This window comes from Paraniabella hibiscisoli, assembly GCF_022512515.1.
Taxonomy (GTDB): Bacteria; Bacteroidota; Bacteroidia; order Chitinophagales; family Chitinophagaceae; genus Niabella; species Niabella hibiscisoli.
Genome location: NZ_JAKWBK010000001.1, coordinates 2,638,551 through 2,696,221 on the forward strand (window position 1 = coordinate 2,638,551; position 57,671 = coordinate 2,696,221).

The following is a 57,671-nucleotide window of genomic DNA, read 5'->3' on the forward strand; positions in this document are numbered from 1 at the left end:
TATTTTATGTTTTTGCGTTCCACAACCGGGTGGCTGCTCGATTGTGGCTCGGGGTTATCATTAATATATTTCCCCACAGTATTATCAATGCCATCCCAGCCTACGCTGGCGTCAAAAGTGCCGTCCCTGTTGCTCCAGGCCTGAAAGGCATAGTCAGTTTGGGCGTAAGTTGATTTCCATGCATTATAGTCCCTCGCAAAGAAAGAAGCGGTTTCCTTTTCTATGGTAGCGAGAATAGCATCTTTTTCCGCCTGCAGTTTCTTTTCATCCGGCATCTTCGCATTGCTTGGCTTACATCCTGGTAAAATAAATACGGATAATGCTAATACAAGACTGAATAAGCGCCAAAGGCATTGGGTGGCAATGTGAAATGATGATAAGGGGGGCGGTTTGCCGGTGCTGGGACATTTGAACCGGGAGATACGCTGCGCAAAGCTAACTGGTGCATAATGTTAAGTTTTAATGGGTGAACAATAAACTTTCCATTCCTTCTCAGTATCGTTGTAGTAAAAAGATCTCCAGGATTAGTGGTCTGATTACCACAGTACTAATTTACTCTTTTATTATTGATTTTCCAATTCAATTTTTAAATCGACAACCGCTGTAGCCTATACCTGTGCACACTTACCGATATAGCCAAGGGTTTTACCGAATAGACTTTCGTTTTCAATAACTAATTGTATTAAATTTGTTTCATAAACACTTAAAATCAAATACTATGAAAGGAATAGGTTTAATTGTAATTATTTTATTAGTGGTGGTAGGCTTTATGGGATGCAAAGGCTATAACGGCCTTGTAAAAGAAGATGAAGTTGTAAAGAATGCCTGGGCCAATGTGCAAAGCGATTACCAGCGACGTAACGACCTGGTGGGCAACCTCGTAAATACGGTGAAAGGTGCCGCTAAATTTGAGCAGGAAACGTTAACTAAAGTGATCGAAGCAAGGTCTAAAGCTACTTCGGTAAATATTTCTGCAGATCAGCTGACACCGGAAAATATGCAGCAATTTCAGGCAGCACAGGGACAGGTAAACAGTGCGTTAAGCCGTTTACTGGCAGTTGTGGAAAGCTATCCTGAGTTAAAAGCTAACCAGAACTTCCTGCAATTACAGGGACAGCTGGAAAGCATTGAGAACGAGATCCGTGCTTCACGCAATACTTTTAACGGAGCTGTAAACAGTTATAATACAAAAGTTCGTTCTTTTCCTATGAATATTTTAGGTGGCATGTTGGGCTTTAAAGCTAAAGAACCCTTTAAAGCTGACCCTGGTGCCGAAACAGCTCCTAAAGTAGAATTTTAATTGAAGAGCATGCCGCAAAAGCGTTTTTCAGGATATCTTATTGGTGCGTTCATTATTTTGTTGGGGCTCTATGTGATAGTGGCTTACAATTCTTTAGTGCGTAAGGAGGAGAAGATGGAACAGACCTGGGCTGATGTACAAAGCACTTACCAGCGAAGGCTTGATCTGACTCCCAACCTGGTAAATACAGTTAAAGGAATGGCAAGCTTTGAGCAGGAAACCCTGACTCAGGTAGCTGAGGCCAGGAGTAATGCGCTGTCTGCCTCCGGCGGTGGGTTGTCTGCTGATGATTATAACCGGCAATCGGGCCTGCAGGATACACTGGCTGCTGCTTCTAATCGTTTGATCGCTGTTATTGAAAAATACCCGGTTTTACGAGGAACGGAAGCTTACAGAGGCTTACAGGTTCAGTTGGAAGGTAATGAGCGCCGGATCAAAGTAGCAAGGGCTGATTTTAATGCAGCTGTCAGAGATTACAATGAAGCTGCCCGCTCTTTTCCCAAAAGCCTGGTAGCAAAAATGCTGGGTTTTGAAGTAAAGGAAGGGTTTAAGGCCATAGATGGTGCACAAAATAATGTAGACATTAAATTTTAAGTCAATTGGGATTTTCATTATTTAAAAGCAAATCGCCGGAGTTTCTCACCGCAGCAGAGAAAGAGCAGGTGGTAGACGCGATCAGGAGTGCAGAAAGCCGCACCAGCGGAGAGATCCGTATTTACATGGAAAGTCATTGTAAATATGTAGACCCGGTAGAGCGTGCTTCAGAAATTTTTTTCCAGTTAAAAATGGAGCAAACGGTGGAGCGTAACGCGGTATTGCTTTACATAGCCGTTAAGGATCACCAACTGGCCATTTATGGAGATGAAGGTATCCATAACAAAACAGGGGCTCAATACTGGCAGGAGTTGGTTCGTCACATTTTACAGGAATTTAACCAGGAGCATTTTGTGGAGGGCATATGCCAATATGTGTATGAAATAGGAGAGGGCTTACATAGCTATTTCCCATACGATCGTGCCAGCGATCACAATGAATTGCCCGACGATATTGTATTTGGAAAATAGTAAATCAGCAACCACATCAAAACAAAATTATCCATACCCGTTTTTTCCCCGTTTTCAATAAAAGGCTTACAGCAACGTGTAATCGAGCTATTCCTGCTTAGCATGTTTGTTGTTTTTGCTTTTACAGCGAAGGCGCAAATTGAAAACGATGTTCCGGCTGTGCCCAATCCGCCGAGGTTAGTGAATGATTTCTCCGGCAATTTTCTTACCCCCGAGCAAAGAGAGGCATTAGAACGTAAGTTGGTAGCTTATGATGACAGTACATCCAACCAGATAGCAGTGGTAGTGGTGGATGACCTTAAAGGATATTCAAGAGATGAATTTGCTATTGCCCTGGGAAGGAAATGGGGTGTGGGCGGACAAAAGCAATTTAGTAACGGTGTTGTTATTTTAGTAAATACAGGTACCAAAGGCGGGCAACGTGGTGTTTTCATAGCGCCAGGATACGGCCTGGAAGGTTCGGTTACTGATTTGGTTGCCGACCAGATCGTTCAAAATGCGTTGATCCCCAATTTCAGGCAGGGCGATAATTATCGTGGTCTGGACGAAGCTACTACTGATATTATGGAGGCTGCTGCCGGAAAGTATCAGGCTCCGGATGGTTACGATCAGAGGGGCAAAGGTGGTGGCCGGTTATCCGGACTTCTTATGGCGGCCATTATTCTTTTTATAATAATAGTTATTATTAATCGCAGAGGTGGTGGCGGTGGCGGGTATGTATCCCGTCGTGGTTATCGTGATGATTGGAGCGGCCCAGTCATCTTCCCGGGTGGATGGTCCGGAGGTGGCGGTGGCGGCGGAGGGGGTGGCGGCTTTGGTGGTTTTGGTGGCGGCGGATTTGGCGGCGGCGGCGCCGGAGGCAGTTGGTAAACGGTTGAGAAATACTGACGGTTATGCTTAATAAATTAACGTTCATCCTGCTTGTTGCCTTGATGCCTTCACAACTCTGGGCCCAGCAAACTGCAGAAAAGCTGGTGCAGGAAACAAATTACCTCCTGTATCTTCCCGAAAACTATAAGGACGATACGGCACGCAAATGGCCCTTGGTCATATTTTTACATGGATCGGGCGAAAGCGGCGACGATCTTAATAAGGTTAAGTTTCATGGCCCTCCCAAGCTGGTTGAGGCTGGTCGCCAATTTCCTTTTATCCTCGTTTCACCCCAGGCTCCGCCGAATACAGGGTGGCAACTGGACGTGCTGAAAGCATTATTAAACGATCTCAAGAAAAAATATAAGGTAGACGAAGACCGGGTATACATGACCGGTTTAAGCATGGGCGGTTTTGGCACCTGGAACTATGCGGAGAAATATCCTTCTGATCTGGCCGCGATTGCACCTGTATGTGGTGGTGGCGATGCCGAAAAGGCCTGGACTTTAAGGTATATGCCCATATGGTGTTTTCACGGTGCAAAAGATGATGTGGTTTTACCGGCCGCCTCCATTAGCATGATTGATGCGGTTCGTAAGTTGAACAAAAAAGCAGAAGTGAAATTTACCTTATATCCTGATGCCAATCATAATAGCTGGGATATTACCTATAACAATGATAGTTTATATCAATGGTTGCTTTCTAAGAAAAGGTTCCGTTTTAACCAGGTCGCAGTGCCGGATGCTGCTTTAAAGTCTTATGTTGGCAAATATGCTGACTCAAAAAAGGATACAGTCACATTAATGATAGAAGAAGGACGTCTTTTGGTGAAAGATGTGAATAACAAGATTTTCCTGAAAGCATCTTCACCCGTCAATTTTTACTGGCAGGATGATTCGATAGATGAAATAGAGTTCAGCAGGAACGAAAAAGGCGCTATTACAGGATTTTCCCTGCTGATGGGCGACCGGAAATTCTTCCGTAGGGTAGAGAAATAGATTTTTAACCGAAATATTAAACAAAACCTAAAAGTTTTCAATTTGTCGTAGGCAAACGCCAAACCGATAATTTCAGTTAAATTTGCCTGCAAGAAAAATTATTATATTTAATGAACAGGCATTTTCTTTTTTGGCTCTATTTACACTCCTTTCTTTTGTTGGCTTTGGACAGGGTTACCAGGTACAGTCTAAATACTTCGTTTATCTTCAAACAGAACCTGCGCAGCCATTCTATATTAAGATTAACGGGCAGCAAATAACAGCCAATGCTTCCGGTTATTTAATTCTTCCCCAGTTAAAAGACGGCAATTATAAATTAACGGTGGGATTTCCTGATAGTAAGACCGCCGAGCAACGTTTCGATTTTAAAATTGATTCAAAAGATAAGGGCTACCTGATAAAAGATTACGGAAATGATGGCTGGGGCCTGTTTGATCTGCAAACCATGGCGGTTCAAAAGGCTTTGAAGGTTGGAGAAGAAGTGGTGACTGCAAAAGTAACGCCTCCTGCACCGAAGCCCGAACCTAAAAAAGAGACTGTTCCCGCAGACGGCGTGTCAGACTTTACAAAAGTATTATCGCAGGCCGCCAATGATCCGAGTTTGCTGGAAAAGCCTAAACAGCAACCGGTGGAAGAAAAACCTGTAGTGGTGACACCGCCTCCGACAGCAATTAACCAACCAGCGGAAAATAAACAACCGGCTACTGTACAGGAGCGCCCTGTTGTAAGAGTGCCGGATAATAGCGCCGCAGCAGAACCTGTTCAAACGAAAACTTCTAAAGGTGTTACTGTAGTTTATGACGATAGAAACGAATCGGGACAGGTAGATCCTATTACCATTTTTATTCCTGAGCCAAAAGCCAGCGGACCCAAAGAACCCGCCCCTGCACCGGTGGAACGCGAGAAGAAAGAAACGGTAACCGTTAAAGAAAATAATCAGTCTGGTTTTAAAGTAGAAGAAAAGGCGGCTATTTCCCAACCGGCTGCTGCTGAAAATGCAAGTGCTAAATCCAGTAATGCTGCTTGTAAGTCGATCGCAACAGAAGATGATTTCTTGAAATTGCGCCGGGCAATGGCTACAGAAAGTAATGATGATAGTATGATTGCACAGGCCTCAAAGGCTTTTAAGGCTAAATGTTATACTACTGCTCATATCAAATATTTGAGCAGCATGTTTCTGTCCAATGCAGGCAAGTACAATTTTTATGCAGCGGCTTATCCTTTTATTGCAGACAGAGAGCATTTTGCTTCTCTCGCATCTGAAATTAAAGACGCAGCCTACCGCGATAAATTCAATGCATTGGTTCAGTAGTTATTGATCATCTTCTATCATTTCAAATCGTCATTAACATTGCGTTATTTCCTGGAAGTAGCTTACAAGGGCACAAGGTATAGGGGATTTCAGATCCAGAAAAATGCGCTAACCATACAGGGAGAAATAGAGAAGGCTTTCAAAGTACTTTTTAAACAGCCTGTAGAACTTACAGGATCATCCAGAACCGATGCCGGAGTTCATGCCCGGCAAAACTTTTTCCATTTCGATTGGCCCGAAACATTTGAACAAAAATGGATCTATAACCTTAATGCTATCCTCCCCTCAGACATTGCTATCAATACAGTTACTGAAAAAAGTGATGAGGCGCATTGCCGCTTTGATGCATTGAGCCGGGTTTATCACTATCATGTTTACCAATATAAAAATCCTTTTATAACTGACAGCGCTTATTTTTATCCCTACTCGCTGAATATTGCCTTGTTGAATAGTGCAGCAGCATTAATAAAAGACTATACAGATTTTACATCCTTCTCCAAGAAGAATACCCAGGTAAAAACATTTAATTGTACCATACTCCAGAGTGAATGGATTATGAAAGATGATCAGCTGGTTTATGTAGTATCTGCAAATCGGTTTCTCCGCGGCATGGTTCGCGCGCTTACCGCCACCATGCTTAAAGTAGGAAGGGGTATTATTTCTCTCGAAACATTCAGAGCTATCATCGAATCTAAAGATTGCAGCAATACCTATTTTGATACACCTGCACATGGTTTAACCTTGATGCAGGTTAAGTATTCCTGATCCGTCAGCAGTTTTACTGCTTTGAGCAATCGTTAAAGGTTTGTGTGTGGTAAATTACATTGACGACTTCCTGAATCCAGGATGATTCTTCTTTTATTGATACAGTTTGTTCGGCTTATCAAACAGTGGCAGGGCATTATATGGCAGGCTTTACCAAAGCAACGTATACTTTGGTTACGGCTAACCGAAGGAGTGTAACGCCTGCAGCAATGGATAGCCTTCTTTGGGATTCCAATCTGGACAACTTCATTGATATTAATATTAAAGGTCCCGGCCCGGTTGGAGAAAACTATAATGTAACCACAACCAACAGGCGGGTTAGTGCCGATCCTGTAATCAATACCGGTATCGTTATTGGCTGGGGATCCTGGAATCTTGCGAGTGGTGCGGTTGAGAACCAGGCTTTCGGCTAGTGTTAGTTAAATGCTATACTACAACAGGATCGGGTAGGGGCACTGTTAATATCAATGTTGTAGTACCGGCTGAAAACCAACGGGCACGGTTTAATCCGGTATCGATGTTTGGGTATCCAAGTCCGTAAAACGATATATACCATAGTATATAAGGGCTGAACTATATAAGGGTAGCCCTTTGTTAGTGAAGTTGTGTAGTTATTAATTACTATCTGAGGTTGATGGTGAGCACCTAGCATCGAGCATCGAGTATTCAGCATCCTTTTATATAACTAGTTGATAATTAGCGTTTAGCGACATGTAATTTACGCACGATGGCTTGCGGTTCCTGTTTTATTATGGTTATTTGGATATTTTTTAAAATAAAAGTGGCAAAAAGTTTTGTGGTGTTGTAAAGAGTTCTATATTTGCAACCCGTTAGCGAATAGCGTAGTTCTTAAAGTGTTGTAAATGTTTGGTAATGAGTTGTTTGAGAAGATTTATCAAAAATAAATTTGGTGAGTTAAAATAAAGCTTTTACATTTGCATCCCGTTTGAGAGTTAAAGACGGAAAGAAGTTCTTAGAAAAGCCCTTAGGGTACTGAATAACAAATTAATAATGAATGACTTATTTTAAGCATTCCGCTTATTTCCCACCTTGTAGTTGTAGCTACGGTCTTCGAAAAAAGATTAAAAAAAGTTGGTTAAGTTTTGAAAGTTTTCCTTATCTTTGCCGTCCGAAAATAATTGATCGGGTAGTTCTTAGAGAGGTTTTTGAGTGAGTTTTTGAGATTGGTTCTTGGAAATAAATTTGAAAAAAGTTTCGAAAAAATTTGGCAGATTAAAGTTGAAACACTAGCTTTGCAATCCCAATTAAAAACAACGGTTACGAAAGTTGTTTAGTTCTTCAGAAAGTTACAGAAAAGATGATAGGAGCGTTAGAGGCGCTTGAGTGGTAAAGCCCGCAGATGTAGATGGATCGGGATAGTATTTTACGCTCTGAAAGTTTAGAAATTAGTTCTTTAGATATTTGATAATGACATTTGGTCTGATGGTTCATAACCATAATTATCGCTTTAATCATTAGCATATTAGCACATCAGCGAATTAGCTAATTGGTTGTAAGTTCTTTGAAAGTTTGGAAACAATAGCACAATCAACTACTCTTAATTGAGTAACACGAAAGGTAAGTCAAAAAGCAAATAACATTCGATTTTTGACACGTTAATTTTTCTTCTTGAGAATTTTTAATAGTCAGCAATCAAACTCATTTACAACGGAGAGTTTGATCCTGGCTCAGGATGAACGCTAGCGGCAGGCTTAATACATGCAAGTCGAGGGGCAGCGGGGTAGCAATACCGCCGGCGACCGGCAAACGGGTGCGGAACACGTACACAACCTTCCTTTTAGTGGGGGATAGCCCAGAGAAATTTGGATTAATACCCCGTAACATGATGATGAGGCATCTTATTATTATTATAGTGGCAACACGCTAGAAGACGGGTGTGCGTATGATTAGGTAGTTGGCGGGGTAACGGCCCACCAAGCCTTCGATCATTAACTGGTGTGAGAGCACGACCAGTCACACGGGCACTGAGACACGGGCCCGACTCCTACGGGAGGCAGCAGTAAGGAATATTGGTCAATGGAGGAAACTCTGAACCAGCCATGCCGCGTGGAGGATGAAGGTCCTCTGGATTGTAAACTTCTTTTATATGGGACGAAAAAGGGCTTTCTAGCTCGACTGACGGTACCATATGAATAAGCACCGGCTAACTCCGTGCCAGCAGCCGCGGTAATACGGAGGGTGCAAGCGTTATCCGGATTCACTGGGTTTAAAGGGAGCGTAGGTGGGTTAGTAAGTCCGTGGTGAAATCTCTGAGCTTAACTCGGAAACTGCCATGGATACTATTAGTCTTGAATATTGTTGAGGTTAGCGGAATATGTCATGTAGCGGTGAAATGCTTAGATATGACATAGAACACCAATTGCGAAGGCAGCTGGCTAAACATATATTGACACTGAGGCTCGAAAGCGTGGGGATCAAACAGGATTAGATACCCTGGTAGTCCACGCCCTAAACTATGGATACTCGACATACGCGATAAACAGTGTGTGTCTGAGCGAAAGCATTAAGTATCCCACCTGGGAAGTACGACCGCAAGGTTGAAACTCAAAGGAATTGGCGGGGTCCGCACAAGCGGTGGAGCATGTGGTTTAATTCGATGATACGCGAGGAACCTTACCTGGGCTAGAATGCGAGTGCCGTACCGTGAAAGCGGTATTTCTAGCAATAGACACAAAGCAAGGTGCTGCATGGCTGTCGTCAGCTCGTGCCGTGAGGTGTTGGGTTAAGTCCCGCAACGAGCGCAACCCCCATCACTAGTTGCCATCAGGTAACGCTGGGAACTCTAGTGAAACTGCCGTCGTAAGACGTGAGGAAGGAGGGGATGATGTCAAGTCATCATGGCCTTTATGCCCAGGGCTACACACGTGCTACAATGGGGAGGACAAAGAGTCGCAACACGGTGACGTGAAGCTAATCTCAAAAACCTTCTCTCAGTTCAGATCGTAGTCTGCAACTCGACTACGTGAAGCTGGAATCGCTAGTAATCGTATATCAGCAATGATACGGTGAATACGTTCCCGGACCTTGCACACACCGCCCGTCAAGCCATGAAAGCCGGGTGTACCTAAAGTCGGTAACCGTAAGGAGCTGCCTAGGGTAAAACTGGTAATTGGGGCTAAGTCGTAACAAGGTAGCCGTATCGGAAGGTGCGGCTGGAATACCTCCTTTTTAGAGCAAGCACTTACCGTGCTGTTGTTTCCTTTTCTTTCAATATTATTGAAGTCTATAGTCAATGGTCGATGGACCATGGTCTGCAGCAAAAGTTCTTTACATAAGACCTGATGGCCAAATTTGAGTACGGCAATCTAAAGCCAGCTGATAATTATCATTTATCATTAGCATATTAGCTAATTATCAAATTGGCCCATTAGCAAACAGATCCGTAGCTCAGCCTGGTTAGAGCACTACACTGATAATGTAGGGGTCACCAGTTCAAATCTGGTCGGGTCTACAAACTGGTAATTAGTTGGCTGGTTGACTGGTTGATAAGTTATTTGCTTGTTAACTGATTAACTAATAAACTAATCAACCTTAACCTGGGGGTTAGCTCAGTTGGCTAGAGCATCTGCCTTGCACGCAGAGGGTCATCGGTTCGACTCCGATATCCTCCACAAAGTAGAAGGTAAGGCGTTACGCCTCACAGAATAGTTCTTTATATAAGATGATAGTGACTTAAAAATAGTTTTAAGGTCTGATGGTTCGCAACCATATTATCAACTAGATCATTAGCAAATTAGCACATCAGCAAATTAGCTAATTGATAGAAGTTCTTTGACATATTGGAAAAAATATTGTTAGGAGAGTACCTAACATAGTTTATCGATCATTTTTTTGAAATATCACCAATTTATTGGTTGGTCTGAAGAAATGTGGTCGGGTAACAACTACAACAAACTAAATAAAAAGTCCAGTAGAGATACTGGCCTCATATTAATTAAGTTTTATAAACTTTTTTAAAGCAATTAAGGGCGTATGGTGGATGCCTTGGGTCTGAGAGGCGATGAAGGACGTGGTAAGCTGCGATAAGCCAGGGGGAACTGCACACGAGTATTATATCCCTGGATTTCCGAATGGGACAACCTGTTACGTTGAAGACGTATCACTCGAAAGAGAGCCAACCCGGAGAACTGAAACATCTAAGTACCCGGAGGAAAAGAAAATAAGTCAATGATTCCCTAAGTAGTGGCGAGCGAACAGGGAAGAGCCTAAACCGGCTTCGCGTGCGGAGCCGGGGTTGTAGGACCACATTTAGAAAGCATCATCAAGCTGAATCATCTGGAAAGTTGAGCTATAGGGCGTGAAAGCCGCGTAAGCAGAAATTGATGTGGACGAGTGGTATCCTGAGTAGGGCGGGACCGGAGGAATCCTGCTTGAATCTGCCAGCACCATCTGGTAAGGCTAAATACTCCTCAGACACCGATAGTGAACCAGTACCGTAAGGGAAAGGTGAAAAGCACCCTAAATAAGGGAGTGAAATAGTACCTGAAACCGTACGCCTACAAGCGGTCGGAGCATCTTTATGGTGTGACGGCGTGCCTTTTGCATAATGAGCCTACGAGTTAGTCCTCACTGGCGAGGTTAAGTTTTAAACAACGGAGCCGTAGCGAAAGCGAGTCCGAATAGGGCGCTTAGTCAGTGGGGCTAGACGCGAAACTTTGTGATCTATCCATGGGCAGGTTGAAGGTGTGGTAACACACACTGGAGGACCGAACCCGTTGACGTTGAAAAGTCTTGGGATGACCTGTGGATAGGGGTGAAAGGCCAATCAAACTGAGAGATAGCTCGTTCTCCCCGAAATGTTTTTAGGAACAGCCTCGGTTTATAAAGTCTGTTAGAGGTAGAGCTACTGATTGGGCTAGGGGCTTCACCGCCTACCAAACCCTGACAAACTCCGAATGCTAACAGATGTTTACCGGGAGTGAGGCTGCGGGCGCTAAGGTCCGTGGCCGAGAGGGAAATAACCCAGAATAGCAGCTAAGGTCCCCAATACATAGTTAAGTTAATCAAACGATGTAGAGCTTCAATAACAGCCAGGATGTTTGCTTGGAAGCAGCAATTCATTTAAAGAGTGCGTAACAGCTCACTGGTCGAGAGGCTCTGCGCGGAAAATAATCGGGTATTAAACTATGAACCGAAGCTCTATGATCGGCGCTCAAGCGCATGATCGGTAGGGGAGCATTCTGACTGCATCGAAGGTGTACGGCGACGTATGCTGGAGCGGTTAGAAAAGAAAATGTAGGCATAAGTAACGATAAATAAGGTGAAAAACCTTATCGCCGAAAGTCTAAGGGTTCCTGATCAACGTTAATCGGATCAGGGTTAGCCCGGTCCTTAGTCAAACCCGAAAGGGGTAGACGATGGAAAGCAGGTTAATATTCCTGCGCCCACTATGCATTAAAAGTGACGGAGAATGCTAGCACTACAGGCTGACGGATTAGCTGAGTGGATCCTTCGGGTGAAGCGCAAGTGTGAAAGTTCTTCCAAGAAAAGCGAGCATAGCGGCCGGTACCGCAAACCGACACAGGTAGACGGGATGAGTATTCTAAGGCGCTCGGGTGAGCCGTGGAGAAGGAACTAGGCAAATTGATGCTGTAACTTCGGGATAAAGCATACCACTTTCGGGTGGTCTCAGTAAAATGGTTCAACCAACTGTTTAACAAAAACATAGGGCCCTGCAAAATCGAAAGATGACGTATAGAGCCTGATACCTGCCCGGTGCTGGAAGGTTAAGGAAGGATGTTCGGCGCAAGCCAAAGCTTCTGACTGAAGCCCCAGTAAACGGCGGCCGTAACTATAACGGTCCTAAGGTAGCGAAATTCCTTGTCGGGTAAGTTCCGACCTGCACGAATGGTCTAATGAGTTGAACGCTGTCTCCTCCACGAGCCCGGTGAAATTGTAGTATCGGTGAAGATGCCGGTTACCCGCCACGGGACGGAAAGACCCCGTGAACCTTCACTATAACTTTGCATTGATTTTGAATTACGGATGTGTAGCATAGTTGGGACGCTATGAAGCGGTGGCGCCAGCCATTGTGGAGCGGTCGTTGAAATACCAACCTTCTTTGATTTAGGATCTAATCCCTAGCGGGAAACAGTGCATGGTGGGTAGTTTGACTGGGGTGGTCGCCTCCTAAAGAGTAACGGAGGCTTGCAAAGGTTCCCTCAGTACGGTTGGTAATCGTACGCAGAGCGCATTAGTATAAGGGAGCTTGACTGTGAGGCAAACAGGCCGAGCAGGGACGAAAGTCGGCTAAAGTGATCCGGCGGTTCTGTATGGAAGGGCCGTCGCTCAAAGGATAAAAGGTACTCCGGGGATAACAGGCTGATCTCCCCAAGAGCTCATATCGACGGGGAGGTTTGGCACCTCGATGTCGGTTCGTCACATCCTGGGGCTGGAGAAGGTCCCAAGGGTTCGGCTGTTCGCCGATTAAAGTGGCACGTGAACTGGGTTCAGAACGTCGCAAGACAGTTCGGTCCCTATCTGTGGTGGGCGTTAGTAAATTGAGAGAACATGACCTTAGTACGAGAGGACCGGGTCGTACGTACCGCTGGTGTATCAGTTGTGCCGCCAGGTGCAATGCTGAGTAGCTAAGTACGGACAGGATAAACGCTGAAAGCATCTAAGCGTGAAACCTATCTCAAGATGAGTTTACTTTTAAGGGCCGTAAGAGACTATTACGTTGATAGGCTACAGGTGTAAAGGTGGTAACATCAAAGCCGAGTAGTACTAATTGCCCGTACGCTTTAATTTTATTTTGTTAGGTACTCTTCTAATTTTTTCTTTTTCCAATATGTTATCTTATTGTTGGTTGACTGGTTTACTGGTTTATTAGTTGATATGGATTGGTTCCTGTTCAACAAGTAAACAAATCAACCAATTACCTTTTTATGGTGGTTATACCAAGGGTGTTCACCTCTTCCCATACCGAACAGAGAAGTTAAGCCCCTTAAGGCCGATGGTACTGCACAACAATGCGGGAGAGTAGGTAGCTGCCATTCTTTTTAGAAAGCCTCACAGTTTTGTGAGGCTTTTTTTATGCACAATACCAGCCTGTACTACCCACATCACCCAAACACCAATACGTAACCACTAGCTAGAACAGGCAACAAATAGAATTTGTGCTTGAGACCATCACCCCCTCAACTTTTCAACCTGATCCATTACTGGCATCCTTTTGTTATCAGCGAAATACATATCTATACAATGAGTTAAACAAGGTATCTTTGCAGCTCATTTTTAATCCAACAACAATTGAAATTTACAGAATTTGGTTTTGATGAGCGTTTAATGGAAGGCATCGAGGCTTCTAATTATCAACAGGCTACACCTATACAGGAGCAAGCCATTCCTCATATTCTCAACGGAAAAAATATACTGGCTTTTGCACAAACAGGTACCGGTAAAACGGCTGCTTTTTTATTGCCACTTATTAATAGGTTATTAACGGAAGAATCCAGTACTAATGGTATTAGTGCTATGATCATTGTACCAACCCGGGAACTGGCCATACAAATATCCCAACACCTGGAAGGTCTATCTTATTTTACCAACCTGAGCTCCATTGCGGTATATGGGGGCGGTAACGGTAACGACTTTATCCAGGAAAAGAAGGCGATGACAATGGGCGCTGACATAGTAGTGTGCACACCCGGTAAAATGATGGCCCATATAAAAATGGGTTATGTTAAACTGCAATCTTTGCGCTACCTCGTGTTAGATGAAGCCGATCGCATGCTGGATATGGGGTTTTACGAGGACATTATGTTTATCATAGGCAAGTTGCCCCAGGAGCGGCAAACAATGCTGTTTTCTGCAACCATGCCTCCGAAAATAAAAGTACTGGCAAGGAATATATTGAAAGACCCTGTTGAGATCAGCATTGCGATGAGCAAACCGCCTGAAAAAATATTGCAGCAGGCTTACATGGTGTACGATGAGCAAAAAATACCTTTGATACAATACCTGCTCAAAGAAAAACAATATAAAGCAGTACTTATTTTTTGCGGAAGTAAGGTGAAGGTTAAAGAGCTGGCCCGGGATCTGCGACGAGTAGGGATCAAAGCAGGGGAAATACATAGCGACCTGGAACAGGATAGCAGGGAGGACGTGTTAATGCAATATCGCAGTGGAAGATTGCCCGTGTTAGTAGCAACGGATATCCTGGGACGTGGGATCGATATAGATCACATCGACCTCATCATTAATTTTGATGTCCCGGGCGACGGAGAAGACTATGTACACCGCATTGGACGTACGGCAAGAGCAGAAGCAACTGGCAGTGCATTTACTTTTGTAAATCCTAAAGAACAACGAAAGTTCCAGGTGATAGAAAAATTGATTTCTAAAGAAGTTGATAAAATGACCATACCCGAACATCTTGGCCCTCAGCCTGCCTATAATCCTGCAACGCAAAATTCTTTTAAGAAGAGAAAGGGTTTTCACAGGAATACCGGCAACAGGCACAAGTAAAGTGGACCTTATTCTATATAAAGTTTAATTGAGATGCTTTGCGAACAAGCGAAGCAACATTTCGGCAGTCGAATTTGCTTAAGAGGTTCTTTCGATGGGTGTCAACTGTTGTAATACTGATGTAAAGCTTTTCTGCTATCTCATTATTGGTAAGCCCGTCTGCAATCAGTTCCAGAACTTCCTTTTCGCGACGGGTAAGGATAATGCTGATATCCGGGCTTTGCTGCAAGGCGTGGGACGCCTCAGCGCTAAAAAACAATTTTCCTTTAATCACAGTGTTGATGGCTTCCATAATTTCCGGACGGGTAGCATTCTTTAATATATAGCCCGAAGCCCCGTTATCCATCATCTTACTGATAAAACTATGCTGGTTAAAAGTGCTGAGCCCAATAATGAAGATGGACGGGTAAAGCGTTTTAACTTCTTTACAAAGATCAATACCTGTTTTGTCAGGCAAATTAATGTCCATTAAAATAACATCGGGTTGATTGCTTTTCAGGAAAGCCAGGCAGGAAGCCGCACTGGTAGCATGCCCCATCCAGCTAATATCTTTTTCGTGCATCAATAAAGATTGAATGCCCTCTATTATCATATAGTGATCATCAACTATAAAGAGATTGATCCGCATTTTTGCCATTTATATTGTAACTCTGTTTTCAACTTAAAGGTAACTCAATCAAAACGGAAGTACCTTTGTTGTTCACTGACTGTATATCCAATTTACCATTTAAGAAGTTGATCCTGTTTTCAATATTACTCCAGCCAATACCCGTACTTTTTTGAAGTAGGGTAATATCAAACCCTTTACCATCATCTTCTACAGTTACAGACAAGATAGAGCCAGCTACGCTTAACTGTACGATGGCAGTTTTCGCTGCGGCATGCTTAATGGTATTGTTGATCAGCTCCTGTACAATACGATAAATCGTAACAGAAACGGTTTGCTCCAGTTGAATATGGCTAAGCTCTATAGATTGATAAGAAACCGTCAAAGCGCCGCTTTGCGAAATATGCAGACAGAAATCTCTCAGGGCGGTGTCTAAACCAAATTTAACCAGAGCCTCGGGCATCATATTGTGAGCCACACGGCGCATTTCCTGTATCGAGCTGTCCAGCATATCAATGCTTCTGGTGAAAGCCTGTGCATTTTCAGGCGTCATAATCAGGTTCTCCTTCATAGTATTTAAAGAGTATTTGATGCCACTAAGCATACCTCCCAGTCCATCATGGAGATCTTTGGCCAGCCGTGTGCGTTCCTGAGCTTCTCCCTTCAATACGGCTTCTGTGGCGGTTAATTGTTGTTGGGTTTCCAACTCTGTAATGCGCTGCTGTTGCAGCTTCTGGCGATTTTTATAGTTTCGGTAGCCTAATGCCAGAATGGCTAAAAGAGCCGCAGCACCACCTATCAAAACATAGTTAAGCGTATTTTTTTGGCGAATAGATAATTCTTGTATTTTCTTTTCATCCTGTAATATCTGGATTTCGTTGTCTTTACCCTGCACTTTAAACCGGGTTTCCATCGCAGCAATATTCTCTTTCATTTCTTCAGAGGAAAGGCTGTCGGACAAGCTGATCTTTTTTAGCAGAAATTCATTAGCCTTTTCATAGTCTTTCTTTTTCGTATACCATTGCGCCAGATTATTATAAGCGCTTACCTCGGCAGTTCGGATCTTAAAAGCTACTGATTTAGCAAGTAAGGTATCCAGGTATGGTTTGGCCTCATTTAAGTTGCCTGATTCTGTGAGCGTGGCTGTAAGTGGATCAAGAATGGTGAGCTCATGTAGTTTGTTATCGTTTAGCAGGGCATAGCTATAGGCTTTCTTTAAATTACTGATTGCTTCATTATATCGCTTCTCTTGTTTATTGATGAGTCCCCTGTTCTGATAAAAAAGATATAGGTAGTATTATTATCAAGCCTCCTTACAATAGGTTCAATCTTATCCAGTGTTTTCGAGGCTTCTTTGAAATTCTCTGCATCAAGTAGTCTTGATACATAGCCTATGTTGCGGCGTGCAAAGCTCAACGAGTCTCCTGATTTTTCCGCAGCAGCAATAGCTTTTCTATCGTATTCCATTGCTCGTTCGGGCAGCAATAAATGCGCATACATAATGGCAATATTTCCATAGATAGAAGGTAAAGCCTTGGGATCTGATTTTTCAAAAATAGTGGCGGCCTTGGTGAGATGATCAACCGCTTGCTGATAATCTGCTAATTTAGCATAATCGCCTGCCACATTATTATGTAACCATGCTAAAGTGGTTATTGCAAATCTGGAAGTGTCTTTCTGTAAATACATAAAAGCCATATCGGCATATGCTTTGGCATTTTCTGCATCATCCCTGTCTGAATAATAAATTTGTTTATAGTGATAGGCTGCCTGAAGTCCTTTACGGTATTGCTGCTCCTTGCTGATGCTGATTACTTCGTTCAGGTAAGGGAGCAACTGTGAGGTGTTCCCATTTAATGCAGCCCGCGCATAATCTGTTATAAGCCTTACGCGAACAGTATCTCTTTGCGGATGTTTATTAATTTCAGCCTTAATGCTATCAAGAATCTTTGTTTGCCCACTGCCCGTAAATCCACAACCTATTGCCGCAACAACTATAACAATCTTTTGGATAGTGGGCATCCATTGCATATTTCTGTTTTTACAAATAAACTAATTGAATTGAGTAAAATTACTCCCCTTTTTACAGGATTTTATAAGCCTCATTATAGAATTATCAAAAATAGTCAGCAGGGTAGCTTTATTGCATCACCTGAATGAGTGATGCGCTTCATCCAGATATCCTGTTTTTACAGGATAAGCTAAGGCATTGTCCCCTGCTATTTTTACAGCGTTAAATCACCTATTCTAAAAAATATTTCCATGAACCGTCTTCTACTGCTGGTTATTTTATTTAATGTTTACATAAGCAATGTATATGCACAACAGGCGCCTGCTATTGAGTTCAGCAGGGCTTTTGGCGGAACGAATTATGAAGGTGTTACCTGTATGGCTGAGACCAGCGACGGTGGTTATGTGGTTGCGGGTAGCACCTCGTCTACTGACGGCGATTTACTGGGAGCTGGTTTACATGGCTGGCAGGGAGATGCGATGGTGATGAAATTTTCTGCTGCCGGCGCTTTACAATGGACAAAAGTGTATGGAGGGGCGGAAGGCGATATTTTTAATTCGATAGAGCAAACTGCTGATGGCGGTTTTATTGCTGCAGGCAATACCAATTCAATAGATGGGGACGTTACCACCAGTACGGGTGGGTGGCTGGTTAAATTGAATGCCAGTGGTGTTATCGAGTGGCAGGCAAGATGTGCCAACCTGCTTCAGGTAGCCAGGCAAACCAATGACGGAGGTTATATAACCGGTGGCGAAGATGTGCGGAAATTTAGCAGCACCGGAACATTAGAATGGACATATGTTACCAGCTATATTATCAATTCACTTTGCCTGTCGCAGGATGGAGGTTATGTTGTAGCCGGAGCTGCTGCCACTTTCAGGGGAAACGATTTCAGGATAACCAAACTGAGCAGCAATGGTGTGGCAGAACGCCTACCTGACTATGGCGGATTTGGAGATGATACGCCTTATAGCATCTGTCCTACTACTGATGGCGGTTATGTGGTTGCAGGGCGTACAAATTCTAATAACAATGGCAATGTTTGGGGCAATCATGGGGGTAATGATATATGGGTGATTAAACTGGACGGTGATCTTCAATTGCAATGGCAAAAATGCATGGGAGGAAGCGGTAATGAAACAGGCTGGAATATTTATGAGGGTACCAGCAGGGAATTGATTATAGCGTGCGAAAGCGCTTCTGTCAATGGGGATCTGGTATCTAATAGCGGTAGTGCTGACGGCTGGTTGGTGAAGTTGAGCCAGGATGGTTTTTTACTATGGCAGCAAACAATGGGCGGCGCTGAGTATGATAGCTTTCGCGGCGTTTTTCAGACTTCTGACGATGGTTATATGGTGGCAGGTTTTTCAGCTTCTGCCGATGGAGGTATTTCGGGTTTTCACGTTAATCCGGTTACGGTACCTGATGTATGGCTGGTTAAACTTGGTGCGGATGTTTCGGAGTTCCTGCCCTTATCTAACCAAAGCGCAATGCGCAACATGAATGACAATTTACCCTTTAGCTTCAGAGATGGGGAGCGGAGGCGTATTGCTACTGTACAGGCTAATGGTGGCAACCCGGTTCGGGGTAATGTATTGGCTGAAGTGTGGGCCGGAGATCCTGTGCCCGGAGCAGTGAGCAGGCGTTACCAGATCACACCGGAACATAATGCGGCAACGTCATCTGCAAGGATAACATTGTACTACCTGCAATATGAGTTCAATGAATATAATCAACAGGTAAGTTTAGCTAACCGGCTACCATCGTCACCAACAGATGGTGCGGGCAAAGCTAATTTCAGGTTTATAAAACATAGCGGCGACCTGGCTAATCCCGGGCCAACCGTGGTCATCGATCCCAACGATAATGATATTGTATGGAATGCTGTTAATGAGTATTGGGAGATCAGCTTTGATGTAACCAGCTTCTCTACATTTATGGCGATGGACGCTGCCAGTGCAGCTGGAGCATTGCCGGTAACTTTCGGAACTATTGAAGCCTTCCTGAAAAACGGGTTGCTTACCGTGAACTGGACTACACAAAAGAAAGCAATAATGCTTACTACCTGGTGGAGGCTTCAAAAGACGGTAAGCAATTTACGTTGATAAGCGATAAAATTTTCAGCAAAGCCAGGGATGGTAATTCAGACCTCCTGCTCGAATATGAGTTTACCAGGGGCAATATAGCGCTACAGGCTTTAGCAATTTTGTTACTAAGCCTTTCGGTTGGATCTGTCAAACGCAAACCCTTACTGCTGCTGGGCTTCGGAGTGATAGGTTGTGCATTGTTTATTTTGTCCTGTAAGAAGAACGGCACCGAGATATCCGGTAACGATGATCAGCAATTATATGTTAGAGTGGTACAGGTAGATAAGGATGGAGCAAAAAGCTATTCTAAAATTGTACGCGTGGTTCGGCAATAGTGCGGCGTTCAAATTCCATAAGATTTTATAAAAAGAATGATATGCAATATTTCCAATGCAGATATTATCTGTTACTTCTTCTATTGTCTCCTTTACTTCTTTTTGCCCAAAGTGGTTCACAGACTTTTGATGAAACCGGTACATTTACAGTTCCTGCCGGCATTACCCGGTTATATGTGGAAGCATGGGGTGGAGGCGGTGGTGGAACCCACTCAACCATAGGAGCTGCTAGTTACCGGTACTCCGGAAGTGGCGGCGGCGGCGGTGGCTTTTCCAGGGGATATATTACGGTTGCTCCGGGAAGTACTATTAATGTTACCGTGGGAGAAGGAGGGGAAGTTGGCTTGGCAGGCAGCAACTCATCCGCGGGCGGAATTATTGCCGGTGGCGGCCAGCCAGCACGTTTTGAGCGAATAGGAAGTGCTGCAGTAAACACTTTCGGAGGAGCCGGAGGTACCGGTACTTTTCGCGGGGGAACGGGGGAATGGAGTAAGATCGGGGCCCGGAGAGTCGTTTGGTAATGGCGGTGGTGGCGGCGGTTCGGCTACCAGAACCGCAAACGGTACTCCCGGGATTGGGCCTAATGGCGGTAGTGGCGAAGGAAATGGAGGTAATGGCACTGTCGAGTATATCATTTACACACAGCCTTCCACCAACGGCGCTGCGCCGGGCGGAGGAGGAGGAGACTCGAGGAGTGGCGCGAATGGCCGGGTAATTATAAATTGGACGGCTCCTGTAACCGCAGAAATAATCAAGACAGATATTACTTGTTTTCAGGGCTATGGAACCGCCCGGGTTGTGGCAGCCGGTGGTGACGGTACTTTTACCTACTTATGGACTCCGGGTAATATAAGAACCGCGGATATCAACAATTTGATACCCGGGGAGTATACCTGTACGGTTTCCAGCGGGTACGAGCAAACAACTGTATCGGTTACTATTGCTGAGGGACCACAAATGCCCGGTCTCATTCCTTCGGCAAGCAGCAGCGCTACCGTTAATCAAACTGCGGATGGTAATTACAATTATTACTTATCCGGATGTAATACGGCGATCGCGATGATCTATACCACCAATGCTCCCAATCCTTTGAGCGGCGCTACAACAGCCAGGGTGTGGGTAGATGAAACACAGAGCCGCAGGTATGTAAGACGTCATTTTGATATCCTTCCTCAGAACAATGCAGCTACAGCTACTGCCCGGGTTACCTTGTTTTTTAGCCAGGAGGATTTTGATAGTTACAATGCTACCCGACCCAGAATATTGTTACCGTTAGATGCTATTGATAGCAGGAACTATAAAGGCAATATTTATATTGAAAAACGAAGTGGCAACGGTAATGGGGTAATTGGCGAGTACACAGGTGTACCGGTAACAATATATCCGCAGGAGGTTGCCTGGGACAATGTCTCCAATCGATGGGAAGTGGTTTTTCTTACAACGGGTTTCAGCGGGTTCTGGCTGAAAGCGGGAGATGAACCGATTGCATTGCCTGTAACATTTGGTGCAATCGATGCTGTTATCAAAGACAGAGTGCTCACCGTAAACTGGGAGTCGAAAAGTGAAACCAATAATGCCTGGTTCCAGGTGGAAGCTTCCACTGATGGAGTACATTTTACGGCTATAAGCGATAAGATACTAACCCAGGCCAAAGATGATAACTCAGGCGCTCCGCTTCAGTACAGTTTTACGATTACGTATACAGGCGTGTTGGGTGCATCAGCCTTTTTATATTGCTATTGATGCATTATTGCAATAAGAGACGGTGGAAATTATTATACCTGTTTCCAGCATTGCTAATGTGCTCGGCCCTTGCCTGCAACAAGTCATCCGGAGATCTTTTGAATGCCAGCCACAAAGATTTCTTCGTACGAATTGTTCAAACAGATAAGGATGGTGCGCAGACCTATTCTAAAACAATCAAAGTAGTAAAACAATAACCCTCTAAAAAATGATTATGAAAAAGACTATGCTTCAATTTGCTATAGTAGCAGTATTGTTCTCTTGTACAAAAACAGATAAATTTTCATCCGAAGCTGAAGTGTATATGGAACAAATAGAAAATGAAAAGCTTGCAATTAAGAATGGGGAAATCAGGGAGGCGGATGGAGCCTTGCTCAAGCGGGTTCCAATGAATGCACATATCAATGAAGAAATTGAAAAGCAGCTCCACGAGATACTGGAGCCGGTGCGTAACCAGTTACAGAAATCAATAGAGAATGATGGGACCGGTAACTTTAAAAGGTATGAGGAAGCTGTTGGGTATGCAAAGCGTTTAAAAGATCCGCAACAGCAGCTTAGGGCAGTGGAGCGTTTGCAAAAAGAATTCTATCCTTTTATAAAAGAGTTGTGGGAAAAAGCCGCTATTGACGAGAAAAAGTACCAACAGATAATATTAGACATTTTCCCGGAGCATCTTAGAAAAGGAGTGAAATTCCAGGAGTTTTTAAATTTTACAATGGGGCCTTCAGAAAAACCCGAACCGCCTGTTCCACCAGCGCCACCTGCTCCGGAAAATATTTGTGTAGATGTACATAACTTTATGCAGGGAGCTTTCTGGAGAGATGGTCTATTGGTGGGAGGTGTAAGAATTTCAAGCAGGCCAAGGGATGGTGGCAATGCTGCATTTGCTACCGTAACTACTACCGCTATCAGCGCCGGTGCATATACAGGTTGCTCCTGGTTGCTCAATACCATTGCCTTGCCCGGAACATTTCCCATCGATGCCAGACCTGTACGGTATAAAAAAGCTGTTAACTGGATCGCCAACGCTACAGCGGTTGCTGTTTTGGGTGGTGCCTGGTCTACCATTGCTTATACTATTAATGCTAGTACCAACCAGTTTACTGATCCTGGCGGCGAGATATACACCGCTGTAGCGCCGGTTATTTTTGTATGTATATTACCCACGTCTGCTTCTGTTAGCGATGAGCAATTATTAAGCAAAGTACAGTTGGATGCATTGAATTTTGGGGGTGTTGCTTATGCACAGTCTAAAAGCATATTGGTGTTATCGCCTGCTTTCTCTACCGCTACATCTACCATTAGTATCGCGCCTGATAATTGGACAGCCTGTGAAGAATGAGCTGCCCCCTTCTTTTATAAACTCATCCTTCATACAAATGAAAACAAGTTATAAAACACGGAGTTTTTGTATTACAGTTTCGCTGGTGCTCTTAATGGCGTCTTGTGCAAAGCAAGAAGATATTTCAAAGCCCAAGGAAGCCGAAAAGCTGTATCGGCTTTCTGAAATCATTCGTATAACGGCATCTGGTACTGATACCACCATGATCACTTATCATGACAACGAGGTGATGCAAAATACCCGTTACTCTAATAATACGGCGGTATATACAACGAGATACACAAAGGGTAATGGTTTTTACAATAGTTCCGTTACCGTCAATAATCAACCTTCTCTTTTAAGTTATAGCCGGATACATCCCAATGGTTTTATAGATTCGGTATATAGCGCGCGGGCAGACAAAACGATTAATAGCATCAGTAACTATTATTATGATAACAGCGGATATTGTACCCGGATAATCAGTAATTATGTTACTTATGAAAATGATTATAGTATTTATTATGAAAATGGGAATTATAAGCACTGGATCAATAATTTCAGAAATTTTATCACGCCTGCACAACACCGGCAAGACTCGATCGTATTTGAATTTACGGGTGTTCCCGATAAAGTATCGTATAAGATTAACCTTGCTGATCAGTTTGGAAAAGCCTTGAAAAACCTGGTACGTAAAAGAAGTTACTATAACCGCTTAACAAGGTCGCTCTATCAAACATGGGAGTATCAGTATAAAGTAAATGAGGCCGGTTTGGTGACAGAAGAAGTTTGGAATGTTTATGATCAACCGGCTATGAAGCTTGTACGTACAGATACTTCAAGAATGAAGTATAGTTACTAAATCGTTTACTCAAACTCATTGTATAAAATAAATTATAAGTTATGAAACCGATACGATCTACATTGTTAGTGGTACTTGCAATTAGTACCTGCGCTTTTGTTGCCATCAGGGATATTGTTCAGGAGCTGGGTATGAAACATAGTAATGCTCAAAGCTATATTTTAAAAAACCTGGTAGGTAATTTTGATGCTGCGCCCATTGGCAGCGATCCGGTAGAAGATGTGGGAGGGACCTCATTGGACGCGCAATTGAAGTCATTTAAAATACCCTATGTACGCAACCTGAAAAGTATGATTGCGGGTGATAAAGCTGCGGTAGTCAAAGATGTTTGTGATTATGTGAAAGAATATATCAACAGCCAGGAGTTTATAGAAGCGTATGCCGATCTGCGTGTAAAAACAAAACCAGTATCGGAGCCGCCCAGGTTGTCGGCTGCAGAGGTTCAGAGCATTGAGAAAAATCTAATACAGGCCGATAAAGCCCTGGCGCAGGCCGGAGGGTATATGACTAAACAGCAATTGGCCGACGCTAAAAAAGCCATCGCCGAACAGAAGCTGCAAATACAGCAGCAAAAGACCCTACTCCCAATAAAACACAATGGGAGAAGATGTACCCGGCGGATCCTGCGGTAATGGTAAAGAAGCGTTTGCAGGAGTACCTCGCGTTGGTAGCCACTGTTGACTTTAAAGCCGAAATAACCGGCTCAGGTAGCAGCCGCACATTTGTTAATCCTGCTTATGAAGCCAAGCCGGTGAAATGGAAAGTAATTTACAGAGCCGGTAAGGAGGTAAATGATGTGGTTACCGGTTTTGTAAAACAATGGCTGGCAGGAGAGATTATTGCAAAGGAGAAAACAACTATGGTAAAATACCAGGATGTTGCCGTATCGTCTAACAAGGGAAGTGGCATTGCTGTTGGCAGTAAGAAACAGCAAGCAGCAGCAGAAGAAGAAACCGGCAACGATAATGATGAATCCACCGTTGCGGCGAAAGCAAAAGATATAAAAAGCCTCTTTAAAAAAGTAAAGCAGAAAATTGCGGAATAATTAATAATGTCGGGTGAGGCGGTAACCAGAGCCACAAATACATCAGCTCGATTTATCCTTGAGATATTTCCTTATCGGAACATCTAATCCGATCATAATGATATAGGAAAAAGAATAAGTAATAAAGTGCCAACAGGTATCACCACCCACATCTGATCGGTAGAAAGCGGGTATTTCTCCAGGTAGCTTAAGAACAGCCATAGAATGGGATAATGCACCATGTATAACGGGTAGGATATAGCGCCCGAGAACTCACAGATTTTTTTGCTCTTCCCTTTGGCGAAATGCCAGAGCCCAGTGCTACTATCAGCGGAAAATATAGTATAACGATTAAAGGGTCTGCAAATGGAGCGGTTGGCTCCGTGTAGGGTACCAGGAGGGCTGCCAGCAATAAAATGCTGATGACGGTGAAGCCAAGCCGGTTAGGTATCATCCATTTAAAACGGTAAACACACATTCCTGCGAGAAAAGAATATAATACCCGTACGCCACCGCCCCAGAAGTTCTCTCCGCTCCAGCCTACACCAATATATCCTGAAACCTCGGCTTCATAACAAAGAAGGATGGCGGCGCCAATAGTTAACAACAGCAGGCCATACTTTTTTAACCTGTAAAACAATAGCGCATAGAAGATATTGGCCATATATTCCCAGAACAAGGACCAGGTGGGTGGATTCAGATGGAAAAGATTAAAATAACGCTCTTTCACCAAAGGATAGGGGATTAAGGTGCTTCCCGAAATAAACATCAGGATCGTCTCTTTTAAACCATACTGTTGATAAAGGTTGCTATAGGGGTCGAATACAAAGGCCAACAGCCCAATAATGGCGCCTATAACAACCATGGGATGAAGCCGGATCAGGCGAAGCTTGAAAAAATGACCCAATTTCATTCCTTTTATTTTTTTATCATAGGCATATGCTATTACGAAGCCCGAAAGACAAAAGAAAAAATCTACTGCCAGGTAGCCGTGCCCGATAAAGCTATCCTCATATTTAGGCGCTGCAAATTCCATGAAATGAAAGATCACTACAGCTATTGCTGCTATACCCCTAAGCCCATCGAGGGTTTCAAAATGTTTTCTTGTATTTAAAAGCTCTGTGCCGGTAAAAGACATGTTTAATTTTTGCTGCCGGCAGAAAAGGCTGCCCATGGCGGTTGTACAATCAGTTTGCAAAAGAAGTCATTCATATGCAAACACGCTATATTATTTTGTCCCATTTTTTCGCTTTTTTGTCTTAATTTCTGTTGTCTTTCCCGCCCTTAAAATATCTATCTTAGCCACGGGACAAATAAATAGAATCATGTTCACTCGTAGTTGCTTTATCTTAATGCTTATCGTTGGCTTCCAATATGCCAGCGCTCAGTCAACCGAAGTATTGGTACAAAAAGCCAATACCTTATACGAGCAAAATAAAAGGGAAGAAGCGAAAGTTTTATATGAAAAGGCGGCCTTCCTGAATAATGCCGATGCTCACTTTAATCTGGCTTACAGGTATGCGTTATCCGGTGATGATCGTTTGTGTCATTATCAGCAGGCAGCTTTAAGAGGACACAGTGAAGGCATGGCCTCTTTTTTAGATGAAGCATTTTTCCGATCTGATGACTTTTTTAAGTCTGATCCTTTTTTAGCATTAGCCGTTTATAAAAAGGGAAGAGCATAAACCCGGCAATGCAGTTTTATGATGAAGCTGGTAAAGTGAAAATACTTCAATATGCCGCTGAAGCAGGAGCTTTTGATGCGAATGCTTTTATAAAAAATATAAAATTGATACGGGTAAGCTGCAGCGTCCTTATGCCGTATGGGAAATTGCCGAAGAGGCTTCAAGAAGAAAAGATCGTTTTGCTGACGTTGATAACAGACTTCTTTTGCAGCTGGTCAGCCGTGGTGGCAGTGCGCCTGCAGAGTTAATGATAGCTATAGATACAACCTATAAAGCGTGGAAAGAAAATTTAAGATTTGAATTCAATATCTGTAACTACATAACCAGTGGCTACGGGATGGGATACTGTGCCAGGAGAAGCGCGGAAGCAAACGAAGTTCAGATCAATAACCGGCTTACAAAACTGGCGGCTGCAATTGGAGGCGGAAGCGGTAAATATCTGAAACCAGCTTACAAAACTGCGTCCGCTTTTTGGGAGGCAAAAGTATGGAACGAAGAATTGCATGGCGGTAGTGGCTACGCTGCCTGGGCGACAGAATCTTTAGTAAAACAAAAAAAGAATTTATAGAGTTATTGGAGGGCCTTAGTAAAGGTAAGCTACCCAAGGGCGTTGCCAACTCAAAAGACAGCGATGCCCGGTTGAATTTGGTTTATAAAGACGTGATAGGTAAGTTAAAGAAAGCACCTTTGACAGACTTTAATGCCGAGGTAAATGCCGATGGATTACAAAAGGTGCAGCGGCTGTGGATCCCATATCGTGACGCAACAGTGACATTGTTGTTTGCGATGAATCCCGATGTTACCAAACAACAATGGGCGAATTGGATGACAGAACAGCGCATCAAAGAACTGACTGCCGTGCTCAAATTGAAGCAATAATTGTAACAAAAAAGCAGCGGACATTGGCCGCTGCTTGAGTGCTATTGAGTCTATAACTATGATCCTTGAACGCCACCGCCCAGGGCTTTGTATAACTGTATCATAATGTTTACATGGTTCCGTTCTGTTTTAATCAGATCCATTTCGGCATTTATTTTACTTTTTTGAGCTGCAATAATTTCAAGGTAAGTAGCATAGGCATTTACATAAAGATCCTGTGATACATGCAACCCTTTATCCAGTGCTGACACTTCTTTTCTTTTCTCTGTCAATATCTGTTGATTGTTGGCGATATAACTCAGCAGGGTCTTTACCTCCTGGAAAGCGCCATTCACTGTTTTCTGGTAATTGAGAAAAGCTATTTCCTGTTCTGCTGTGGCTATCTTGAATCCTGATTTTAATTGCCTCTTTTGAAATACAGGGGCTGTAAGTCCGCCAATCAGCTGGTAAGCTATGGATGTAGGGTTGATCAGCTTCTCTGCATTAAAAGAGTTGAGTCCTACGAAACTGCCTATTGTTAAACTAGGGAAGAAGGCGGCCCTTGCTGCTTTAGCATCTGCATGAGAGGCCACCAGCTCATGATAAGATATTCTTATATCGGGCCTGTATTCCATTAACTGTTGTGGGTTGCCATGCCTTGCCAGGTAGTGGATCGATTTAGTATCAATAGAACCACTCCTTTTTATGGTTCCGTTATAAGCGCCGGTTAACTCCAGGAGTTTGTTTTCTGCTGCTACAATTTCCTGCCTGATGCTGTAAAGCGATGCTTTTGTATTAGACAATTGGGCATCAAATTGCTGAACGGCCAGCTCCGTGGCCCGGCCTACTTCTTTATGGATCTTCACCACTTCAAGCGCCCTCTCCTGTAGCTTTATATTTTGATTGAGGATGGCGACTTCCTTGTCCAGCATGATGAGCTCATAATATAAAGTAGCGGTGTGCGTTACCAAGGCCGCATTTAGCAGGTCTTTACCTTGCTGTGTCGCCAGGAATCTTTCCATGGCAGCACCCTTTAAGCTTTTCAGCTTACCCCAAAGATCAACCTCCCAGGAAGCGCTTAAGCCCAGCCAGTAGTCGGGGGTTATAAAAGTGGGTATTTGCTGGCTGTTATCAATATTAGGAGAGAGATTGGTGTCGAAGTTGCCCACTCCCTCCATCGTGTGTTTACCATAGTGCGTACCCGATGCACGTAGCCCGGCTGTAACCGAAGGTAGTAAAGCGCCCTGTCTTGCTTCAAGATAAGCTGTCGCTATATTGATCCGTTCAGCAGCGATCTTATTATCGAGGTTATTGGTCAGTACCTTATTAATTAACGCGATCAGATCTGTGTCCTGGAAAAAGTCTTTGAAATGTAATTGCGCTATATTATTAGAGTCAATGGGCATTTTCGCTTCATAGGCGTCTGGCAGGGGATTAACTTCCCCGACAGATGCCAGCTTCGGCGCATTACAGGCAGCCGCTACTAAGGAAATCGTTACTGGTATAACTATATTACTTTTTTCATCGTTTGCAATTTGAGATTGAGGTGATGCCGGTATAACTACCGCTACTGGTTTCTTTTTCTTTCAGCAAGTCTCGCAAAGAGCACATATAGTCCCGGGATGATCAGGAGGCCGAAGACGGTGCCTATAAGCATTCCACCTGCAGCAGCAACACCAATAGAACGGTTCCCTATGGCCCCAGCTCCAGATGCTATACAAAGCGGGATCAAACCGGCGATGAAAGCAAAAGAGGTCATTAAAATGGGTCTCAGCCTTTGGCTGGCGCCTTCTACAGCCGCGTCTAAAATAGGTTTACCCTCTTTGCGCCGTTGTATCGCAAATTCAATAATAAGAATGGCGTTTTTCCCGAGTAAGCCGATCAGCATAACCAGCGCTACCTGGGCGTAGATGTTATTATCTAACCCTGCCATTTTCAAAAAGATAAAAGACCCAAAGATACCTGCGGGTAAACTAAGTATCACCGGTAATGGAAGCAGGAAGCTTTCATACTGTGCAGCCAATAATAAATACACAAATAAAAGACATAGAGCGAATATGTATACAGCCTGGTTTCCAGATAATATTTCTTCCCTTGTCATACCGCTCCAGTCAAAATCATAACCGCGGGGTAGCTTTTCTGCTGCTACTTTCTCTACGGCTTTAATAGCATCGCTGCTGCTGAAACCTGGCGCGGGTTCTCCATTGATCATGGCCGATGTGAACATATTGTACCGGGTGAGTTGTTCGGGGCCATAGAGGCGCTCCAGCCTGATAAACGAGGAGAACGGCACCATTTCTCCATTGCTGTTTTTTACATATTGATTCAGCACATCTTGTGGCTCTGCCCTGAACTGAGGTCCTGCCTGTACCATTACTTTATACATCTGGTTAAACCGTATGAAGTTGGTTGCGTAGTAGCTGCCGAGCAAGGTTTGAAGTGTGCTCATGGCATTGTCTACCGTTACATTTTTCTTGGCTGCCATATCATAATCCACGTGGATCAGGTACTGCGGAAACGAAGCATCGAAGCTGGTAAATGTGTTGGTCACCTCTTTGGTATTATTAATGGCCTGTACAAACTCTTTCGTTATATCCGAAGTTTCGTTGATAGCTCCTGCACCCTTATTCAACAGGCGAAGCTCAAACCCGCTGGTGTTACCAAAGCCAGGCACTGTAGGTGGGGCAAATACTTCTACCTTGGCATCGGTAAGTTTGGACGTGCGTTGCTCAATCTCTTTGATCACATCAGCAGCGCTTTTGTCGCGCTCGCTCCATGATTTAAGATTGATCATGCCCATGCCATACGAAGCGCCTGCTATTTCATTGGTGAGGCTATAACCGGCGAGCGTTGTAACGCTTTCTATTTCCTTAATATCTTTTGTAGCATTGTTCAGCTCGTCCAATATTTTTTCTGTACGCTCCACGGTAGCTCCCTGCGGCGTCGTTACGTTTACATATACCATACCCTGGTCTTCTGTAGGAATAAACCCACCAGGTAATATTGCACCGGCGCCCCATGTTAGCAGGAAAAATGCTACCAGCATGCCCAATGTTATGATATTTTTGCCCGCAATGCGCTTTAGTATCGATTGATATTTAGACGTTGTTTGATCAAATCCGCGGTTAAAGGAATTAAAGAACCGTCCCAGTAAGCTTTTTTGTTCGGCGTTGTATGTTTGAGCATAAGCGCACAAAGCGCAGGTGTTAAGGTTAAAGCATTAATACCTGATATGACAATAGAAAAAGCCAGGGTTAAGGAGAACTGCCGGTAGAATACACCAACAGGTCCGCTTAGAAATGCTACAGGTACAAATACGGCGGACATTACGAGGGTGATGGCAATGATCGCCCCGGTGATCTCCTTCATGGCTGCAATGGTTGCTTCCAGCGGAGGCAAATGCTCCTCAACCATTTTTACGTGTACGGCTTCTACCACAACTATCGCATTATCCACTACAATACCAATAGCCAGAACCAGTGCAAACAAAGTAAGCAGGTTAATAGAGAAGCCCAGCATCGACATGCACGCCAGTGTGCCTACCAATGCTACCGGAACTGCTAATACGGGTATAAGGGTTGAGCGCCAGTCCTGGAGGAAAATGAACACCACAATACCTACCAGGATAAAGGCCTCTATCAATGTTTTTAAAACCGCGCTGATAGAGGCATCCAGGAAGCGGGATACATCATAAGCATAGCTGTATTCCATGCCCGGAGGGAAAGAGGAGCCTTTCAACTCTTCCATCTTGGCTTTGATATTGTCGATCACCTCGCTGGCATTCGATCCCGGACGTTGCTTGATCATTATTGAAGCCGCCGGCTTTCCATCACTTTTAGATACCATGCTGTAGCTCATAGCGCCAAACTCCACATCTGCCACATCTTTCAACTTTAGTATGGTACCATCGCTGTTGGACCGGATCGCAATATTTTCATATTGTTTGGGCTCAGAGAATTTTCCTGTATACCGAAGCACATATTGTAAGTCGGTTTTAGTTTTCCCTGAGCTTTCTCCTGTTTTGCCCGGTGCAGCGGATACATTTTGCTGGCGCAGTGCGGCAATCACTTCATCGGTGGAAACATTATAAGCCCGAAGCTTCTCCGGGTTAAGCCATACGCGCATTGCATAATCCTTAGCGCCCATTATTTCTGCCCGGCCTACACCATCAATACGCTTAAGCTCTTTTAAAATATTGATATCGGTAAAATTGAAAATAAAGTCTTCATCTGCATTTTTATCGGAGCTGGTGATGTTCAGGTACATCAGCATACTGTTAACTTCTTTTTCTGTAGTAACCCCGGCTTTAATCACTTCTTCCGGGAGCTCATCGAGCACTGTGGTAACCCTGTTTTGTACGTTTACAGCAGCGACATCCGGATCGGTGCCCACCTTAAAGTAAACCGTGATCATGGTAACACCATCGTTACCGGTTACAGTAGACATGTAGGTCATGCCGGGAACGCCATTGATGGCCCTTTCTAACGGTAAGGCCACAGCATCTACCGAAACCTCAGCATTGGCTCCGGTATAACGGGCGGTGACGGCTACAGAAGGAGGTACAATATCGGGGAATTGGGTAATGGGTAATTGAAATAATGCCAGCAGACCTATTAATGTAATGAAGATAGAGATGACCAGTGACAACACCGGTCGTCGTATAAAAGTTTCAACCATGTTTTTGCTTTCAGGTAAATAAAATGATGATGCCGGGCTACATTAGCTGAGCCGGGATTGGTATACAGTAGGAGCGGTTGCGTTATGCAGACCTAGGTACGATTTTGTCTCCTTCTTTTACTGTTTGTATGCCTTCGTAGATGATCTTGTCCTTAGGTTGTAAGCCGTCGGTAACTACATAATAACCGGCCAGTCTTTGGGATATCTGTATACTTTTCATACGAACAATATTGTCTTTGTCAACTACAAAAACATAGTTCTTATCCTGTATTTCGAAAACGGTTTTTTGGGGAAGTAAAATGATGTCCTGTAGCGGGCGGGTAATCAGCAATTTTCCTGAAGCTCCATGTCTCAGCCGGCCGGCAGGATTAGTGAATTTTGCTTTGTAGGCAATATTGCCGGTGTTTTCGTCTATTTCGCTTTCTGCTGATTGTAATTCACCTTCCTGCGGATACTGAGAGCCATCCGGTAAAACAAGGTTGATCGCTACAATGTCATTATTGTTATTGGTGCCATTCTGGATCTGGAAAAATTCATTTTCGGAAATATTGAAGTAGGCATAAACCGTACTGATATCTGAAAGGGTGGTGAGAAGTGAACTGGTAGTAACCAGGCTTCCTTCTTTTAGTGGGATACGGTCCACGATACCGTCGAAGGGTGCTGTTACACTGGTATATTGTATCCGTTGATTAACGGCATTTTTATCTGCCAGCGCTACATCTGCTTTGGCCAGCAAGGCTTTATATTTTGCAGTTACGAGATCTAATTCTGTTTTGGCGATAATGCCTTTGTCTACTAATGTTTGCACCCGCTCTACTTCCACCTGTGATACCCTGGCGTCGGCCAGTGCACTTTTGTAAGCGGCGTTAGTTTTGTTGAGTTCTATTTTAAGTTCGCTGTCATTGATCTTAAACAGCAATTGTCCTTTCCTTACCTGTTGTCCTTCTTTGATATAAATTTTATTAAGTATGCCATCAATACGTGAGTGTATTTCCACGTTTTTTCCAGCTTGTATATCTGCAACATAAGGGATGCTTAAAGTTGTATCTCTTTTATGTATCGTAATGGTGGGATAGGTTTTGTCCTGGTCTTTGTTGGCTTTCTCCTGAGACATGCTTTTGCATCCGGTAATAAATAATATAACTGTACTATAAAAGAAAAACGTTTTTCGCTGATTCATGATTAAAATTTATAAATAGAAGATCCTCCCGGAATTGGAACTCCGGGTAAAGGGAATAGGCAAAAGACTATCTATGCCTGTAAAAGGTTTCAATGCGGTTGCATTGCTAAATAAGATAGCATGCAGAATCAGTAAATATAATAGAGATGGAGATGGCCGAAGCCGGGCAATTGTTTAGGACAGCCCGAAATTAAGCCGAATGAAGAAGTGAGATGTATAGGTGTTTGAATATCCAGTAAGCTGCTATAGAATGCCGTATGTTTTTTTGCTGCCTTCTTTAAATTTACATTACGGTATTTTAAAATGATCAGGTCATCAAAAGCTACATCCTGGTGGTCTCCCTTGTTCGATTGATGTTTGTTGTCGCCACACTTCAAAGAGCCCTGATAAGTAGCCATGTCGATGGTCTCAAAGGAACTTCCTAAAAGTAATAAGAGAAATAGTAGTATGTGCGTTATACGGTTCATCAAGTCGTTTAGAACAACAGAGGTATTGGCGAATGCTTAATCCTGAATGTTCGCAAACATAAAAGATAAGGTTGAGAAATTCAAGTGAAATCTTAATTTTTTAAGTATAGCAGGCATAGCCGCTTGCAAAAACACATAAACAGCAAAAAGATGAAAAGGTTCAGCGATGTTGTGTTTTTACAAAAAATAAAGGCCTGAATAATATCCAGACCTTTCTTGTTTTGTTGTTTAGTTTAGAATTTTTGCCACCAGAGTTTAGTGCCCTTTGTATCGCCGCCAATGGCCTGGGCCGCGGCTTCTTTGTTGGCCCGGTTCGTATTATTTTCTGCAGTAGGGTAGGTTATCCGGTTAGGAACCATCGATACGGTTGGGTCCAATGAGCCAGCTACAGGGGCTATAAACAAGGGGGAACCATCTGGTTTGTTGAAGTTCAATCTTACACGCTCCAACCAGGACTGCATTCCCTGCATATAAAAGGCCAGCCATTTTTGTGTACCAATACTATTTTTCCAGTTAGCTGTATTGTAGGGTACTCTTGCAAGGTATGCCGTAGCGATATCAGCGGACACTCCCCAAAACTCCATACTGGTCTTTATGCCGCTATCGTAGAAGGTAGCCGCGCTTCCGCTAGTGATGTTTCTGGCGGCAGCTTCGGCTTTCAAAAACAAGGCTTCTGAAGCAGTAAAAATAATTCCCGGAAAATTCGGGCTGTAAACTCTGCTGGAAGGTTTTGAAAAATTATTGGCGTCCGATGCATTGTTATCGCCCGATGCATAAGGCACACCTTCGTAAGCACCGTTCACTGTTCGCGCATACATAGGCAGGCGAGGATCATTGGTTGCAACCATATAATCGAGCAAGGTACCTGTTACTACAAATTGTACCGGATCTCTGTCGATATTATTATAAGGAAAAGCTTCGGTAGCATTGCTGGTGTAGGGAAACAAAGCATTATCAGCGTTCGTTTCAATAACACCTCCCTGAATAGCTTTTTCAATATAAGGCTTTGCTGTAGCTTCATCTGCATTACTCATGCGCATTGCCATACGCAGCATCAGCGAGTTGGCAAATTTCTTCCACTTAGCTACATCTCCGCGATATATTACGTCCCCGGTGGTAAACGAAGGATTGGATATGTTTAACTGAGACTGGTATCCGTCTAATTTCGTAAGCAGGTCTTTGTAAATTGTTGCAGCATCGTCATAAGCCGGTAAAGGTTGTTCACTTATAGCTTCGGTATAAGGTATATTGCCAAATGCATCCGTTAACATGTGGAATACCCAAACCCGCAGCACACCTGCAATGGCATTTTGGTTGGCTGCCGCCGCTGCATTGGTGGCGTTTTCGTTGATGACCTCTATTTCTTTTAAAGCAGGGAGCACCACTGAATACATTGACCAAAGGTGTGCGGAACCTGCATCGGAAGAACTGTATCGGCTGTCTTGTTTCGAGTCGGTACCTGCCCAGTATTGTGCATAGTGCATGCCAATACGATTGTTCGTAACAGTATTATAAAGTATATCGGATGCTCTTTTTCTACAAACAGTATCAGTTGTGATGTAGTAGCATTGGTTGGCTTGTTTGGATCAGTATTGAGCTCTTCAAATTTACTGCAGGAGCCCAACGCAATGGAAAAAAGATGCCGGAAATTATATATAGATATTTCATTGTTGATAGGGTTAGATTAGAAAGCTATGTTTAGGTTTAAACCAAAAGAACGTACGGAAGGTAAAGCACCTCCTTCAAAACCTTGTATGTTACCTGAACCGTTTGCCAGGTTGGAAGGGTCAACATTAGGTGCATTAGATTTAATTAGCCACAGGTTTCTTCCATAAAGTGAAAGGGTAATATTGTCTGAGTTGATTTTTTCTGACCACGACCCCGGCAATTGATAACCTAGAGTTACTTCTCTCAAATAAATATAGCTGGCGTCATAAATATTAGCACTATGCACATTGTTATTCCTGCCAAAGTTGGCCTGATAGTAGGTTTTTGCGGGCACATTTACCGAGTACGGTGCATAGCTTCCATCAGACTGTTCTACTACACCTGATACAGGTACCCCATTTTCCCGGATACCGTTTTCAGCGGTTTCCGCCAGCAAGCCAGAGTATTTGCCATACATGTTGGTATACGAAAAGAATTTGCCACCCTGGCTAAAGTCGATGAGTGTTCTTAATGAAATATTTTTGTAGCTGAAAGCATTCGTGATGCCGCCTACGAAATCTGGATATACGCTACCTAAAGGAACAGTGGTATTCGTGAGTTGATACAAGCCTGCTGAGTCTAGTATCTTACGTCCCTGGTTGTCATAAGCATAATCAAACCCGTACAGGGTACCCAGTGGCTGGCCTTTCACCGCAACCAGTGCTACGGGCGGTGTCATTCTTCTTTCCTGGCCTATCACCACTCTGTCTGTGATCTCCTGGCCATTTTGGGCAAGATCAAGAACCTTGTTGATATTCCGGGAAAAGTTAACGGCAATGTTCCAGCTGAAATTCTGCGACTTTACCGGGGTTCCGTCTACGCGTATTTCAATACCCCGGTTATTGATTTTGCCAAGATTAATAATAGAGTTGGTATAACCTGTTGTTTGTGATACCGGGATAGAGATGATCTGGTTTTTGGTTATGCGATCATAATAGGTAAAGTCTATTCCAAACCGGTTATTAAGCATTTTTAGTTCAATGCCAGCTTCTTTTTCTGTGCTCATTTCAGGCAAGAGGTTGGGATTTCTTCTGGTTGGGTCAACACCCGTCATAGATTGCCCGTTGAATTGAATGGGAGCCTGGTATACCGTAAAAAGATTATAAGGATCCGTATCGTTACCCACTTGAGCAATGCCCGCTCTTAACTTACCAAAGTTCAGCCAGTCTGCATTTTTAATCCAGTCGGAAAATATAATAGAGGTTGAGGCTGAAGGATAGAAGTAGGGACGAGGACTGCCGTTACGTAATAACGTTGACGACCAATCATTTCTTCCCGTTAATTCCAGGAATACACTATTAGTGAAGCCGATCGTTGCAGTTCCGAATACAGAGTTGATCTGTTTACGTGGGTTTTGCTCTGTGATTAAAACCGGACCCAAGCTGTTGGCCAGGGTATATACCCCCGCTGATCCTAGACCTGTAGTTGTACTTCCTGTGAATAATTTAGCATTTTGACGCATTATATTTCCACCAACTGTTACATTGATGTTGAATTGTTCGCCAAGATCTTTCCTTATGTTCGCCGTAGCGAGATAGTTCATTTCCTAAAGTCTATCGTGTTCCTCATATAGCTTCCAGGCTGGTATCCTTTTGCAGAACGCTCTTCCTGTAAGCTGTTATAAGTGTCCATAAAGACTTTGGTACTTAAGGTGAGCCAATCAGTAGCCGTATAGTCTAATCCTAAAGAACCAAATATCCTGCTTCGGCTATCATTTTGGTATTCTTCAAATCTTGTCCAATAAGGGTTATTCGAAAAAGCAAGCGTATCACTGGCAAATGACCTTCTGTTCCAGCTTCTTTGGGTGCCATCAGCATATTTATAATCTCTCATTCTATCCATATCCCACTGACGCTGCCCATATTCACTAAATAGCATCATCATGTTCTGACCCGTGAAACCCGTGCCTGGTCGGCCTTTCGCTTCTGTATAAGCATATCTTACACCTGCTGATGCTATAAGATCGTCTGTTATTTTGTAAGTTCCGTTAATACCCGCGTTGGTGCGCGATAGCTTTGAGTTGGGTAATACAAAACGTTGCCGGGTATCTGCAAATGCAATGCGTATAGAGCCCCGCTCGTTGCTGCCTCCCATACTTATGCTATTAGTGATCGTAAGCCCGCTTTGGAAAAAATCTCTTACGTTATTAGGCTGCGGTGCCCATGGAGCTGTAATACCAAAATCCGGGTTGCCCTTGTTTTTGTCGAAAGACCAATAGTGTCTTACCAATCTTCCGTCAAGGCGGGGTCCCCATGATTCGTCCACGCTAAATTCAGGCATTAAATCGTAGCGCCCTTTAACTGGATCGTTGTAAGTGGCCGAGCCTGCTGATAAAAAGTAATCAGCATTATTATTATACCAAAGTGTATCAAATTTTCCGCTGCTGCCACCGCCATAAAGGTTTTGATATTCAGGTAAAATATAAACTTTGTCTGATTGAACATTTAAGCTGTAGTTAACGCCGAAGGTTTTAGCCCCTGCAGATTTTTTAGTAGTTACAAGCACTACGCCGTTCTGTCCACGGCTGCCATAAAGAGCAGTGGCTGCTGCCCCTTTTAATACTGATATCTGGTCAATATCATCAGGATTGATGTCTTGTATCGGACTTCCGTAATCAAACCCACCACCGCCAATCTGTTGATTAACTGTATTGGTATTTAAATTACTGAAAGGAATCCCGTCTACAATAAACAAAGCGTTGTTATCACCCTGGATAGATTTAGGCCCCCTGATATTTACTTTGGTAGAGCCACCCATTGATCCGCTGTTGGTAGATATCTGAACACCGGCTAACGACCTGCTAAACTATTTACGAAGTTTACTTCCTTGGCCGTTTGAATATCGCTGCCATCTACTTCCGATACCGCATAGCCTACCGATCGGCTCTTTTTCGAAATGCCTAATGCTGTTACCGTCACTTCTTCCAGCTGCTCAGGTGCCGTTTGCTGTAATTGTATCGTTAATGCGTTGGCTGAAGTAAGTATTCTCTCCTGTGCTGCAACGCCTACCGCAGAGAAGCGTACCTTGGCGTTAGGGATAAAAGGAATGGAGAAACTGCCATCTGCTCCTGCCGTATACAATTTCCCGTTTGGATATTCTATGCTGGCGGATGGCAGGGGCTCTCCGGTACTGTTGGTTACGCTGCCTTTTATAAAAACAGTATCTCCCGTATTTGTTACTGCTGCGGCTGTAGCGCTGTCAGTTAACGGTACGGCTTGTTTTTTGACTGAGTCAACCACTTTCTGTGCCTGGCCGGTGATGGAGTCTTTAATACTGTTGCTTTTCTTCCAGCTACCTACTTCAATCTCACTGTTATCTTTAATTTGGATTAAAACACTATCTGCCGCAGGAGCTACAAAAGACAGACTTAGATTGAGAAGGCTATTCCTGATCTGTATGGAATCTCCGGGGCTGGCTTTTAAATTAAAAATGCCCTCCGTGTCAGTTTGGGTTGTATCGGCTGAGCCTGTTTTAAAAGATGGGTATCGCTTAAGCCGATACCTGTTTTGCCGATTACTTTGCCTTTAATCGTTTGTGCCTGTAATAAATTGCAAGAGGTTATAATGGCTATGAGGCATAGCAATGTACGGTTTAGCTTCAAGGACATAGTTTGTTCTATAGGGTTTGGTATAAATTTTCTATTGTCAGCCAACCGTTACAATAACTTGGCCAAAGCAATCGAAGAGGGATTAGAAATTCGTTAAAACATAAAATAACAAAGCCTGTAAGAGTTGCTTACAGGCTTTGCATCAAAAAAATAGTTACTTACATATATGTTATTAAGCTACTGCTTTTTCACCAGATCTGCAGCTTCGCTCAACAAGATAGCAGATTGTACTTTTAAGCCACTCTCATCAATCAGCTTCTTCGCTTCTGTAGCATTGGTTCCCTGCAATCTAACAATAATAGGAATTTCGATATTGCCCAGGTTTTTATAAGCGTCGATAACACCTGCAGCTACACGATCGCAACGAACAATACCTCCGAAGATATTGATCAGGATAGCTTTTACAGCTGGATCCTTCATAATGATCTTAAATCCGGCTTCTACTGTTTGAGCATTGGCTGTACCGCCTACATCAAGGAAATTGGCAGGCTCACCACCACTCAGTTTGATCATATCCATCGTAGCCATTGCCAATCCGGCGCCATTTACCATGCAACCTACATTACCATCCAGTTTTACAAAGTTCAGGTTATGTTTACCCGCTTCAACTTCAGTCGGATCTTCTTCAGTAATATCTCTTAAAGTAGCCAGGTCTGCGTGGCGGATCATTGCATTATCGTCCAAACTCATTTTACAGTCTACCGCTATGATCTTATCGTCAGCTGCTTTGAACAATGGGTTGATCTCCAGCATGCCGCAATCTAATCCTACATAAGCATTGTATAGATTGATTACGAACTTTACGCAATTTTTAAAAGCTTCACCTTTTAAACCCAGGTTAAAAGCAATTTTTCTTGCCTGGAATCCCTGAAGGCCGCCTGATGGGTGTACGAATTCTTTGAATATTTTTTCCGGAGTATCATGCGCCACATCTTCAATGTTCATACCACCTTCGGTGCTGTACATGATCACATTCTTACCACTAGAGCGATCTAACAGAATAGACAAATAAAACTCTTGTCTTTCGCTAGGGCCGTCATAATACATATCCTGACCTACAAATATTTTGTTCACTACTTTACCGGCAGGTCCTGTTTGTATAGTTACCAGGGTGCCACCCAAAATACCCTGGGCAAACTCCTGGATATCCTCTAAAGATTTAGCAACTTTTACACCATTAATGCCTGTTTCTTTTACAGTGCCTTTTCCACGACCACCGGCGTGGATCTGTGCTTTTACAACAGCGAACTTGCTGCCACTGTCAGTTTTTATCTTACGATAAGCTTCCTCAGCTTCCTGAACGGAACTACATGCGTAGCCTTCCTGCACGGGTACATTGTATTTTTTAGTAACTCTTTCGCCTGATATTCATGAAGGTTCATAGTAAAAAACTTTTGGCACGAAGATAAGAGGAAAGTTTAAAGTTTACATTCAAAGTTTGACTTTAGACCTCCTTCATAGAATGAATGGGGCATTTCATCGAATATTACTTTTTTGTAAACAATGTTTTTGCAATTTTCAGTTTAAATTTTTTAGTATGAAATGCTTAAACATTAAACTATTATTAGTGAGTTTAACCACATTGGGTTGGGGTATGGCAGCAAATGCCCAAACGGCAACGGTTTCAAAAGATTCGATCAAGGTGCTACAGTATAATAAAGACCTGGCAAAATTAAATGTAGACCTGTACGAAGAGAAAATAAAGTTAGCTGAAAGCCAGAATGACTTGACGGGTTTGAGAAGCGATTTGCAGAAGGCCAATGAAAAGGCGGCTCAATCTGCAACCGATAGTAAAGAATCGGCCGCTCAAATGTCGGCAAGCGCCGGTAACGAAGCTGCTGCCAAAAAAGCTAAAAAGGATTCGGATAAGGCTGCCAGCGATAATAAGCAGGCCGTAAAACTGACCTCAAAACTTGCTGATAAAGAGGGAGTTTCGCTAAATCTGAAAAAACATTAACGAAATTCAAAAGAAGATAGACAAGCTGAATGCTCAATATAGCAAGTAATTGCTCCGTATATTCAGGAAGAGTCTGTTAACAATAGCAGGCTCTTTTTTGCCCGCTAAGCGAGACGAGCTGCTTGGCAAATAGATAAACCGAAAACAGGAAAACAATTATCCTAATCATTGGAGCGTTTCTTAACCCTATTTTATTTAAAATCTTAGGCTAATTGGTTATTAGCTGTAAGCTAAGCAAAACAGGTTTATCTTAAAATATTAATAAAACTAAGGTGTACAAAGGTATTAACGTTTTCAACTTCTGCTAAGCTATTCCCTTTCACTATATTTGCTCACTTAAAATAATATCCCTATGAGTGAGATTATTGTACAAAAAGTGAATGAAACGGCTGCTTTCTTAAAGGCACAATATGATGGGCAACCCCAGGTGGCTATTATATTGGGAAGCGGGCTGGGTAATTTTGTACAAAAAATAAGGGTAGAGAAAGAAGTTCCGTATACGGATATACCTAATTTCCCGGTATCAACCGTTAAAGGTCACTCAGGTAAATTGATCTTTGGCGAGCTATCGGGTAAAAAGGTGGTAGCAATGAGCGGACGTTTTCATTACTATGAAGGGTACACTCCGCAGGAAGTAGTTTTCCCTATACGGGTGTTGAAAATGCTGGGTATACAAACGCTTTTGTTAAGCAATGCAGCGGGTGGGGTAAATGAGGCATTTAATGTGGGAGATATTATGATCATCAATGATCATATCAGTTTCAGCACGCCCAACCCGCTAATCGGTAAGAATATTGAAGAGTGGGGCACCCGCTTCCCGGATATGAGCGAACCATACAAAAGACATTTGATCGCCAAAGCCAGGGAAATAGGGCAGGCTGCTTCTATAAAGCTACACGAGGGTGTTTACTTTGTAGTAACAGGACCTACTTTCGAAACCAGGGCAGAATACAGGCTGATTAAAATTGTGGGGGCTGACGCAGTGGGTATGAGCACGGTGCAGGAGTGTATTGTTGCCAATCACATGGGAATGGATGTTTTTGCCGTGAGCATTATAACCGATCTGGGCATCCGCGAGGAAGAGAATGTAATTACGCATGAAGAAGTGCTGGAAGCCGCTAATGCAGCTGAGCCTAAACTGGCACATTTATTTACCGAATTGATAAAAGCTTTATAGAGATTTAATGAGGGGGATATTTTTACTGGTATTGATTGTAGCGGGATTGTCCGTATCTGCTCAAAACCCTGTCAGGGGCGTTGGCGACAGGTTTAGAGGCATTGCTAATGCGGTGGCGGTGCCGACTCAATAGGGCGGAGAAACAAATTTGAAGATTCTGTTACCATTAGTTTTCGCTATCTCGACACAGCAAGGGCTTACCGGGTAGATTCAACTATCAATGATTTCACCGCAAAGTATCCAATTCCTGCGGATTACTATCACCTGTCCAATACAGGAGCAGCTGCCCAGTCTTTTTTGTTTGCTCCCAACATGAAATCCGGCTGGGATGCAGGTTTTCATGCATACGATATTTATAAGTTTACAGTTGATAAAGCCCGTTTTTTACAGTAACCAGGCCTTATTCTGAAATAAGCTATATGTTGGGTACACGCAGCGAACAAATGATTGAGCTGATGCATACCCAAAACATTAAACCGCAGTGGAATGCCAGCGTGCATTATCGCATGATTGGAGCTCGGGCATCTATCGCAACCAGAAAGCCAGCCACAATAATTATGCAGTTACCAACTGGTTTCAAACCGAGGACAGGCGTTATACCAACTATATAGCCATTATTGCGAACAAGCTGAAAGGTGGCGAGAGCGGCGGTATTCTTAATGATGCCAACTACATAGATAACCCTGACTATGCCGAGCGGATACGGGTTGATACCAAACTGGGCGGCGATCAGGGGCTGGTTCCGGTATCTTTAATACGGATGTGCCTACCGGTAATAATTATGAAGATTTTAATGCTGTTATGCGGCATCAGTACGATTTGGGCCGTAAAGACTCGCTGGTAAATGACAGTACCGTGATACCCTTGTTTTTTCCTCGTGTACGCCTGGAGCATACCATTCGTTATAGTACTTACAAATACCTGTTTTCTGATGCAAGTCCCCGTTCAGACTACTATAACGATTATTACAACCTGCCTTCGGTAAACTCCCTTTTTAGAAGAGAAGACTACTGGAAGGAGCTGATGAATGATTTTTCTATCTACACTTTCCCCGACGAAAAAAAAATACGCAGCAATTTTTAAAGCTGGGTGTGGCTTTGCAAAATCTTACGGGCATATTCAGAGATGGTGTTACTGAAACCTCTGATGGCATTAATTATGCTGATGATAAAACCAATAAAGGGTATAACCTGATAGGGCATGGTGAATATCGTAACCGCACAAAAAATCAACGCTGGGATCTTTTAGCTCGAGGTAACCTGTACTTTGTAGGCATGAATGCCGGAGATTATGATATAGCGGCAAGTATTCAGAGCTCTTTCGGTGAAAAGATAGGTTCCCTCAAGCTGGGTTTTGAAAATGTAAACCGGAGTCCTTCTTATATCACCAATCCGGGCAGCTCTTTTTATTTTTTACCAGATACTGTAAACCTGAATCTTAAAAAAGAAAACAGCACGCACCTGTATGCAACTTTGTACCAGCCCTTGATCAAATTAAGGTTAACGGGTCATTACTACCTTGTGAATAACTATATTTATTATACCGATTTTTATAAAATCAACCAGGCGCCTCTCTTCAACATGTTACAGATATCTGCTCATAAAACTTTTGCATTTGGCAAAAAGAGGCAGTATAAATGGATATCCGATAACTATTTTCAGCAGGTAATTGGCAACGGTCCTGTTAATGTACCTTCCTGGTTAACCCGCAACCGTATTATGTACGAAGGCAATCTGGGCTTTAACAACCTCAAGATAGCCATGGGTTTTGATACCCGCTACCGCACCAATTATAAAGGCAATAATTACTCCCCTTTGTTAGGGCAGTTTTTTTACCAGGATAGCACTACTGTTAAATACAAGCTTCCTGATATTGCGGCTTTTGTTCATTTCCGGATTAATTCTTTCAGAGCATTTCTGCGGGCAGAAAACCTCAACACATTTAGAAGCCTGAGGGCGGTGGATGGAAGTACTTCTTACGGATTTACCAATAGCAACTTTGCCGCACCTGATTATCCCTATGCCGGGTTAATTATACGATTTGGCATCTTCTGGGGCTTTGTTAATTAATGTTTTTTATTTTTGATCATCCTGGGGCAAAACCGGAAATTGCACTATTGTAGCAACCATAGTATTACCGCATAGAATGGCTGATCTGTTGTCGGAGCTTTTTCGCGGGAGATTACAGGAGCGAGCCTCCGTTAATACATGTGCCCCCAAAAAAGCACTGTAACCCCAATCTCCTTAGTGCAACCTGGTTCTTCAGCTAATTTCTGAACTATTCTCATAACGGTCATATAAAGCGGTACCGTTAATAGTACAAGGGCTCTCTTTTACGGTATTGTGTTCTCTCCGAGATTGGGCTTTTGCTGTATGCAAATCTTCACAAAACGGAGAAATGAGTAGGAGCACTGATCCGTTAGCAGGGGCATCTAACACTTTTGCGCTAACAGTTTTCATTCCCTCAATAGCCCTATTGGGCGCATCAAATTTTCGTACGTCGCTTCTGTGTTTGAGATTCCTGGTATATCCAACATATATATAAAGGAAAGCCGCCCTTGCGAGGCGGCGTTTATATCTGGGTTTCTGATGTTATTAACCAAAGATTCCTTTTCTCAGGCTTCTGATACCTTCTCCTATTTTAAAACCATTATGATATACCTCAATTTTGTAATCACCGGGTTTAAAACCTTCTAAGTTTTTAATAGGAAACGAAACACCTTTACGGGTACCGGTTTCGTATTCTACAGGGATTTTCGCTGTAAAGTTTCTATCACCATCCTGGCGGGTAGTCATAGCGCCTGATCCTAATTCTGAATTTTGAACGATTGCACCTTTAGGGTCTGTTACAATAACGTACAGGTCGGCCGGTCCGGATGTCGTGATCCTGTTTTCTATATTGAAAGCGATCTGTAATTTATCAACTCTTCTGGCAAAACTTGTTTCTTTTTCTTTGCCATTTTTTCTTTCTTTCAGGGGAGTTACAGACATGCCTGAAGCTGCAAGGGTGCTAGCCACGTCAACGGTATTTGCTAGTTCGTCATTTTCAGCGGTACGCATGTCCAGGTTCTGGCTTAACACATTTTTTCTGATGTTAAATGAGTATTGCGTGCTGTCAACTCCTGGTTTTCACCTTTTAGTTGAGTAACCTGTGCTTCCAGTCGTCCTATCTGGCCGTTTAATTCGCCAATCAACTGGCGGGCCCTTTTCAGGTCTGCTGCAGTAGCATTGTTATTGCTTAAAATTTTGTTGATTTCAGATTTTCTTGAATCGATCTCTTTCTGCAATGCTGTTTTTTCACCCTGAAGGTTATTGTTAGCACCGGTAATAGAATCCAGGCGCATTTCAGCAAGGTTAAACATTTGTCTTAATGAATCTGACTCCGACATTACGGTTTCAGTTTGAGCATCGGTGCCAGAGAAAGCATTTCCGCCTTCAGACGCTGAATTCTTATTCCAAAGCATAAAGCCCCAGGTTCCCAGTAACGCGGCAACTAAAAGACCGATGATGAGGTTTCTACCACCATTAGAGCCAGAGGGTGTATTATTGGATGGCTGCTGAGAGGCAGAGGGATAATTTGTGTTTGCCATAAAACAATAATTTTTTTAATTTAAAAACTGCACTAAAAAACTGCAAATTAATGCAGTAGGTTAAAAAATTTCCTGATATTTTTTAAAATGTCTTTTCTCTCAAAACATAAACTATGCCAAATCAGTGAAGCTAGGTGCTATCATTGTTATTTTGATAATATTTTGGGATTTAAAATTATCTTGCGTGCATGTCAGTGGATAAGGTTATATCGGATTGGAAGAAAAACGCTTATAAACCAATATATTGGATAGAAGGCGATGAAGAGTTTTATGTAGATCAGTTAGTAGATTATGCTGAACATCATATACTTAATGAAAGTGAAGCATCCTTTAATCTGACTATTTTTTACGGAAAGGATGCTGCCTGGCCCGATGTGCTGAATGCCTGCCGTAAATACCCTATGTTCTCCGACCGGCAGGTAGTAATCATCAAGGAAGCCCAGCAAATGAAAGATGTAGATAAGCTGGAACCCTATATACAAACTCCTTTGACATCTACCATATTATTAGTCGCTTTTAAAGATAAAAAGCTCGATTCCCGTACCAAATTTGCTAAACTGGTAAAAGATAAAACGGAGTACATTGTAACTAAGAAGCTTTATGATAATGCACTGCCCGAATGGGTAAATACAGTGGTGAAAAATATGGGCTATACTATTTCGCCGAAAGCTAACAGCCTGATTGTAGACCATATCGGTAACGACCTGAGCCGGATAAAAACGAGATCGACAAAATACTGATCAACCTCGGAGCCAGGAAATCCATTACCGAAGAAGATGTTGAGAATTATGTAGGGATCAGCAAGGAGTTTAATGTATTCGAGTTGCAGAATGCAATCGCTACCCGCAATATGGCTAAAGCCGTACGTATCATTCAATATTTTGCCGCCAATCCTAAAGTAGCGCCCATACAGCTGGTATTACCCTCTCTTTATTCATTTTTTATTAAAACCTATATGGTCTTCGGTGCCTCCGGGGGCGAAGACGCTATTGCCAAACAGATTGGTGTAGGACCGTTTTTTGTAAAAAGCTATATACAGGCTTCAAAAGCCTATAGTTTCAGGGATGTGGAGAAAATACTGCTGCTTTTGCACATCTACAACCTGAAAAGCCTGGGCATTAACGCTGCGAGGGTAGAAGATGCAGAGCTGCTGAAAGAAATGGTGGTAAAGATTATGATGTAGGGAGCGTGTTCATCGTTCATCGCTTATAGTTCATGGCTGATCAAAAGCGGCTATGAACCATCAACTATGAACAGTACTTTTTATACCGTATCTGTCAACTGTTAACTGCCATCTTCTTCCTATTCTTCCTGTCCCATCCACATTGCGCCACCTACGCTGTTACGTGCAGCACCAGTTACAGAGCTCAGTACATTATATTCTTCACGCCAGCGTAAAACGCCTATTAAGGCCATAATTAATGCTTCTTTGTATTGCACCAGTTGCTCATCAGGTACTACTACCTGTATGGAGCCCAAAGCTTCTTGTAAACGTTCTACGAGGTAACTGTTTAATGCACCACCTCCGGTTACCAGCAATTGCTCCTCTCCGTCAAGCGAAACCCTGTTAACCATTACAGCATTTTTGATCTGTCTTACAATATGGGCCACATAAGTGTGTAGGGCATCTGCGGTAGACAGCTCATGTTTTTTATGATAGGATATACGGTATCGGTACCAAAACTATTAGCTAAAGATTTCGGGATAGGGTGAGTGTAATAAGCCAGCCCGTTGAGCTCATTTAATAGTGCCTGATTGGTTTGTCCGCTTCTGGCTAAGGCACCGTCTTTATCAAATTCCTGCCCGGCCTCGTTAGCCAGCATATTTAATACGCGGTTAGCTGCACAAATGTCAAAAGCCTTATAGCCGCCTTCATTATTAACCGATATATTGGCAATGCCACCGATATTCAGGAAATACTGGTAGTTGGAGAAAAAAGCTGTTCTCCAATCGGTACAATAGGCGCTCCCTGTCCACCAAATGCAATATCCATTGCTCTAAGGTCTGTAACCACGGGCAGCTGTGTTGTAGCTGCAATTGCGGCCCCATCACCTAGTTGGGCGGTCATTTTTTAGCGGGAATATGAAAAGTAGTATGACCATGTGATGCAACAACGGCTACTTTGAACTGAAGCTGGTACTCTTCTATAAACTCATTTACCCGTTGCCCGATATAATGACCATATTCAGTATGCAAAAGCTGGTAATCCAGCGCAGAAAGCGAGGTGGCGTTCTTCAATTTGTCCACCCATTCACAGCTGTAGGGTATACAAGCCGCGTGAACAAGCTCATATTTCCATTTGCCGCCGTTTTCGAGAATTTCAGTAAATACAATGTCCAGTCCGTCCAGCGAGCTACCGCTCATTAAACCTATAGCACGATAAATCATGGTAGAGTAGAAAGTTTTAACGATAATAAAATGACAGGCGCCTTGCCTGCCTGAGATTTCAATATATTTCGATACGAATTTATTCGAATAACAGCGAGGATTGATATTCTCAGGCCTGACTCATAAAGAAATATAAAATCCTGTATGTTTGCGAAAGTAATAAAACACGCCAGTAATTATATCGCTTCATAAAAAAGCCAATACCAATGATCATTAATTTAAGTGAGAATCATAGTCTGCTGAGTAACTGGGTAAGTGAATTGAGAGATGTGGAAGTTCAGAATGACCGAATGCGGTTCAGGCGCAATTTAGAACGTATTGGTGAAGTGATCGCTTACGAAATAAGTAAGACGCTACCGTTTGAAATCGTGGAAACGCAAACGCCGTTAGGGATTTCCAACAGTAAAAAGTTATCAGAGCAGCCTGTGTTAGCGACTATTCTGCGTGCCGGTTTAGCGTTGCACCAGGGATTGTTGAGCTATTTCGACAAAGGTGATAATGCATTTATATCAGCTTACCGAAAACATCACAAAGATGGCAGTTTCGAAATTGAAATTGAATACATAAGCACTCCCGACCTGGATAACCGCATTGTTATTGTTTCTGATCCCATGCTCGCAACCGGAGCTTCACTGGTGAAAACCATCCAGTACCTGAAAAATGAAGGTAACCCCAAAGAAATTCATATTGCTGCAGCAATTGCATGTGTAGATGGTTTAGAGTATGTGACAAGGGAAGTGCCTGAAGCAACCATCTGGTGTGGTGATATTGACGAAGAAATTACCGCCAAGGGTTATATAGTACCGGGGCTGGGCGATGCGGCGACCTGGCTTATGGTAGTAAAACGCAAAACTGATTCGAAATCATATCCCATAAGTCTGAGCAACCTTCCCGGGTTGCTTTTTTTATAGGGATACACGATCAACCGCACTAAATTTCTGCTCCGAAATAAGCATTCCAAGGTGCCCGGAAATTGAATTTCCCGAAAAATATAAAAACTAATGGATGTTAACCGAGTGTTTGTGTTATAATTGATATTGGTCATATCTGTGTTAAATACGGTAAAGACGAGTAAGGGCATATCAATTACGAAAAAGGAGCGAACATTAGTGGCTTTGTAAAAGCAGCCGAGGCGATGTTGCCACAGAGCGTAGTGTAAATGAGCTTGACTAAACGCACCCGATTGGGAGGGAAAGCTAATTGTAGTATCATTGTACAAATAATCGCTATGTCTGCACAGGTTTACCTTATTCCCAGTTTTTTGTACGACAATGCTCTGCACGTGCTGCCCGCCTATATTCTGGACGCAATAGAGCAGTGTAATGTACTTTTGTAGAAAATGAGCGTTCGGCCAGGCGTTACATTAAACAGCTGAAGAAGGAGATCATCATTGACGACTATGAGTGGTTTACTATCGGAAAGGCTGAGCAGGACCTGGTTCATGCTTTTCGAAACAGCCTGAAAGCAGGTAAAACGATCGGGATCATTAGTGAAGCCGGCTGCCCGGGCGTGGCAGATCCTGGGCAGATACTGGTGGGTGCGGCCCAGGAAATGGGTGCGGTTGTGGCTCCACTGGTAGGTCCCAGCTCTATTTTGCTCGCGCTGATGGCCAGTGGTATGAACGGTCAGCAGTTTGCTTTTGCAGGTTATCTTCCTATTGATAGTCAGGAGCGAATAAAGGCGATAAAAGAACTGGAAGCCGAATCGAAAGAAAAAACAGCACACAGATTTTTATTGAAACCCCCTATCGTAATAACCCAATGCTGGAAACCCTGGTAAAAACCTGTCAGCCGGCTACAAAAATATGCGTGGCAGTGAACATTACCGGGCCCGATGAAATGATAAAAACACGCACGGTACAGCAATGGCAACAGCAAACTATTGACTTGCACAAGAAGCCGGCTATTTTCCTCTTAAAAGCCTGATGCGGGCGCGGCTTCTTTCATAGAAATAATACTGTCTACAATGTACCGGGTATTACCGCGCCAGGGTAGTGCGCCGTTATACTCTTTGTAATGAAGATCGAAACGTTTACCTGAGTTCATCTTCAGGATATCGAATACTTTTTTGTCTTTGATGGAAAATTCGAATTCATTGGACTGTACTCCGCCGGTTGCAGAACCCCTTATTCCTTCCTGTATCAGCTTGCCTTCGAAGGTTTTAAATAACTGACCTTTTTCCACGGCAAAGTTCAAATAACCCGATTTTACGCCGTCTGAAGTGTAGGGATAGTAGAATTTCCAGTAGATATAGCCTGATCCCAGCAGCAAAATTACTAAAATGGCCATAAAAAAGTACCTGGCACAGCCACTTCGTTTCTTAGGTGGCACGGTTGATGCAGAAATGGGTTCTATAGGCATAAAAAGGTTTTTACTTAATTAAACTTTAATAATACAATATTAATTTATTGCATTAAATTTGCGGCTCTAAAAGTACTATTTGTTTTTATATGAACAATCTTTTAAGTCATACCAAACATTTCATGTTTCACCCGGACATTACGACCGGCGTGTATGCGGTAGGCTTTGATGTGTTTATATTTTCGCCGCGTCCCCAACGCTGTTGTCCTATATGCTCAGGACATACCTATCGCCAAAGGCGCCTGTCAGTGGAAAAATTCGGAACTTAACAAACTTTCGGGCAGGCACCCAACACAATTTAGAAATACAAATAGTGGACAATCAGGAAATTATAGTAAGAGTAGCTGTCTCTGAAGACAAAAATATTCTACCATCATTACCGATGAAATGGAATCGTCGGCAAAGGCAAGAGGCACCGGTATTGCCAAACGCAGCCCCGATTATATTGAGAAAAAGATAGATGAAGGAAAGGCGGTAATAGCCCTTACCAAAGGTGGCGACTGGGTGGGGTTTTGTTATATCGAAACCTGGAGCCATAATGAGTATGTAGCTAACTCGGGTTTGATCGTTTCTCTAACTTTCGTAAAAGCGGCGTTGCTAAAAAAATCAAACAAACTATTTTCAATTTAAGCAGGAAGCTATATCCCCAGGCCAAGATATTTGGTTTGACTACGGGTTTAGCTGTAATGAAGATCAATAGCGAACTGGGCTATGAGCCGGTTACTTATTCAGAGTTAACGCAGGATGAGCAGTTTTGGGCGGGATGTAAGAGCTGTGTAAACTATGAGATACTGATGAGCAAGGAAAGAAAGAATTGCATGTGTACAGCTATGCTATATGATCCCAAGGATCACTACGAGCCCGAAGAAACAAAGGCTTTCTTTGAAGAAAATCAGTCTGGCCTGGAGCGTTTATTGCGCTTTAAGCAATGGAAATTTTTAAAGCCTTTTCGTCGTAAAGAAAAAAATGGTGGCGGCGGCTCATCATTAAAAGTATTTTTTAATTCACTTTTTCATTAAAATAAATTATTAGATGGCTAAAAAAGTTGTTTTAGGTTTCAGCGGCGGTTTAGACACTACTTTTTGTGCAAAGTATCTAACCGACGACAAAGGCTATGAAGTACATAGCATTATCGTAAATACCGGTGGTTTTAGCGAGCAGGAATTAGAACAGGTAGAAGCTCATGCCAAAAAGCTGGGAGTGAAATCGCATAAAACGGTAAATGCCGTAAAAACTATTATAACTCTATCATAAAGTACCTGGTATTTGGTAATATCTTAAAAAATAATACCTATCCTTTAAGCGTATCAGCTGAGAGGCTGAGCCAGGCGCTTCATATAGCCGATTATGCCAAACACCTGAACGCTGACGCTGTAGCGCATGGTAGCACCGGTGCGGGTAACGACCAGGTACGCTTCGATATGGTGTTAAACATCATTGCTCCGGGTACAGAAATTATTACGCCTATCCGTGATCTGAAGCTGAGCCGTGAATCTGAAATAGAATACCTGAAGAGCAAGGGTGTTGAAATGAATTTCGAAAAAGCTGTTTATTCTATTAATAAAGGACTTTGGGGTACCAGCGTAGGTGGAAAAGAAACTTTGAACTCTAAAGGTTTGTTGCCTGAAGAAGCCTGGCCAACGCAGGTTACTAAAACCGGTAGTGAAGAAGTTAGCCTGGAATTTGAGAAAGGTGAATTAGTAAAAATAAACGGTCAGGCTTTTGATCATCCTACCGAAGCTATCCAATATTTACAAACGATCGCAGGTCCTTATGGTATCGGTCGCGATATTCACGTAGGAGACACCATAATAGGGATTAAAGGTCGTGTAGGGTTTGAAGCCGCAGCACCGATGCTGATCTTAAAAGGTCACCATGCGTTGGAAAAGCATGTGTTGAGCAAATGGCAGTTACAGTGGAAAGACCAGGTATCACAGTTTTACGGAACCTGGTTGCATGAAGGACAGATACTGGACCCTGTAATGCGGGATATGGAAGCTTATCTTGAAAGCAGCCAACGCAATGTTACGGGTAAAGTATTCATTCAATTACATCCTTACCGGTACCAGGTAATAGGTATTGAAAGTGAGTTTGACCTCATGAACAGCGCTTTTGGCAGCTATGGCGAAATGAACGCTGGCTTCACCGGCGATGATGTAAAAGGCTTTACGCGTATATTTGGCAATCAAACAGCCATTTACCACATGGTAAAAGAAAGCGTGAATCAAAAGAACGCAAGCGAATTCTAAAAATAGAGTTTGACAGTTACCAGATGACAGTTGACGGAACAAGTCGTAGCTATCATCTGTCCTCTGTCCACTATCAACTTCATTATTATGATAAACGTAGGAATCATCGGCGGCGCAGGGTATACGGGCGGGGAATTGATCCGGTTACTGATCAACCATCCGGAGGTAAACATCAGCTATATCCACAGCCGTAGCAATGCCGGTAAATATGTTTATGACGTGCATAAAGACCTGCTTGGTGATACGGATCTGAAGTTTAGCGGTGAGGTTTTACAGGATATCGATTGTTTGTTTCTTTGCCTGGGGCATGGTGAATCCACTAAATTCCTGCAGGAGCAACCTGTTAACGATACAATAAAGATTATTGACCTGGCCAACGATTTTCGTTTAAGGAACGACCGGGTACAGGCCTCTGTCAATCGTACTTTTGTATATGGCTTGCCCGAGCTGAATAAGGAAGAAATTAAAACTGCTCAAAACATCGCCAACCCGGGATGTTTTGCTACTACTATACAACTGGGCTTGTTGCCTTTGGCAAAAGCCGGGTTACTAAAAGATATCTATACAACCGGTATTACCGGCAGCACGGGAGCGGGGCAGTCTTTAAGTGCCACTTCTCATTTTAGCTGGAGAGCCAATAATATACAGGCATATAAAACCTTAACACATCAGCACCTGGGTGAGATCGGAGAGTCTTTACACCAGCTACAGGGTGATGATACTGATTTTGACCTGAGCTTTGTGCCCTGGCGTGGTGATTTCACCAGAGGCATTTTTGTAAGCTCCACGGTGACCACGGATCTGGCCTTAGAAGAACTGAATCCCCTGTTCGACGATTTCTATAAAGACCATCCTTTTACACAGGTAAGCCGAACATCTGTATTTTTAAAGCAGGTGGTGAATACCAATAAAGCCGTTATTCATTTGGAAAAGGCCGGCAATAAGTTGGTAGTTCATTCTGCATTGGATAACCTTTTAAAGGGCGCCAGCGGTCAGGCTGTGCATAATATGAACCTGGTGTTTGGGTTAGACGAAACACTTGGATTGAGATTGAAGCCTGCTGCTTTTTAGCAAAGCCGGTTTTATTGATGCTGGAAGGACTCTTTAATCTCTTGTGTTTTTAAAGCGAATCAGTAATTTCACTTTTAAGAGAAATTTATTGGCTTATGGCTAAATATGAACGACTGAAAATAGGTCGCGGTTACATCAGCGGCTACTGCTCCATCTTTCTTTCTATACTGGCACTTGGGGAATGCTTTGCTTCCGCTATCCCGAGCGGTTAACCACACCAGAGTTTAGAGAAGTGTACACGGGTGAGAGCATGGCTTCTTTAATCACCGCAGTTATTATCGCCGCTTTCTTTTTGCTTTGTTGAGTTTGATCTTAAGTAAAAAGATCAGACTGGCTGCTATCGGGGCAGGGTTGTCTGGCATTGCCGTTCTGTTAGGCGCATTTGGTATGGAGGGACGTAGCGTTGAGAAAACCTCCTGGCATATCGGTTTGGATTGGTTACTCTTAGACCTGTTATTGATGGCCGTTATATTTGTGCCGCTTGAATTATTTTTTCCTAAACGCAATAAACAGGCAAGGTTTCATGAGGAGTGGAGAACCGACCTGGTTTATTTTGCTATCAGTCACCTGTTTATTCAATTTTTTGGTGTAGTCACGCAAAAACCGGCCATGCTGTTCTTTGGATGGATCGGGCTGGATAAAATACATGCCTGGGTAGCCGATCTCCCTTTTATCCTGGGTTTGTTACTGGCTTTTTTGCAACGGACCTGTTCCAATATTGGGCCCATCGTATTTTTCATAATCATGTGTATTTATGGCGTTTTCATTCGGTGCATCATTCTACACAAAATATGGACTGGTTAGCGGGCAGCCGTACCCATTTTATCGATATATTTTTCACCAGGGCTATGACCTTTATACCTTTGTATATACTGGGATTCTCGCAGCCCGTTTTTAATGCTTATATAATATTTATAGCCATACATGCGGTATTGATTCATTCCAATGTGCGGATCAATTTTGGTCCACTGAAGTATATATTTACTACGCCGCAGTATCATCATTGGCATCACTGTGAGGATCCTAAATATTATGGTAAAAACTTCGCGTCTATTTTCCCTTTTATCGACTGGATTTTCGGAACCTATTATTTACCTGGTAAAGAATGGCCAGCCGGTACGGGTGTGCGTGAAGCAGAATATCCCAAAGGGTTCATCAAACAAAGTATTTACCCTTTCAGCAAAAGTCCTTTTGATAGTAATTTGAATATGGATGAGCAGAGTGATCGATAGAGTGAGTTATTAATTGGGTAAGTATATAGATTGATTTTACTAACTATATTAAGTTAACCAGCAATATAATGAAACACCCATTTCTGATAGGTACCGCAGTTTTATGTTTCTTCTTAGCTGATGCTCAAAACAAGGGGCGCTCTGCTTTAAGTGAAGAATTGGCCTTGGCAACACTTGAAAAGAGTTTAAAAGACAGCACAGCTTTTAATGTGATAGATAATAAATCGGTTTTCCTAAAAGATTCCTCAACTGTACTTAAACTTGCTGAAGCCATTCTCTTTAGTGTATATGGTGAGGCTCTAATTGTTAAGCAAAAGCCTTACAAATTATATCACCCCAAAAATTACTGGATTATAACCGGCACACTTCCTGGAAATGTTATGTTTGCTGGTGTGTTTTATATTGCTATTGATGATAGAAACGGTAAGATTGTAAGGCTGGTGCACGGTAAATAAAAAACGCTCGAGCTGTTTGAGGCGTCCTCGCCTCAAAGTCTATGTTTTCGCCTCCTGGCGAAAAAAGTAGTAAATAATCCAGTTATACTATCGCTTGCAACTAATCAGCAGCGCTCCTTACTCAAAATAAACCTTTACTGTTTGGTACAGCAGCTGGTTTTGCATAATAACCGAAGAACGGCTGGCTTTGTCCGAATAACCTTTTAAGCCAAATAGTCCTGCAGCATTCCCCTTATTAATGGCTATCTCAAGATAATCTGCGCTATTAAAAAGCGCCAGTTTCTCACCTTCGGGAACATCGGCATAAGACTCGCTTATTTTATTGATCATTTCATCTCTCAGAAAGACAATTTTAAAGCCCCGCCCCTGGCGCTGGTCTTCAAACTGCATTTTGGTGATGTTTACCACCACATTTTCAAAATTGTCGATAAAAATGATCTGCCCTTCAATAAAATTGTTGCTCTCCAGGGGGAGCAGGGGGTTTTTCTCTACGAAAGTAATATCAGGAATACCTATTTTTTGGATAGGCTCTCCATTGGCCAGGCGGGCAATGGTTTCTGCAATTACTTTGGTGCAATACAAAGTATTCTTATTAGCAGCTTTATCCAGTTTAATTCCCATTACCATATCCGGCTTTTCCTCCAGTATCATATTCAGTAAGCCATTATCAGCGCAGAATATATATTGGTTCTTATGAAAAGCGAGTAAAAGGTTTTTTGGTTTCTTGTCAAAAAGATTGACCAGTATGATATGATAGGTGAATTCAGGGAAGTTCTTAAATGCTCCCCGGCATACATAAGAAGCCTGCGGGAAGTTGAACGGTGCTATATTGTGGGAAATATCTATAAGTTGAAGATCATTGCTTGCTTGCAGCAGTTGAGCTTTTATGGCCCCGATAAGGTAGTCGTTATGCCCGATATCTGATGTAAGTGTTACAAAGTTCATTTAGGAGTTACTGCCGATCCGCTTCTTATTTTAGCGGTGCAATTTATATATTTTTTATTATACGATACCAATTTATACCAGCTGCTGAGAAGATGTCTATTTGATGAGTTCTTTATTCTTAAAATAAAACTTATGCACCAGCTTGTCTGCCAGGCCGGGAAAGAACTTATTCAGGAACACGGTTTCTTTTCCGGTAAATGTTAATACCAAAGTTCTTTTCTTTTTCTGATAGCGTCCAGTAGCAGCACAGCACATTCTTCCGCCGTCATCATCTTGCCCTCATCCATCGGGTTTTCCTTCTGTTGTTCTCCTTTATCATTCAAAGCATGGTCTCTTATTTTTGACGCGGTAAAGCCAGGGCTTACCCACATCACATGCACACCATCGTCTTTTAATTCCGTCTTTAACGATTCCAGGAAACCCTGCAGCGCAAATTTACTTGCGGAATAGCCCGTTCGGCCGGGAAGTCCCCTGTAACCTGCAATAGACGAAATACCCACTATGGTACCCTTGTTTTCGATTAACGCAGGCAGTGCAAATTTCGTGCAGTAAATGGCACCAAAGAAGTTAACGTCCATTACTTTTTTGATCACATCCAGTTCCAGCTCTTTAAACAAGCCTCTCATACTAATGCCGGCATTATTGATCAAAAGATCTATTCTGCCATAAACCTTCAAAGTAGAGTCGATAAATTTTTTGCAATCAGCTTCCTGGCTTACATCTGCCACTAAAGTATGTAATGGGAGAGAAGGGTGTTGCGCCTGTAGCTCATAAAGCTTGTCATGACTACGTCCGCAGGTGGCCACTTTAGCGCCATAGCTGAGTAGCGTCTCAACAAGAGCCCGGCCAATGCCATCGGTACCGCCGGTTATAACCGCAACTTTGTCTTTGAAATGGACATTCATTAAAACAGGATAAGATGATTTTGGCAAACCTACTTATAAAACGTCAAAAACCAATATAGGCCGCCCTTTTGATTTTTTGTAAATTAGATTCAAATATCAGTTTATGATCCGATCGGTCTGTCTACTATTGATCAGTCTTCTTTCTCTCCATGCCGTTGCCCAGCAGGCCTGGATACGAATTAATCAATTAGGATATACGGGCGGTGCTAGGAAGGTTGCTGTGTTGGTAGCCAAAGAAGGCCTGTCCCTTTCGAAGTTTAGGTTAATAGATGCGGCTGCAAATAAAGAAGTTTGGTCCGGACCTTCATTAGCAACAGGATCATACGCAGCTTTTCAAAAAAGTTGGCGGCTTGATTTTTCGGAATTTAACAAA

58 protein-coding genes, 2 tRNA genes, 3 rRNA genes and 3 pseudogenes (2 of these 66 cut by a window edge) are annotated in these 57,671 nt (G+C 43.0%); 42 read left to right on the top strand and 24 right to left on the bottom strand.

Annotated features, from left to right (window positions below; genetic code table 11):
- A protein-coding gene (locus MKP07_RS16695; RefSeq protein ID WP_240848190.1) for a hypothetical protein crosses the window boundary here: on the bottom strand, nucleotides 1-275 show its 5' portion. 232 nt of this gene lie to the left of the window's left edge; only the first 275 of its 507 coding nucleotides appear in the window; it begins with the start codon at nucleotides 273-275; its stop codon lies off the left edge, out of view.
- A gap of 443 nt (nucleotides 276-718) precedes the next feature.
- Here MKP07_RS16695 and MKP07_RS16700 point away from each other — a divergent pair, with 443 nt between their 5' ends.
- From MKP07_RS16700 to MKP07_RS16765, 14 genes are all read left to right on the top strand, one after another.
- Nucleotides 719-1,300, top strand: coding sequence for a LemA family protein (locus MKP07_RS16700; protein ID WP_240848191.1), 582 nt, complete (start codon nucleotides 719-721; stop codon nucleotides 1,298-1,300).
- 9 nt (nucleotides 1,301-1,309) lie between these two features.
- Nucleotides 1,310-1,894 carry a LemA family protein gene (locus MKP07_RS16705; RefSeq protein ID WP_240848192.1) on the top strand — a complete coding sequence of 195 codons (585 nt, stop codon included), beginning with the start codon at nucleotides 1,310-1,312 and terminating at the stop codon, nucleotides 1,892-1,894.
- A gap of 5 nt (nucleotides 1,895-1,899) precedes the next feature.
- Nucleotides 1,900-2,364, top strand: coding sequence for a TPM domain-containing protein (locus MKP07_RS16710; RefSeq protein WP_240848193.1), 465 nt, complete (start codon nucleotides 1,900-1,902; stop codon nucleotides 2,362-2,364).
- A gap of 102 nt (nucleotides 2,365-2,466) precedes the next feature.
- Nucleotides 2,467-3,234, top strand: coding sequence for a TPM domain-containing protein (locus MKP07_RS16715; protein WP_240848194.1), 768 nt, complete (start codon nucleotides 2,467-2,469; stop codon nucleotides 3,232-3,234).
- A gap of 23 nt (nucleotides 3,235-3,257) precedes the next feature.
- A complete protein-coding gene (locus MKP07_RS16720) occupies nucleotides 3,258-4,232 on the top strand; it encodes a prolyl oligopeptidase family serine peptidase (RefSeq protein WP_240848195.1) in 975 nt (324 codons plus the stop codon).
- Between the two features lie 82 nt (nucleotides 4,233-4,314).
- Nucleotides 4,315-5,544, top strand: coding sequence for a DUF4476 domain-containing protein (locus MKP07_RS16725; RefSeq protein ID WP_240848196.1), 1,230 nt, complete (start codon nucleotides 4,315-4,317; stop codon nucleotides 5,542-5,544).
- Nucleotides 5,545-5,547: 3 nt separating this feature from the next.
- On the top strand, nucleotides 5,548-6,309 hold the full coding sequence (truA, locus tag MKP07_RS16730) for a tRNA pseudouridine(38-40) synthase TruA (RefSeq protein ID WP_240848197.1): 762 nt from the start codon (nucleotides 5,548-5,550) through the stop codon (nucleotides 6,307-6,309).
- 140 nt (nucleotides 6,310-6,449) lie between these two features.
- On the top strand, nucleotides 6,450-6,722 hold the full coding sequence (locus tag MKP07_RS16735) for a hypothetical protein (protein ID WP_240848198.1): 273 nt from the start codon (nucleotides 6,450-6,452) through the stop codon (nucleotides 6,720-6,722).
- A gap of 1,252 nt (nucleotides 6,723-7,974) precedes the next feature.
- Nucleotides 7,975-9,498: ribosomal RNA gene (locus tag MKP07_RS16740) — 16S ribosomal RNA — on the top strand.
- Nucleotides 9,499-9,706: 208 nt separating this feature from the next.
- A tRNA-Ile gene (locus tag MKP07_RS16745) sits at nucleotides 9,707-9,781 on the top strand.
- Between the two features lie 87 nt (nucleotides 9,782-9,868).
- A tRNA-Ala gene (locus MKP07_RS16750) sits at nucleotides 9,869-9,941 on the top strand.
- Between the two features lie 341 nt (nucleotides 9,942-10,282).
- Nucleotides 10,283-13,080: ribosomal RNA gene (locus MKP07_RS16755) — 23S ribosomal RNA — on the top strand.
- Between the two features lie 136 nt (nucleotides 13,081-13,216).
- Nucleotides 13,217-13,328, top strand: a 5S ribosomal RNA gene (gene rrf, locus MKP07_RS16760).
- Together the 16S, 23S and 5S rRNA genes with 2 tRNA genes alongside form the textbook arrangement of a ribosomal RNA operon.
- 253 nt (nucleotides 13,329-13,581) lie before the next feature.
- Complete coding sequence (locus MKP07_RS16765; RefSeq protein WP_240848199.1) at nucleotides 13,582-14,799, top strand: DEAD/DEAH box helicase; 1,218 nt, start codon at nucleotides 13,582-13,584, stop codon at nucleotides 14,797-14,799.
- 13 nt (nucleotides 14,800-14,812) lie between these two features.
- On the opposite strand, the gene MKP07_RS16770 is transcribed toward MKP07_RS16765, so the two are convergent.
- From MKP07_RS16770 to MKP07_RS16780, 3 genes are all read right to left on the bottom strand, one after another.
- Nucleotides 14,813-15,427, bottom strand: coding sequence for a response regulator (locus tag MKP07_RS16770; protein WP_240848200.1), 615 nt, complete (start codon nucleotides 15,425-15,427; stop codon nucleotides 14,813-14,815).
- A 28-nt stretch (nucleotides 15,428-15,455) separates the two neighbouring features.
- Nucleotides 15,456-16,367: a sensor histidine kinase gene (locus MKP07_RS16775; RefSeq protein ID WP_240848201.1), complete on the bottom strand. Its 912-nt coding sequence runs from the start codon at nucleotides 16,365-16,367 to the stop codon at nucleotides 15,456-15,458.
- Between the two features lie 254 nt (nucleotides 16,368-16,621).
- Nucleotides 16,622-17,428 (bottom strand): tetratricopeptide repeat protein, encoded by an 807-nt coding sequence (locus MKP07_RS16780; RefSeq protein WP_240848202.1) that lies wholly within the window; start codon nucleotides 17,426-17,428, stop codon nucleotides 16,622-16,624.
- A gap of 240 nt (nucleotides 17,429-17,668) precedes the next feature.
- Here MKP07_RS16780 and MKP07_RS16785 point away from each other — a divergent pair, with 240 nt between their 5' ends.
- The 8 genes from MKP07_RS16785 (at nucleotide 17,669) to MKP07_RS16820 (ending at nucleotide 24,810) form a co-directional block, all read left to right on the top strand.
- Nucleotides 17,669-19,522 (top strand): hypothetical protein, encoded by a 1,854-nt coding sequence (locus tag MKP07_RS16785; protein WP_240848203.1) that lies wholly within the window; start codon nucleotides 17,669-17,671, stop codon nucleotides 19,520-19,522.
- The gene (locus tag MKP07_RS16790) at nucleotides 19,486-19,839 is read left to right on the top strand and encodes a hypothetical protein (RefSeq protein WP_240848204.1); all 354 of its coding nucleotides are present in this window, start codon (nucleotides 19,486-19,488) and stop codon (nucleotides 19,837-19,839) included. The genes MKP07_RS16785 and MKP07_RS16790 overlap by 37 nt, the downstream gene beginning before the upstream one ends.
- Before the next feature lie 41 nt (nucleotides 19,840-19,880).
- A complete protein-coding gene (locus MKP07_RS16795) occupies nucleotides 19,881-20,360 on the top strand; it encodes a glycine-rich domain-containing protein (protein WP_240848205.1) in 480 nt (159 codons plus the stop codon).
- Nucleotides 20,361-20,637: 277 nt separating this feature from the next.
- Nucleotides 20,638-21,582 carry a hypothetical protein gene (locus tag MKP07_RS16800; protein ID WP_240848206.1) on the top strand — a complete coding sequence of 315 codons (945 nt, stop codon included), beginning with the start codon at nucleotides 20,638-20,640 and terminating at the stop codon, nucleotides 21,580-21,582.
- 214 nt (nucleotides 21,583-21,796) lie between these two features.
- Nucleotides 21,797-22,924, top strand: coding sequence for a hypothetical protein (locus MKP07_RS16805; protein WP_240848207.1), 1,128 nt, complete (start codon nucleotides 21,797-21,799; stop codon nucleotides 22,922-22,924).
- A gap of 37 nt (nucleotides 22,925-22,961) precedes the next feature.
- A complete protein-coding gene (locus MKP07_RS16810; protein WP_240848208.1) occupies nucleotides 22,962-23,765 on the top strand; it encodes a hypothetical protein in 804 nt (267 codons plus the stop codon).
- 41 nt (nucleotides 23,766-23,806) lie between these two features.
- Nucleotides 23,807-24,397, top strand: coding sequence for a hypothetical protein (locus MKP07_RS16815; RefSeq protein ID WP_240848209.1), 591 nt, complete (start codon nucleotides 23,807-23,809; stop codon nucleotides 24,395-24,397).
- Nucleotides 24,373-24,810 carry a hypothetical protein gene (locus tag MKP07_RS16820; RefSeq protein ID WP_240848210.1) on the top strand — a complete coding sequence of 146 codons (438 nt, stop codon included), beginning with the start codon at nucleotides 24,373-24,375 and terminating at the stop codon, nucleotides 24,808-24,810. Before MKP07_RS16815 ends, MKP07_RS16820 begins: the two co-directional genes overlap by 25 nt.
- Before the next feature lie 187 nt (nucleotides 24,811-24,997).
- Here the strand turns inward: MKP07_RS16820 and MKP07_RS16825 are convergent, their stop codons facing one another.
- Entirely contained in the window at nucleotides 24,998-25,963 is a 966-nt protein-coding gene (locus MKP07_RS16825) for an acyltransferase family protein (RefSeq protein ID WP_240848211.1), read from the bottom strand.
- Between MKP07_RS16825 and MKP07_RS16830 the strand changes: the two genes are divergently transcribed.
- The 3 genes from MKP07_RS16830 (at nucleotide 25,962) to MKP07_RS16840 (ending at nucleotide 27,353) form a co-directional block, all read left to right on the top strand.
- On the top strand, nucleotides 25,962-26,474 hold the full coding sequence (locus MKP07_RS16830; RefSeq protein ID WP_240848212.1) for a tetratricopeptide repeat protein: 513 nt from the start codon (nucleotides 25,962-25,964) through the stop codon (nucleotides 26,472-26,474). The two genes, MKP07_RS16825 and MKP07_RS16830, sit on opposite strands and share 2 nt — an antisense overlap.
- Nucleotides 26,475-26,679: 205 nt before the next feature.
- Entirely contained in the window at nucleotides 26,680-27,042 is a 363-nt protein-coding gene (locus tag MKP07_RS16835; RefSeq protein WP_240848213.1) for a hypothetical protein, read from the top strand.
- A gap of 5 nt (nucleotides 27,043-27,047) precedes the next feature.
- Nucleotides 27,048-27,353 carry a lysozyme inhibitor LprI family protein gene (locus MKP07_RS16840; protein WP_240848214.1) on the top strand — a complete coding sequence of 102 codons (306 nt, stop codon included), beginning with the start codon at nucleotides 27,048-27,050 and terminating at the stop codon, nucleotides 27,351-27,353.
- Nucleotides 27,354-27,409: 56 nt separating this feature from the next.
- Here MKP07_RS16840 and MKP07_RS16845 read toward each other — a convergent pair whose 3' ends face one another.
- The 10 genes from MKP07_RS16845 to sucC all read right to left on the bottom strand — a co-directional run bounded on the left by MKP07_RS16845 (nucleotide 27,410) and on the right by sucC (nucleotide 40,299).
- A complete protein-coding gene (locus MKP07_RS16845) occupies nucleotides 27,410-28,738 on the bottom strand; it encodes a TolC family protein (protein WP_240848215.1) in 1,329 nt (442 codons plus the stop codon).
- A gap of 161 nt (nucleotides 28,739-28,899) precedes the next feature.
- Nucleotides 28,900-30,528, bottom strand: a complete 1,629-nt coding sequence (locus MKP07_RS16850) for an efflux RND transporter permease subunit (RefSeq protein ID WP_240848216.1) — start codon at nucleotides 30,526-30,528, stop codon at nucleotides 28,900-28,902.
- Nucleotides 30,414-32,009, bottom strand: a complete 1,596-nt coding sequence (locus tag MKP07_RS16855; protein ID WP_240848217.1) for an efflux RND transporter permease subunit — start codon at nucleotides 32,007-32,009, stop codon at nucleotides 30,414-30,416. The genes MKP07_RS16850 and MKP07_RS16855 overlap by 115 nt, the downstream gene beginning before the upstream one ends.
- 82 nt (nucleotides 32,010-32,091) lie before the next feature.
- Nucleotides 32,092-33,123, bottom strand: a complete 1,032-nt coding sequence (locus MKP07_RS16860; protein ID WP_240848218.1) for an efflux RND transporter periplasmic adaptor subunit — start codon at nucleotides 33,121-33,123, stop codon at nucleotides 32,092-32,094.
- 194 nt (nucleotides 33,124-33,317) lie between these two features.
- Nucleotides 33,318-33,656, bottom strand: coding sequence for a hypothetical protein (locus MKP07_RS16865; protein WP_240848219.1), 339 nt, complete (start codon nucleotides 33,654-33,656; stop codon nucleotides 33,318-33,320).
- Nucleotides 33,657-33,889: 233 nt separating this feature from the next.
- Nucleotides 33,890-35,215: a SusD/RagB family nutrient-binding outer membrane lipoprotein gene (locus tag MKP07_RS16870; protein ID WP_317236036.1), complete on the bottom strand. Its 1,326-nt coding sequence runs from the start codon at nucleotides 35,213-35,215 to the stop codon at nucleotides 33,890-33,892.
- 125 nt (nucleotides 35,216-35,340) lie between these two features.
- Nucleotides 35,341-36,906: a SusC/RagA family TonB-linked outer membrane protein gene (locus MKP07_RS16875; RefSeq protein WP_240848221.1), complete on the bottom strand. Its 1,566-nt coding sequence runs from the start codon at nucleotides 36,904-36,906 to the stop codon at nucleotides 35,341-35,343.
- Entirely contained in the window at nucleotides 36,903-38,120 is a 1,218-nt protein-coding gene (locus MKP07_RS16880; protein ID WP_240848222.1) for a TonB-dependent receptor plug domain-containing protein, read from the bottom strand. Before MKP07_RS16880 ends, MKP07_RS16875 begins: the two co-directional genes overlap by 4 nt.
- 32 nt (nucleotides 38,121-38,152) lie before the next feature.
- On the bottom strand, nucleotides 38,153-38,602 hold the full coding sequence (locus MKP07_RS16885) for a carboxypeptidase-like regulatory domain-containing protein (RefSeq protein WP_240848223.1): 450 nt from the start codon (nucleotides 38,600-38,602) through the stop codon (nucleotides 38,153-38,155).
- A gap of 545 nt (nucleotides 38,603-39,147) precedes the next feature.
- Nucleotides 39,148-40,299: an ADP-forming succinate--CoA ligase subunit beta gene (gene sucC, locus MKP07_RS16890; protein WP_240848224.1), complete on the bottom strand. Its 1,152-nt coding sequence runs from the start codon at nucleotides 40,297-40,299 to the stop codon at nucleotides 39,148-39,150.
- 208 nt (nucleotides 40,300-40,507) lie between these two features.
- Between sucC and MKP07_RS16895 the strand changes: the two genes are divergently transcribed.
- From MKP07_RS16895 to MKP07_RS16915, 6 genes and pseudogenes are all read left to right on the top strand, one after another.
- A complete protein-coding gene (locus MKP07_RS16895) occupies nucleotides 40,508-40,927 on the top strand; it encodes a hypothetical protein (RefSeq protein WP_240848225.1) in 420 nt (139 codons plus the stop codon).
- 352 nt (nucleotides 40,928-41,279) lie between these two features.
- Complete coding sequence (locus MKP07_RS16900) at nucleotides 41,280-42,104, top strand: purine-nucleoside phosphorylase (RefSeq protein ID WP_240848226.1); 825 nt, start codon at nucleotides 41,280-41,282, stop codon at nucleotides 42,102-42,104.
- Nucleotides 42,105-42,111: 7 nt separating this feature from the next.
- The gene (locus MKP07_RS38810; protein ID WP_262919345.1) at nucleotides 42,112-42,237 is read left to right on the top strand and encodes a hypothetical protein; all 126 of its coding nucleotides are present in this window, start codon (nucleotides 42,112-42,114) and stop codon (nucleotides 42,235-42,237) included.
- A 286-nt stretch (nucleotides 42,238-42,523) separates the two neighbouring features.
- Nucleotides 42,524-42,948: pseudogene (locus MKP07_RS16905) on the top strand (putative porin).
- 11 nt (nucleotides 42,949-42,959) lie between these two features.
- On the top strand, nucleotides 42,960-43,187 hold the full coding sequence (locus MKP07_RS16910) for a hypothetical protein (RefSeq protein ID WP_240848227.1): 228 nt from the start codon (nucleotides 42,960-42,962) through the stop codon (nucleotides 43,185-43,187).
- A gap of 8 nt (nucleotides 43,188-43,195) precedes the next feature.
- Nucleotides 43,196-44,173, top strand: coding sequence for a putative porin (locus MKP07_RS16915; protein ID WP_240848228.1), 978 nt, complete (start codon nucleotides 43,196-43,198; stop codon nucleotides 44,171-44,173).
- A gap of 525 nt (nucleotides 44,174-44,698) precedes the next feature.
- Here the strand turns inward: MKP07_RS16915 and MKP07_RS16920 are convergent.
- On the bottom strand, nucleotides 44,699-45,184 hold the full coding sequence (locus MKP07_RS16920; RefSeq protein ID WP_240848229.1) for a hypothetical protein: 486 nt from the start codon (nucleotides 45,182-45,184) through the stop codon (nucleotides 44,699-44,701).
- The gene (locus MKP07_RS16925; RefSeq protein ID WP_240848230.1) at nucleotides 45,178-45,693 is read right to left on the bottom strand and encodes a hypothetical protein; all 516 of its coding nucleotides are present in this window, start codon (nucleotides 45,691-45,693) and stop codon (nucleotides 45,178-45,180) included. The genes MKP07_RS16920 and MKP07_RS16925 overlap by 7 nt, the downstream gene beginning before the upstream one ends.
- A gap of 188 nt (nucleotides 45,694-45,881) precedes the next feature.
- Between MKP07_RS16925 and holA the strand changes: the two are divergent.
- A pseudogene (holA, locus tag MKP07_RS42645) lies at nucleotides 45,882-46,876 on the top strand (DNA polymerase III subunit delta).
- A 119-nt stretch (nucleotides 46,877-46,995) separates the two neighbouring features.
- Here the strand turns inward: holA and MKP07_RS38815 are convergent.
- Genes MKP07_RS38815 through MKP07_RS38830 form a run of 4 tightly spaced genes read right to left on the bottom strand, consistent with a single transcriptional unit; the run spans nucleotide 46,996 to nucleotide 48,081 of the window.
- Complete coding sequence (locus MKP07_RS38815; protein WP_317236037.1) at nucleotides 46,996-47,358, bottom strand: anhydro-N-acetylmuramic acid kinase; 363 nt, start codon at nucleotides 47,356-47,358, stop codon at nucleotides 46,996-46,998.
- Nucleotides 47,289-47,675, bottom strand: coding sequence for an anhydro-N-acetylmuramic acid kinase (locus tag MKP07_RS38820; protein ID WP_317236038.1), 387 nt, complete (start codon nucleotides 47,673-47,675; stop codon nucleotides 47,289-47,291). Before MKP07_RS38820 ends, MKP07_RS38815 begins: the two co-directional genes overlap by 70 nt.
- The gene (locus MKP07_RS38825) at nucleotides 47,603-47,761 is read right to left on the bottom strand and encodes an anhydro-N-acetylmuramic acid kinase (RefSeq protein WP_262919346.1); all 159 of its coding nucleotides are present in this window, start codon (nucleotides 47,759-47,761) and stop codon (nucleotides 47,603-47,605) included. Before MKP07_RS38825 ends, MKP07_RS38820 begins: the two co-directional genes overlap by 73 nt.
- Nucleotides 47,758-48,081 (bottom strand): anhydro-N-acetylmuramic acid kinase, encoded by a 324-nt coding sequence (locus MKP07_RS38830; RefSeq protein ID WP_262919347.1) that lies wholly within the window; start codon nucleotides 48,079-48,081, stop codon nucleotides 47,758-47,760. Before MKP07_RS38830 ends, MKP07_RS38825 begins: the two co-directional genes overlap by 4 nt.
- A gap of 206 nt (nucleotides 48,082-48,287) precedes the next feature.
- Between MKP07_RS38830 and upp the strand changes: the two genes are divergently transcribed.
- A complete protein-coding gene (gene upp / locus MKP07_RS16945; protein ID WP_240848233.1) occupies nucleotides 48,288-48,992 on the top strand; it encodes a uracil phosphoribosyltransferase in 705 nt (234 codons plus the stop codon).
- Nucleotides 48,993-49,590: 598 nt separating this feature from the next.
- On the top strand, nucleotides 49,591-49,860 hold the full coding sequence (locus tag MKP07_RS16950; RefSeq protein WP_240848234.1) for an SAM-dependent methyltransferase: 270 nt from the start codon (nucleotides 49,591-49,593) through the stop codon (nucleotides 49,858-49,860).
- A 134-nt stretch (nucleotides 49,861-49,994) separates the two neighbouring features.
- Here the strand turns inward: MKP07_RS16950 and MKP07_RS16955 are convergent, their stop codons facing one another.
- Nucleotides 49,995-50,441, bottom strand: coding sequence for a hypothetical protein (locus MKP07_RS16955; protein WP_240848235.1), 447 nt, complete (start codon nucleotides 50,439-50,441; stop codon nucleotides 49,995-49,997).
- A gap of 387 nt (nucleotides 50,442-50,828) precedes the next feature.
- On the opposite strand from MKP07_RS16955, the gene MKP07_RS16960 reads away from it, so the two are divergent.
- From MKP07_RS16960 to MKP07_RS16990, 7 genes and pseudogenes are all read left to right on the top strand, one after another.
- On the top strand, nucleotides 50,829-51,071 hold the full coding sequence (locus MKP07_RS16960; RefSeq protein WP_240848236.1) for a hypothetical protein: 243 nt from the start codon (nucleotides 50,829-50,831) through the stop codon (nucleotides 51,069-51,071).
- A 35-nt stretch (nucleotides 51,072-51,106) separates the two neighbouring features.
- Nucleotides 51,107-51,460 (top strand): hypothetical protein, encoded by a 354-nt coding sequence (locus MKP07_RS16965; protein ID WP_240848237.1) that lies wholly within the window; start codon nucleotides 51,107-51,109, stop codon nucleotides 51,458-51,460.
- A gap of 63 nt (nucleotides 51,461-51,523) precedes the next feature.
- Nucleotides 51,524-52,690 (top strand): annotated as a pseudogene (locus MKP07_RS16970) (argininosuccinate synthase); the annotation flags it as partial.
- 30 nt (nucleotides 52,691-52,720) lie between these two features.
- The gene (argC, locus tag MKP07_RS16975; protein WP_240848238.1) at nucleotides 52,721-53,761 is read left to right on the top strand and encodes an N-acetyl-gamma-glutamyl-phosphate reductase; all 1,041 of its coding nucleotides are present in this window, start codon (nucleotides 52,721-52,723) and stop codon (nucleotides 53,759-53,761) included.
- A gap of 306 nt (nucleotides 53,762-54,067) precedes the next feature.
- Nucleotides 54,068-54,565 carry a hypothetical protein gene (locus MKP07_RS16980; RefSeq protein WP_240848239.1) on the top strand — a complete coding sequence of 166 codons (498 nt, stop codon included), beginning with the start codon at nucleotides 54,068-54,070 and terminating at the stop codon, nucleotides 54,563-54,565.
- On the top strand, nucleotides 54,493-54,993 hold the full coding sequence (locus MKP07_RS16985) for a sterol desaturase family protein (protein WP_240850900.1): 501 nt from the start codon (nucleotides 54,493-54,495) through the stop codon (nucleotides 54,991-54,993). Before MKP07_RS16980 ends, MKP07_RS16985 begins: the two co-directional genes overlap by 73 nt.
- A 68-nt stretch (nucleotides 54,994-55,061) precedes the next feature.
- Entirely contained in the window at nucleotides 55,062-55,448 is a 387-nt protein-coding gene (locus tag MKP07_RS16990; protein ID WP_240848240.1) for an NTF2 fold immunity protein, read from the top strand.
- Between the two features lie 117 nt (nucleotides 55,449-55,565).
- Here MKP07_RS16990 and MKP07_RS16995 read toward each other — a convergent pair whose 3' ends face one another.
- Both MKP07_RS16995 and MKP07_RS17000 read right to left on the bottom strand, forming a co-directional pair.
- Nucleotides 55,566-56,393, bottom strand: a complete 828-nt coding sequence (locus tag MKP07_RS16995) for an SAM hydrolase/SAM-dependent halogenase family protein (RefSeq protein WP_240848241.1) — start codon at nucleotides 56,391-56,393, stop codon at nucleotides 55,566-55,568.
- 200 nt (nucleotides 56,394-56,593) lie between these two features.
- A complete protein-coding gene (locus MKP07_RS17000) occupies nucleotides 56,594-57,325 on the bottom strand; it encodes an SDR family oxidoreductase (RefSeq protein ID WP_240848242.1) in 732 nt (243 codons plus the stop codon).
- A 76-nt stretch (nucleotides 57,326-57,401) separates the two neighbouring features.
- Between MKP07_RS17000 and MKP07_RS38835 the strand changes: the two genes are divergently transcribed.
- A protein-coding gene (locus MKP07_RS38835; RefSeq protein ID WP_262919348.1) for a glycoside hydrolase family 9 protein crosses the window boundary here: on the top strand, nucleotides 57,402-57,671 show its 5' end (the start). It continues 498 nt past the right edge of the window; 270 of the gene's 768 nt are visible here — the first part of the coding sequence; it begins with the start codon at nucleotides 57,402-57,404; the stop codon falls past the right edge of the window.

Bases quoted from the DNA above. Each gene is read 5' to 3' on its own strand.
- MKP07_RS16700 (WP_240848191.1), top strand. From the start codon at position 719: ATGAAAGGAATAGGTTTAATTGTAATTATTTTATTAGTGGTGGTAGGC.
- MKP07_RS16705 (WP_240848192.1), top strand. From the start codon at position 1,310: ATGCCGCAAAAGCGTTTTTCAGGATATCTTATTGGTGCGTTCATTATT.
- MKP07_RS16715 (WP_240848194.1), top strand. From the start codon at position 2,467: ATGTTTGTTGTTTTTGCTTTTACAGCGAAGGCGCAAATTGAAAACGAT.
- MKP07_RS16720 (WP_240848195.1), top strand. From the start codon at position 3,258: ATGCTTAATAAATTAACGTTCATCCTGCTTGTTGCCTTGATGCCTTCA.
- MKP07_RS16735 (WP_240848198.1), top strand. From the start codon at position 6,450: ATGGCAGGCTTTACCAAAGCAACGTATACTTTGGTTACGGCTAACCGA.
- MKP07_RS16770 (WP_240848200.1), bottom strand. From the start codon at position 15,427: ATGCGGATCAATCTCTTTATAGTTGATGATCACTATATGATAATAGAG.
- MKP07_RS16780 (WP_240848202.1), bottom strand. From the start codon at position 17,428: ATGCCCACTATCCAAAAGATTGTTATAGTTGTTGCGGCAATAGGTTGT.
- MKP07_RS16785 (WP_240848203.1), top strand. From the start codon at position 17,669: ATGAACCGTCTTCTACTGCTGGTTATTTTATTTAATGTTTACATAAGC.
- MKP07_RS16795 (WP_240848205.1), top strand. From the start codon at position 19,881: ATGCAATATTTCCAATGCAGATATTATCTGTTACTTCTTCTATTGTCT.
- MKP07_RS16805 (WP_240848207.1), top strand. From the start codon at position 21,797: ATGAAAAAGACTATGCTTCAATTTGCTATAGTAGCAGTATTGTTCTCT.
- MKP07_RS16810 (WP_240848208.1), top strand. From the start codon at position 22,962: ATGAAAACAAGTTATAAAACACGGAGTTTTTGTATTACAGTTTCGCTG.
- MKP07_RS16815 (WP_240848209.1), top strand. From the start codon at position 23,807: ATGAAACCGATACGATCTACATTGTTAGTGGTACTTGCAATTAGTACC.
- MKP07_RS16820 (WP_240848210.1), top strand. From the start codon at position 24,373: ATGTACCCGGCGGATCCTGCGGTAATGGTAAAGAAGCGTTTGCAGGAG.
- MKP07_RS16830 (WP_240848212.1), top strand. From the start codon at position 25,962: ATGGCGGTTGTACAATCAGTTTGCAAAAGAAGTCATTCATATGCAAAC.
- MKP07_RS16825 (WP_240848211.1), bottom strand. From the start codon at position 25,963: ATGGGCAGCCTTTTCTGCCGGCAGCAAAAATTAAACATGTCTTTTACC.
- MKP07_RS16845 (WP_240848215.1), bottom strand. From the start codon at position 28,738: ATGCCCATTGACTCTAATAATATAGCGCAATTACATTTCAAAGACTTT.
- MKP07_RS16855 (WP_240848217.1), bottom strand. From the start codon at position 32,009: ATGGTTGAAACTTTTATACGACGACCGGTGTTGTCACTGGTCATCTCT.
- MKP07_RS16860 (WP_240848218.1), bottom strand. From the start codon at position 33,123: ATGTCTCAGGAGAAAGCCAACAAAGACCAGGACAAAACCTATCCCACC.
- MKP07_RS16865 (WP_240848219.1), bottom strand. From the start codon at position 33,656: ATGAACCGTATAACGCACATACTACTATTTCTCTTATTACTTTTAGGA.
- MKP07_RS16875 (WP_240848221.1), bottom strand. From the start codon at position 36,906: ATGAACTATCTCGCTACGGCGAACATAAGGAAAGATCTTGGCGAACAA.
- MKP07_RS16880 (WP_240848222.1), bottom strand. From the start codon at position 38,120: ATGGGTGGCTCTACCAAAGTAAATATCAGGGGGCCTAAATCTATCCAG.
- MKP07_RS16895 (WP_240848225.1), top strand. From the start codon at position 40,508: ATGAAATGCTTAAACATTAAACTATTATTAGTGAGTTTAACCACATTG.
- MKP07_RS16900 (WP_240848226.1), top strand. From the start codon at position 41,280: ATGAGTGAGATTATTGTACAAAAAGTGAATGAAACGGCTGCTTTCTTA.
- MKP07_RS38810 (WP_262919345.1), top strand. From the start codon at position 42,112: ATGAGGGGGATATTTTTACTGGTATTGATTGTAGCGGGATTGTCCGTA.
- MKP07_RS16925 (WP_240848230.1), bottom strand. From the start codon at position 45,693: ATGGCAAACACAAATTATCCCTCTGCCTCTCAGCAGCCATCCAATAAT.
- MKP07_RS38825 (WP_262919346.1), bottom strand. From the start codon at position 47,761: ATGACCGCCCAACTAGGTGATGGGGCCGCAATTGCAGCTACAACACAG.
- MKP07_RS38830 (WP_262919347.1), bottom strand. From the start codon at position 48,081: ATGATTTATCGTGCTATAGGTTTAATGAGCGGTAGCTCGCTGGACGGA.
- upp (WP_240848233.1), top strand. From the start codon at position 48,288: ATGATCATTAATTTAAGTGAGAATCATAGTCTGCTGAGTAACTGGGTA.
- MKP07_RS16955 (WP_240848235.1), bottom strand. From the start codon at position 50,441: ATGCCTATAGAACCCATTTCTGCATCAACCGTGCCACCTAAGAAACGA.
- MKP07_RS16960 (WP_240848236.1), top strand. From the start codon at position 50,829: ATGGAATCGTCGGCAAAGGCAAGAGGCACCGGTATTGCCAAACGCAGC.
- MKP07_RS16990 (WP_240848240.1), top strand. From the start codon at position 55,062: ATGAAACACCCATTTCTGATAGGTACCGCAGTTTTATGTTTCTTCTTA.
- MKP07_RS16995 (WP_240848241.1), bottom strand. From the start codon at position 56,393: ATGAACTTTGTAACACTTACATCAGATATCGGGCATAACGACTACCTT.